The sequence below is a fragment of the Actinomadura meridiana genome (assembly GCF_039537545.1).
Lineage (GTDB): Bacteria > Actinomycetota > Actinomycetes > Streptosporangiales > Streptosporangiaceae > Spirillospora > Spirillospora meridiana.
Genome location: NZ_BAABAS010000005.1, coordinates 339,358 through 396,348, shown reverse-complemented (window position 1 = coordinate 396,348; position 56,991 = coordinate 339,358). Strand labels below are relative to the sequence as shown.

General features: G+C 70.3%; 54 protein-coding genes and 1 pseudogene (2 of these 55 cut by a window edge). 25 read left to right on the top strand and 30 right to left on the bottom strand.

Going from position 1 to position 56,991, the window contains the following annotated elements; translation table 11 throughout:
* A protein-coding gene (gene ppdK / locus ABD808_RS11095) for a pyruvate, phosphate dikinase (RefSeq protein ID WP_344893992.1) crosses the window boundary here: on the bottom strand, positions 1–769 show its beginning. It extends 1,898 nt beyond the left edge of the window; the window shows 769 of its 2,667 coding nt (coding positions 1–769); its start codon is at positions 767–769; its stop codon lies beyond the left edge, outside the window.
* A gap of 345 nt (positions 770–1,114) precedes the next feature.
* On the opposite strand from ppdK, the gene ABD808_RS11090 reads away from it, so the two are divergent.
* Positions 1,115–2,116, top strand: a complete 1,002-nt coding sequence (locus tag ABD808_RS11090; protein ID WP_344893989.1) for a septum formation family protein — start codon at positions 1,115–1,117, stop codon at positions 2,114–2,116.
* Positions 2,117–2,121: 5 nt separating this feature from the next.
* Positions 2,122–3,447: a DUF4190 domain-containing protein gene (locus ABD808_RS11085; protein WP_344893986.1), complete on the top strand. Its 1,326-nt coding sequence runs from the start codon at positions 2,122–2,124 to the stop codon at positions 3,445–3,447.
* A gap of 85 nt (positions 3,448–3,532) precedes the next feature.
* Here ABD808_RS11085 and secD read toward each other — a convergent pair whose 3' ends face one another.
* The 5 genes from secD to ABD808_RS11060 form a co-directional block, all read right to left on the bottom strand.
* Positions 3,533–5,803 (bottom strand): protein translocase subunit SecD, encoded by a 2,271-nt coding sequence (gene secD, locus ABD808_RS11080; protein WP_344893983.1) that lies wholly within the window; start codon positions 5,801–5,803, stop codon positions 3,533–3,535.
* A gap of 62 nt (positions 5,804–5,865) precedes the next feature.
* Entirely contained in the window at positions 5,866–6,330 is a 465-nt protein-coding gene (locus tag ABD808_RS11075; protein WP_344893980.1) for a hypothetical protein, read from the bottom strand.
* 152 nt (positions 6,331–6,482) lie between these two features.
* Positions 6,483–7,871: a glycine--tRNA ligase gene (locus ABD808_RS11070; protein WP_344893977.1), complete on the bottom strand. Its 1,389-nt coding sequence runs from the start codon at positions 7,869–7,871 to the stop codon at positions 6,483–6,485.
* A gap of 158 nt (positions 7,872–8,029) precedes the next feature.
* A complete protein-coding gene (locus tag ABD808_RS11065) occupies positions 8,030–9,421 on the bottom strand; it encodes a DUF1906 domain-containing protein (protein WP_344893974.1) in 1,392 nt (463 codons plus the stop codon).
* A 56-nt stretch (positions 9,422–9,477) separates the two neighbouring features.
* Positions 9,478–9,762 (bottom strand): antibiotic biosynthesis monooxygenase family protein, encoded by a 285-nt coding sequence (locus ABD808_RS11060; RefSeq protein WP_344893971.1) that lies wholly within the window; start codon positions 9,760–9,762, stop codon positions 9,478–9,480.
* Between the two features lie 45 nt (positions 9,763–9,807).
* Here ABD808_RS11060 and ABD808_RS11055 point away from each other — a divergent pair, with 45 nt between their 5' ends.
* The 7 genes from ABD808_RS11055 (at position 9,808) to ABD808_RS11025 (ending at position 14,805) form a co-directional block, all read left to right on the top strand.
* Positions 9,808–10,113: a DUF6703 family protein gene (locus tag ABD808_RS11055; RefSeq protein WP_344893968.1), complete on the top strand. Its 306-nt coding sequence runs from the start codon at positions 9,808–9,810 to the stop codon at positions 10,111–10,113.
* Positions 10,114–10,145: 32 nt separating this feature from the next.
* Entirely contained in the window at positions 10,146–11,099 is a 954-nt protein-coding gene (locus tag ABD808_RS11050) for a metal ABC transporter substrate-binding protein (RefSeq protein ID WP_344893965.1), read from the top strand.
* Entirely contained in the window at positions 11,096–11,809 is a 714-nt protein-coding gene (locus tag ABD808_RS11045; RefSeq protein ID WP_344893962.1) for a metal ABC transporter ATP-binding protein, read from the top strand. Before ABD808_RS11050 ends, ABD808_RS11045 begins: the two co-directional genes overlap by 4 nt.
* The gene (locus ABD808_RS11040) at positions 11,809–12,693 is read left to right on the top strand and encodes a metal ABC transporter permease (RefSeq protein ID WP_344893959.1); all 885 of its coding nucleotides are present in this window, start codon (positions 11,809–11,811) and stop codon (positions 12,691–12,693) included. Before ABD808_RS11045 ends, ABD808_RS11040 begins: the two co-directional genes overlap by 1 nt.
* Positions 12,690–13,076, top strand: a complete 387-nt coding sequence (locus ABD808_RS11035) for a Fur family transcriptional regulator (RefSeq protein ID WP_344893956.1) — start codon at positions 12,690–12,692, stop codon at positions 13,074–13,076. The genes ABD808_RS11040 and ABD808_RS11035 overlap by 4 nt, the downstream gene beginning before the upstream one ends.
* 168 nt (positions 13,077–13,244) lie before the next feature.
* Positions 13,245–14,333 carry a M4 family metallopeptidase gene (locus ABD808_RS11030; protein ID WP_344893953.1) on the top strand — a complete coding sequence of 363 codons (1,089 nt, stop codon included), beginning with the start codon at positions 13,245–13,247 and terminating at the stop codon, positions 14,331–14,333.
* 46 nt (positions 14,334–14,379) lie between these two features.
* Positions 14,380–14,805, top strand: a complete 426-nt coding sequence (locus ABD808_RS11025) for an OsmC family protein (RefSeq protein WP_344893950.1) — start codon at positions 14,380–14,382, stop codon at positions 14,803–14,805.
* Between the two features lie 171 nt (positions 14,806–14,976).
* Here ABD808_RS11025 and ABD808_RS11020 read toward each other — a convergent pair whose 3' ends face one another.
* Positions 14,977–15,783 (bottom strand): isoprenyl transferase, encoded by an 807-nt coding sequence (locus ABD808_RS11020; protein WP_344893947.1) that lies wholly within the window; start codon positions 15,781–15,783, stop codon positions 14,977–14,979.
* Positions 15,780–16,544, bottom strand: a complete 765-nt coding sequence (gene recO, locus ABD808_RS11015) for a DNA repair protein RecO (RefSeq protein WP_344893944.1) — start codon at positions 16,542–16,544, stop codon at positions 15,780–15,782. The genes ABD808_RS11020 and recO overlap by 4 nt, the downstream gene beginning before the upstream one ends.
* 175 nt (positions 16,545–16,719) lie before the next feature.
* Here recO and ABD808_RS11010 point away from each other — a divergent pair, with 175 nt between their 5' ends.
* Both ABD808_RS11010 and ABD808_RS11005 read left to right on the top strand, forming a co-directional pair.
* Entirely contained in the window at positions 16,720–17,760 is a 1,041-nt protein-coding gene (locus ABD808_RS11010; RefSeq protein ID WP_344893941.1) for a M4 family metallopeptidase, read from the top strand.
* 4 nt (positions 17,761–17,764) lie between these two features.
* Positions 17,765–18,013: a protealysin inhibitor emfourin gene (locus ABD808_RS11005; protein WP_344893938.1), complete on the top strand. Its 249-nt coding sequence runs from the start codon at positions 17,765–17,767 to the stop codon at positions 18,011–18,013.
* Positions 18,014–18,084: 71 nt separating this feature from the next.
* On the opposite strand, the gene leuA is transcribed toward ABD808_RS11005, so the two are convergent.
* The 3 genes from leuA to ABD808_RS10990 all read right to left on the bottom strand — a co-directional run bounded on the left by leuA (position 18,085) and on the right by ABD808_RS10990 (position 21,396).
* Positions 18,085–19,803, bottom strand: a complete 1,719-nt coding sequence (leuA, locus tag ABD808_RS11000; RefSeq protein ID WP_344893935.1) for a 2-isopropylmalate synthase — start codon at positions 19,801–19,803, stop codon at positions 18,085–18,087.
* 200 nt (positions 19,804–20,003) lie between these two features.
* Entirely contained in the window at positions 20,004–20,783 is a 780-nt protein-coding gene (gene ddaH, locus ABD808_RS10995; protein ID WP_344893932.1) for a dimethylargininase, read from the bottom strand.
* 1 nt (position 20,784) lies between these two features.
* On the bottom strand, positions 20,785–21,396 hold the full coding sequence (locus tag ABD808_RS10990; RefSeq protein ID WP_344893929.1) for a hypothetical protein: 612 nt from the start codon (positions 21,394–21,396) through the stop codon (positions 20,785–20,787).
* Positions 21,397–21,507: 111 nt separating this feature from the next.
* On the opposite strand from ABD808_RS10990, the gene ABD808_RS10985 reads away from it, so the two are divergent.
* On the top strand, positions 21,508–22,152 hold the full coding sequence (locus ABD808_RS10985; RefSeq protein WP_344893926.1) for a hypothetical protein: 645 nt from the start codon (positions 21,508–21,510) through the stop codon (positions 22,150–22,152).
* On the opposite strand, the gene era is transcribed toward ABD808_RS10985, so the two are convergent.
* The 3 genes from era to ABD808_RS10970 all read right to left on the bottom strand — a co-directional run bounded on the left by era (position 22,143) and on the right by ABD808_RS10970 (position 28,742).
* Positions 22,143–23,036 (bottom strand): GTPase Era, encoded by an 894-nt coding sequence (gene era, locus ABD808_RS10980; protein WP_344893924.1) that lies wholly within the window; start codon positions 23,034–23,036, stop codon positions 22,143–22,145. The two genes, ABD808_RS10985 and era, sit on opposite strands and share 10 nt — an antisense overlap.
* A gap of 207 nt (positions 23,037–23,243) precedes the next feature.
* The gene (locus ABD808_RS10975; RefSeq protein WP_344893921.1) at positions 23,244–26,564 is read right to left on the bottom strand and encodes an ATP-binding protein; all 3,321 of its coding nucleotides are present in this window, start codon (positions 26,562–26,564) and stop codon (positions 23,244–23,246) included.
* 51 nt (positions 26,565–26,615) lie between these two features.
* Complete coding sequence (locus ABD808_RS10970) at positions 26,616–28,742, bottom strand: MMPL family transporter (RefSeq protein ID WP_344893918.1); 2,127 nt, start codon at positions 28,740–28,742, stop codon at positions 26,616–26,618.
* A 104-nt stretch (positions 28,743–28,846) separates the two neighbouring features.
* On the opposite strand from ABD808_RS10970, the gene ABD808_RS10965 reads away from it, so the two are divergent.
* On the top strand, positions 28,847–29,185 hold the full coding sequence (locus ABD808_RS10965; protein WP_344893916.1) for a cytidine deaminase: 339 nt from the start codon (positions 28,847–28,849) through the stop codon (positions 29,183–29,185).
* A gap of 182 nt (positions 29,186–29,367) precedes the next feature.
* Here the strand turns inward: ABD808_RS10965 and ABD808_RS10960 are convergent, their stop codons facing one another.
* From ABD808_RS10960 to ABD808_RS10935, 5 genes and pseudogenes are all read right to left on the bottom strand, one after another.
* On the bottom strand, positions 29,368–30,696 hold the full coding sequence (locus ABD808_RS10960) for a hemolysin family protein (RefSeq protein ID WP_344893913.1): 1,329 nt from the start codon (positions 30,694–30,696) through the stop codon (positions 29,368–29,370).
* On the bottom strand, positions 30,696–31,172 hold the full coding sequence (gene ybeY, locus ABD808_RS10955; RefSeq protein ID WP_344893910.1) for an rRNA maturation RNase YbeY: 477 nt from the start codon (positions 31,170–31,172) through the stop codon (positions 30,696–30,698). Before ybeY ends, ABD808_RS10960 begins: the two co-directional genes overlap by 1 nt.
* Positions 31,172–32,023, bottom strand: coding sequence for a PhoH family protein (locus tag ABD808_RS38500; protein ID WP_425548919.1), 852 nt, complete (start codon positions 32,021–32,023; stop codon positions 31,172–31,174). The genes ybeY and ABD808_RS38500 overlap by 1 nt, the downstream gene beginning before the upstream one ends.
* 564 nt (positions 32,024–32,587) lie before the next feature.
* A pseudogene (locus tag ABD808_RS10940) lies at positions 32,588–33,334 on the bottom strand (PhoH family protein); the annotation flags it as partial.
* A gap of 133 nt (positions 33,335–33,467) precedes the next feature.
* A complete protein-coding gene (locus ABD808_RS10935) occupies positions 33,468–33,812 on the bottom strand; it encodes a histidine triad nucleotide-binding protein (protein ID WP_344893907.1) in 345 nt (114 codons plus the stop codon).
* Between the two features lie 314 nt (positions 33,813–34,126).
* Between ABD808_RS10935 and ABD808_RS10930 the strand changes: the two genes are divergently transcribed.
* The gene (locus ABD808_RS10930; RefSeq protein WP_425548910.1) at positions 34,127–34,714 is read left to right on the top strand and encodes a SigE family RNA polymerase sigma factor; all 588 of its coding nucleotides are present in this window, start codon (positions 34,127–34,129) and stop codon (positions 34,712–34,714) included.
* Positions 34,711–35,418, top strand: coding sequence for a hypothetical protein (locus ABD808_RS10925; RefSeq protein ID WP_344893904.1), 708 nt, complete (start codon positions 34,711–34,713; stop codon positions 35,416–35,418). The genes ABD808_RS10930 and ABD808_RS10925 overlap by 4 nt, the downstream gene beginning before the upstream one ends.
* Before the next feature lie 43 nt (positions 35,419–35,461).
* Here the strand turns inward: ABD808_RS10925 and ABD808_RS10920 are convergent, their stop codons facing one another.
* From ABD808_RS10920 to hrcA, 3 genes are all read right to left on the bottom strand, one after another.
* On the bottom strand, positions 35,462–36,193 hold the full coding sequence (locus tag ABD808_RS10920; protein WP_344893901.1) for a 16S rRNA (uracil(1498)-N(3))-methyltransferase: 732 nt from the start codon (positions 36,191–36,193) through the stop codon (positions 35,462–35,464).
* Between the two features lie 69 nt (positions 36,194–36,262).
* On the bottom strand, positions 36,263–37,396 hold the full coding sequence (gene dnaJ, locus ABD808_RS10915) for a molecular chaperone DnaJ (protein WP_344893898.1): 1,134 nt from the start codon (positions 37,394–37,396) through the stop codon (positions 36,263–36,265).
* On the bottom strand, positions 37,397–38,458 hold the full coding sequence (gene hrcA, locus ABD808_RS10910; RefSeq protein WP_344893895.1) for a heat-inducible transcriptional repressor HrcA: 1,062 nt from the start codon (positions 38,456–38,458) through the stop codon (positions 37,397–37,399). It abuts the gene before it with no gap.
* A 344-nt stretch (positions 38,459–38,802) separates the two neighbouring features.
* On the opposite strand from hrcA, the gene ABD808_RS10905 reads away from it, so the two are divergent.
* A complete protein-coding gene (locus ABD808_RS10905) occupies positions 38,803–39,627 on the top strand; it encodes a DUF3097 domain-containing protein (protein ID WP_344893892.1) in 825 nt (274 codons plus the stop codon).
* Between the two features lie 26 nt (positions 39,628–39,653).
* On the opposite strand, the gene hemW is transcribed toward ABD808_RS10905, so the two are convergent.
* Positions 39,654–40,862 carry a radical SAM family heme chaperone HemW gene (gene hemW / locus ABD808_RS10900; RefSeq protein ID WP_344893889.1) on the bottom strand — a complete coding sequence of 403 codons (1,209 nt, stop codon included), beginning with the start codon at positions 40,860–40,862 and terminating at the stop codon, positions 39,654–39,656.
* A gap of 133 nt (positions 40,863–40,995) precedes the next feature.
* On the opposite strand from hemW, the gene ABD808_RS10895 reads away from it, so the two are divergent.
* Both ABD808_RS10895 and ABD808_RS10890 read left to right on the top strand, forming a co-directional pair.
* Positions 40,996–42,402: a hypothetical protein gene (locus ABD808_RS10895; protein WP_344893886.1), complete on the top strand. Its 1,407-nt coding sequence runs from the start codon at positions 40,996–40,998 to the stop codon at positions 42,400–42,402.
* 153 nt (positions 42,403–42,555) lie between these two features.
* Positions 42,556–43,113 carry a magnetosome magnetite crystal formation protein family gene (locus tag ABD808_RS10890; protein WP_344893884.1) on the top strand — a complete coding sequence of 186 codons (558 nt, stop codon included), beginning with the start codon at positions 42,556–42,558 and terminating at the stop codon, positions 43,111–43,113.
* 33 nt (positions 43,114–43,146) lie between these two features.
* Here the strand turns inward: ABD808_RS10890 and lepA are convergent, their stop codons facing one another.
* Positions 43,147–44,988 (bottom strand): translation elongation factor 4, encoded by a 1,842-nt coding sequence (lepA, locus tag ABD808_RS10885; protein WP_344893881.1) that lies wholly within the window; start codon positions 44,986–44,988, stop codon positions 43,147–43,149.
* A 235-nt stretch (positions 44,989–45,223) separates the two neighbouring features.
* Here lepA and rpsT point away from each other — a divergent pair, with 235 nt between their 5' ends.
* The gene (gene rpsT, locus ABD808_RS10880; protein ID WP_344893878.1) at positions 45,224–45,493 is read left to right on the top strand and encodes a 30S ribosomal protein S20; all 270 of its coding nucleotides are present in this window, start codon (positions 45,224–45,226) and stop codon (positions 45,491–45,493) included.
* A gap of 66 nt (positions 45,494–45,559) precedes the next feature.
* Entirely contained in the window at positions 45,560–46,099 is a 540-nt protein-coding gene (locus ABD808_RS10875; RefSeq protein ID WP_344893875.1) for an RNA 2'-phosphotransferase, read from the top strand.
* Here ABD808_RS10875 and ABD808_RS10870 read toward each other — a convergent pair.
* The gene (locus tag ABD808_RS10870) at positions 46,047–46,568 is read right to left on the bottom strand and encodes a hypothetical protein (protein WP_344893872.1); all 522 of its coding nucleotides are present in this window, start codon (positions 46,566–46,568) and stop codon (positions 46,047–46,049) included. The two genes, ABD808_RS10875 and ABD808_RS10870, sit on opposite strands and share 53 nt — an antisense overlap.
* 69 nt (positions 46,569–46,637) lie before the next feature.
* Here ABD808_RS10870 and ABD808_RS10865 point away from each other — a divergent pair, with 69 nt between their 5' ends.
* Positions 46,638–47,558 (top strand): LysR family transcriptional regulator, encoded by a 921-nt coding sequence (locus tag ABD808_RS10865; protein WP_344893869.1) that lies wholly within the window; start codon positions 46,638–46,640, stop codon positions 47,556–47,558.
* Positions 47,498–47,917, top strand: coding sequence for an SRPBCC family protein (locus ABD808_RS10860; RefSeq protein ID WP_344893866.1), 420 nt, complete (start codon positions 47,498–47,500; stop codon positions 47,915–47,917). The genes ABD808_RS10865 and ABD808_RS10860 overlap by 61 nt, the downstream gene beginning before the upstream one ends.
* 21 nt (positions 47,918–47,938) lie before the next feature.
* Here the strand turns inward: ABD808_RS10860 and ABD808_RS10855 are convergent, their stop codons facing one another.
* Positions 47,939–49,282 (bottom strand): FAD-binding oxidoreductase, encoded by a 1,344-nt coding sequence (locus ABD808_RS10855; RefSeq protein WP_344893863.1) that lies wholly within the window; start codon positions 49,280–49,282, stop codon positions 47,939–47,941.
* A 165-nt stretch (positions 49,283–49,447) separates the two neighbouring features.
* On the opposite strand from ABD808_RS10855, the gene ABD808_RS10850 reads away from it, so the two are divergent.
* Positions 49,448–50,218 (top strand): sensor histidine kinase, encoded by a 771-nt coding sequence (locus tag ABD808_RS10850; protein ID WP_344893860.1) that lies wholly within the window; start codon positions 49,448–49,450, stop codon positions 50,216–50,218.
* Positions 50,215–50,892, top strand: a complete 678-nt coding sequence (locus tag ABD808_RS10845) for a response regulator (protein WP_344893857.1) — start codon at positions 50,215–50,217, stop codon at positions 50,890–50,892. The genes ABD808_RS10850 and ABD808_RS10845 overlap by 4 nt, the downstream gene beginning before the upstream one ends.
* A 74-nt stretch (positions 50,893–50,966) precedes the next feature.
* Here ABD808_RS10845 and holA read toward each other — a convergent pair whose 3' ends face one another.
* The 3 genes from holA to ABD808_RS10830 form a co-directional block, all read right to left on the bottom strand.
* Positions 50,967–51,935, bottom strand: coding sequence for a DNA polymerase III subunit delta (gene holA / locus ABD808_RS10840; protein ID WP_344893854.1), 969 nt, complete (start codon positions 51,933–51,935; stop codon positions 50,967–50,969).
* 296 nt (positions 51,936–52,231) lie between these two features.
* Positions 52,232–52,414 (bottom strand): DUF397 domain-containing protein, encoded by a 183-nt coding sequence (locus tag ABD808_RS10835; protein ID WP_344893851.1) that lies wholly within the window; start codon positions 52,412–52,414, stop codon positions 52,232–52,234.
* Positions 52,411–53,238: a helix-turn-helix domain-containing protein gene (locus ABD808_RS10830; protein WP_344893848.1), complete on the bottom strand. Its 828-nt coding sequence runs from the start codon at positions 53,236–53,238 to the stop codon at positions 52,411–52,413. The genes ABD808_RS10835 and ABD808_RS10830 overlap by 4 nt, the downstream gene beginning before the upstream one ends.
* Before the next feature lie 464 nt (positions 53,239–53,702).
* Between ABD808_RS10830 and ABD808_RS10825 the strand changes: the two genes are divergently transcribed.
* A complete protein-coding gene (locus ABD808_RS10825) occupies positions 53,703–54,113 on the top strand; it encodes an ATP-binding protein (RefSeq protein ID WP_344893845.1) in 411 nt (136 codons plus the stop codon).
* A 1,241-nt stretch (positions 54,114–55,354) separates the two neighbouring features.
* Here ABD808_RS10825 and ABD808_RS10820 read toward each other — a convergent pair.
* Positions 55,355–56,991, bottom strand: partial view of a ComEC/Rec2 family competence protein gene (locus ABD808_RS10820; protein ID WP_344893842.1) — the 3' portion only. Its footprint extends 385 nt past the window's final position; 1,637 of the gene's 2,022 nt are visible here — the last part of the coding sequence; its start codon lies beyond the right edge, outside the window — the gene reads right to left on this strand; it ends in the stop codon at positions 55,355–55,357.

Genomic DNA, 56,991 nt, shown 5'->3' with positions numbered 1-56,991 from the left:
GGGTGAAGGCGACGCCCGTCCCGGAGTCCATGCCCAGGTTGCCGAAGACCATGGCGCAGATGTTGACGGCGGTGCCGAGGTCGACGGGGATGCGCTCCTGCCGCCGGTACAGGACGGCGCGGGGGGCGTTCCAGGAGTCGAACACGGCCTCGACGGCGAGGTCCATCTGCTCGCGCGGGTCGGTCGGGAAGTCGCGGCCCGCACGGTCGCGGACGATGGCCTTGAACCGGTCGACGAGCGCCTTGAAGTCGTCGGCGGTGAGGTCAACGTCGTCGTCGCTGCCCTGGGCGCGCTTGACGTCCTCGACGGCGTCCTCGAACAGGTCGCCGTCGATGTCCAGGACGGTCTTGCCGAACATCTGGATCAGCCTGCGGTAGGAGTCCCACGCGAACCGCTCGTCGCCCGCCTGCGCGGCCAAGCCGAGCACGGACTCGTCGTTCAACCCGACATTGAGGACGGTCTCCATCATCCCCGGCATGCTGAACTTGGCGCCCGAACGCACGCTGACCAGGAGCGGGTCGTCGCTCTGGCCGAGCTTCTTGCCCATCGCCGACTCCAGCGCGGCCAGGTGCCGGTCGACCTCGTCGGCGAGCCCCTCGGGCCGGTCCCCGTGCTCCAGGTAGTACCGGCAGGCCTCCGTGGTGATCGTGAACCCGGGAGGCACGGGCAGTCCGAGGTTGGTCATCTCGGCCAGGTTGGCGCCCTTGCCGCCCAGCAGATCTTTGAGGTCCTTGTTTCCCTCAGTGAAGTCGTACACGAACTTCGCCACGGGGAGCTCCTTCTCGCTCCGGTCCCACCCAGCGGCAGTGCCGGTCCCGCCTCGTGAGGACGCCGCGTCGCGTCCCGGGCGGCGGGTCCGCTGCCCTGATTGGGGGGAATGTACCCGCGCGCGAAAACCGCCTTCGGCGCCCGGTCCCCAGGACGGCGTTTGCGCAGGTCAGACGGCAGATAGTGGTCTATTCCAATCCGGACCAACAGGGATCTTCCGGGCGGGCGCGACGGGCGGACGGAAGGCGCGCTCGGCACCCGGCGCGACCCGGGGCGCTTGATCACAAGTTGACGACAAGCGCCGGAATTGCTCCTTTTGTCGGCAATCCCGGCTATTTTCTCGGCCGTGACCATCCCACCGCCCACTGGCGACGACCCGGGCTCCCCCGCCTGGGCCCCGCCGGACGCCGCTCCCGCGCAGGACGCGCCAGCCGGGTTACCGATCGTCTCTCCAGGGCCGCCTCCTCTCCCGGGGCCCGCGCCCATACCCGGTCCGGCGAACACGAAACGGAACCTGGTCGTCGTCCTCGCGGCGGGCCTGTGCGTCCTGGTCCTGCTCGGAACGGGCGCCGCCGTCGCCGTGACCGCGTCCGGCCACTCGCCGTTCTCCTCCCGGGACGGGACGGAGCCCCGGGCCCCGAAGGGCATGGTCGCGACGTCGACGCTGGCCGCGGGCGACTGCTTCAGCGGGTACACCGAGCAGTACGGCGAGCCTGTGGCCGTGCGCAAGCCGTGCGACGGCGGCCACGACGGCGAGGTCGGCGCCAAGGTGACCCTGCACGACGGGCCGTTCCCGGACAGCCAGTCGCTTCTCGCCCAGTCGACGTACCTGTGCAAGGAGCGCACCGAGTTCCTGACGAGCCGTCCCGCCGCTCCCATGCTCGACCTGCGGATCGACCTGCCCGACAAGGACGACTGGGCGGCCGGGAACCGCGAGGTGACGTGCCTGCTCGTCTACACCGGCTCCGGCGGGCTCACCAAGCCCCTCGCCGACTCCACGGCCACGACGAGCCTGTCGCAGATGGCTCTGGGCGCCTGCATCGAGCAGTGGAACATGAACTACTACGACTATGTCGTCGTCGAGTGCGCCACGAAGCACGAAGCACAGCTGTTCGCCCGGAGCACCCTGAAGGGGACCAAGTATCCGGGTGACAAGAAGCTGGACGACAAGGCCAACACGGCATGCCTCGCCCGCACGGAGACGGTTCTGGAGAAGCGGCTGCCGGAGCGGGTCCAGATGTTCTACGTGCGGCCGTCCAAGGAGACGTGGGCCTTGGGGGACCGACTTCTCTTCTGCCTGATCAAGAGTTCGGGGGAACCGCTGACGCGATCTCACATGAGGAAGTGACGAACGTGACCCCACCGCCCCCCGCCGACAACGACCACGGCGACAGACCCCCCGCCGCCCCGAGACCCATGCGGCCCGAGCAGTTGCCGCCCGAGCCCGTCCGGCCCGCTCCCCGGCAGCCCGCCTGGGCGCCGCCGACCGGGCCGATCGTCCCGCCCCCTCCCCTGGACCTGCCCGAGGGCTTCACCCCGCGCCCGGTACGGGACGCCCCACCGCCAGGCGGCCACGTCCCGCCCGGGGGCCACGTCCAGTCCGGCGGTCACTTCCCGAACGGTGGCCACATCACGCCAGGTGGCCAGATCCCGCCAGGTGGACAGGTTCCGCACGGCGGGGGCGTGCCGGGCGGCGCCTACGGGCCGCCGACGGACACGGTCCTGCCTCGGACGAACCGGCTCGCGGTCGTCGCCCTCGTCAGCGGGCTTTTCGGCCTGGTCCTGTTCGCGATCGGGTTCGGCGTGGCGGCTCTTGTCCAGGCCGGACGGCGCGGCGAGCGGGGCCGGGGCCTCGCCGTCGGCGGCATGGCCGCGTCCGCCGTCTGGAGCCTGGTGGGGATCGTCGCGGTGGCCGGGTTCCTCGGTTCGGTGGTCACCGCCGACCGCGACGCGTCGGGCCGCGTCACCGGCAAGGACAAGGTGCTGCCCGCGGCGCTGCGCGTCGGCGACTGCTTCACCGGGTTCGAGGGGAAGTCCCTGATGAACCTGGTGACGACCATGCCCTGCGCGCAGCCGCACGACGGAGAGGCCGTCGACAAGGTGCGGTTGCGCGGCACGGAGTACCCGGGCGACCAGAAGCTCCTCGAAGAGGCGACGGTCGAATGCGATCTGAAGGCGGTTCGCTTCCGGAAGAGCAGGTACGTCAAGAACCTGGTGCCCTACCTCGTCCATCCGACGCGCGCGAGCTGGAACTCCGGAGACCGCGGGGTGCTCTGCCTGATCCGCTACACCGGTTCGGAAACCCTCACCGTGCCGCTCGCCCAGACCCTCGACCCGAACCAGAAGATCTGGCACGAGCTGAAACGCGGCGACTGCTTCTCGAAGTGGAACGGCCCGTCCCCGTCGCAGCGCGTCCTGCCCTGCACGACGCCGCACTGGTCGCAGGTCTACGCGGTCTACAGGATGAAGCCGGGCTCCTACGAGGGCGCGGACGCCATGGAGCAAGACGCGGAAAAGGGCTGCGGCAAGCGGCTCGACGACGTCTTCCCCAGCCGCCGGGACTCGATCCTCTACGGCTGGGTGTTCGCGGAGAAGTACGAATGGGAGTCCGGAATCCGCACGGTCGTGTGCTTCGTCGAGAACCAGGACGGCCCGCTGAAGAAGTCGATCGTGCCGTGACCCGGCGGCGGGGCTCGTCCAGCGGCACCGGCCACTGACGGGCTGACCGGTGGCCCCGGCGGTCGCCGGGGCCACCTGACACGGGTCAGACGACCGCGCCGGAGTCCCGCCGGGGGCCGCGGGACGGGCGGGACTTCGTCCTGCGCTGCGGAGGCGGCGCCTTCGCGAACCGCTCCAGGACGACCGCCGTCGGCGTCGCCGTGAACACGCTGGAGTACGTGCCGACGACGATGCCGATCAGCAGGGCGATGGCGAAGTCGGTCAGCGAGTCGCCGCCGAGGAACGCCAGCGCCGTCAGGATGAACAGCGCGCCCATCCCGGTGTTGATCGTGCGCGGGACGGTCTGGAGGACGCCCCGGTTCGCGATCGCCGCGAACCGTCCCTTCGGGTTGTCGCCCCACATCTCGCGGACGCGGTCGAACACGACGACGGAGTCGTTGACCGAGTAGCCGATGACGGTGAGCAACGCGGCGAGGAACACCCCGTCGATCGGTTTGCCGAGCCAGGCGAACACGCCGGTGACGATGATGATGTCGTGGAACATGGCGATCACCGACCCGGCCGCGAACGTCCAGCGGAACCTGATCGTCAGGTACGCGAGTTGTGCCAGCAGCGCGACGCCGAGGGCGATGAGGGCCTTGGTGCGCAGCTCCTCGCCGAGGCTCGGGCCGATCAGCTCGTCACGCTGCTTGACGGCCCCGCCGCCCTCCTTCGCCAGCGCGTCGTGGATCCGTCTCTCCTGGTCGTTGGTGAGGTCGACCGTCCGGACGGAGATGTCGTCCTTCCCGGACGTCTGGACGACGGCGCGCGGGAACCCGGCGTCGGCGACGGCGGAGCGGGCCGTGTCGATGTCCACGTGCTTGCTCGTGGAGTACTCGACGAGCCGTCCCCCGGTGAACTCGACACCGTAGTTGAGGCCGCGGGCGAAGATCCCGGTGGCGGCGACGACCACGGCGAGCGCGGAGATCCCGAGCCAGAGCCGGGCGCGTCTCATCAGGTCGGGGCCGCTTTCCTCCAGCCACCGGCGGATCCGTCCCGCGCCGGAGATGCCGCCCGCCGGGCCCTTGGCGAGCTTCGGGAACCGCGCCGCCACAGCGTCGGTGAGGACGCGGCTCAGCAGCATCGCCGACACCAGCGACGCGATGACGCCGATGGTGAGCGTGACCCCGAACCCCTTCACCGGCCCGGACGCGAGGAAGAACAGCAGCCCGGCGGCGAGCACCGTGGTGACGGCGCTGTCGGCGATCGCCGACCACGCCTTGTCGAACCCGACGGCCAGCGCCGTCCGGGCACTGCGTCCCGGCGCGGCGACCCGTTCCTCCCGTGCGCGTTCGAAGGCCAGCACGTTCGCGTCGATGGCCATGCCGATGGCGAGGACGAACCCGGCGAGCCCCGGCAGGGTCAGCGTCGCGCCGACGGCGACGAGCGCGGCGTAGGAGATCAGCGCGTATCCGGCGAGCGCGACGGTGGCGAGCAGGCCGACGAGACGGTAGACGGCCACGATGAACAGGCCGGTCAGGATGATGCCGATGACGGCGGCGCGGGCGCTGGCGTCGATCGCCTCGTCGCCGAGCGTCGGTCCGACCACCCGCTGCTCGATGACCTTCACGGGGACGGGCAGCGACCCGCCCTCGATGAGGGCCGCGAGGTCCTTGGCCTCCCCGGCGCTGAAGTCCCCGGTGATCTGCGTCGAGCCGCCGGTGATGCCGACGCCGCAGCGGACGCTCTCGGTGACGCCCGGGGAGGAGATCACCTTGCCGTCCAGGACGATCGCGATCCGCCGTTCGTCGCCGGACGCGCAGGCGGCCTTGGCGGTCAGCCGCTCCCAGGTCTTGCTGCCGTCGCCCTTGAAGTCGACGTTCACGGCCCAGCCGCCGAGGTTCTGCGGGTCGTAGGACGCGCTGGCCGAGCCGATGCCCCCGCCGGTCAACGCGGCGGGGCCGATCAGGATCGGCCGCCCGCTCTCGTCCGCGATCAGCTGCTGACCGTTGCCGGGCTTGCCGGTGTTGGGCAGCACCGGATGGGCGGTGAGCTGCGCGGTCTTGCCGATCGTGGCGGTCGCGCGGGACGGGTCCTGCACGTCGGGCAACTCGACGATCAGCCGCCGGTCGCCGGACCGGGTGATCGACGACTCCGCGACGCCGAGGGCGTCGACACGGCGGTGCAGCACCTCCCGGGCGCGGTCGGTGGACTCCCGGTCCGCTTTCACGGTCGGCGAGTTCTGGGTCTCAAGCACGATCTGGGTGCCGCCGCGCAGGTCGAGGCCGAGGCGGGCGGGTTTGGACCAGGCGAAGTAGAACGAGGTGGCGAGCACGGCGAACGCCAGTACCGCCCGCACCACGGTGGCGCGAGTCAAGAGGAACCTCCACACGGACTTCGGCACCGCGCGTCAGTGGGCGGCACCGCCGGACGAAAAGCTCAGATCCGGGGGGAGGAGGGTGGGGCGCGCCCGCGCGGAACCCCGGTCGGGGGGACGTCAGGCGCGGGAAGGACTGCGGCGGCGCGGACGACGCGCGCGGACGGCGGCCGCAGCCCGGCACCGGACGCGGCCAACACCGCCGACGGCGCGTGCGCGGCGTTCGACGGGTGGGCGGGCTGCGCCTTCGCGACGGCCACCAACACCTGCGCTTGGGCGGCCTGCGCGTGCGCGGCCTGCGCGCGTGTCGCGTGTGTTGATCGTGTGCGTGCGGGCCGTTTGCGGTCCTGGGCGGGGTCGCGGGTGCGGGCGGGGGCTTGCTGGGTCGTCCCGCTGGTGATCGCGCCGGTGAGGGACGTCCCGCCGGGCGTTCCGACCCCGCCGGGCCCGACCACGAAGCCCAGCAGGCCCAGCGCGACGAGCAGCAGCCGCGCAACGGGACGGGCGGGACGGCACAGCTCGCGCATCCTGCCCTCCCTCACGCTGGTCGGTCGCCGGGTTCCACGGCGGGCGGTCAAGCCAACCTAGCCCAGGATTCCCGGCCCGAAGACGCCGAACGCCCGCCGTTGACGAAACACAGAAGGTCAGCGGCGGGCGACGGCGTACCCGAACGGGGAGGTCAGCAGCCGAGGAGCTGCGCCGCCAGGAACGACTCGACCTGGCTGATCGCGATGCGCTCCTGGCTCCTGGAGTCGCGTTCCCGGACGGTGACCGCGTCGTCGTCGAGCGTGTCGAAGTCGACGGTGACGCAGAACGGGGTGCCGATCTCGTCCTGCCGCCGGTAGCGGCGGCCGATGGCCCCGGCGTCGTCGAAGTCGACGGTCCAGTTCCGGCGGAGCCGGGCGGCGAGGTCGCGGGCCTTCGGGGACAGGTCGGTGTTGCGCGACAGCGGCAGCACCGCGGCCTTCACCGGGGCGAGCCGCCGGTCGAGCCGCATGACGGTGCGCTTCTCCATCTTGCCCTTGGCGTTGGGCGCCTCGTCCTCGTCGTAGGCGTCCATCAGGAACGTGAGCGTGCACCGGTCGACGCCCGCCGCGGGCTCGATCACGTACGGGACGTACCGGTCGCCGGAGTCCTGGTCGAAGAACGACAGGTCGGTGCCGGACGCCTTGGCGTGCGTCGTCAGGTCGTAGTCGGTGCGGTTGGCGATGCCCTCCAGCTCACCCCACTCGGTGCCGACGAAGTCGAACCGGTACTCGACGTCGACGGTCCGCTTGGAGTAGTGCGACAGCTTGTCGGCGGGGTGCTCGAACAGCCGCAGGTTCTCCTTGTTGATGCCGAGGTCGACGTACCACTGCATGCGCTCGTCGATCCAGTACTGGTGCCATTCCTCGTCGGTGCCGGGCTTGACGAAGAACTCCATCTCCATCTGCTCGAACTCGCGCGTCCGGAAGATGAAGTTGCCGGGCGTGACCTCGTTGCGGAACGACTTGCCGATCTGGCCGATGCCGAACGGCACCTTGCGGCGCGAGGACTGCTGGACGTTCAGGTAGTTGATGAAGATGCCCTGCGCCGTCTCGGGACGCAGGTAGGCCAGGCCCGACTCGTCCTCGACGACGCCGAGGTAGGTCTTGAGCAGGCCGTTGAACATCCTCGGCTCGGTGAAGGAGCCCTTGACGCCGCAGTTCGGGCAGGAGATGTCGGCGAGCCCGGCCGCGGGCGGGCGGCCGTGCTTGGCCTCGTAGGCCTCTTCGAGGTGGTCGACGCGGAAGCGCTTGTGACAGGACTGGCACTCGGTGAGCGGGTCGACGAACGCCTGGACGTGACCGCTGGCCTCCCAGACCTCGCGCGCGAGGATGACGCACGAGTCGAGGCCGACGATGTCGTCGCGGCCCTGCACCATGGACTTCCACCACTGGCGCTTGACGTTGTTCTTCAGCTCGACGCCGAGGGGGCCGTAGTCCCAGGACGCGCGGAGCCCGCCGTAGATCTCGCTCGACGGGTAGACCAGGCCCCGCCGCTTGGCGAGGTTGACGATCGTTTCCAGCACATCGGAACGGCGTGCCATGAGTTTCTCCATCCGGCTGGCGGTCGGCGGGACAGTGCGTGCGCCCCCGCCCCCGCGAACGCGGACGGCGGCGAGTGTTCCCCGATGAACCCGCGGCGCGATCTTCGTCGGCGCGCGGGGAGTCCCAGCTTAGGGCACCGAGAAGCCGAGTAGACCGCCTAGTAGACGCGGCCGTCCACCATATTTCGGTCGATGTTGAGCGTCACGCCGCCGTGTTTCTCCTTGTGGCCGCCACGGTACTGCTTGATACGGCGGTGCGGACGCCACCAGTCGTCCGGGACGAGCGAGTCACCGTAAACATCGGCTTTACCGTTCCAATGGGCGAACCAGATGGCGGTGGGCTTGCTGATCCCGTCGGCGCGGCCGACGTCCCGGATCCCGGAACTGGCGCTGCTGTAGAGGCACGGTTCGTACCCGAGTTCCTCCAGCTTCTGGACCCAGTTGTCCACGAAACGGAGGACCGCGGCCTTGCAACCGCGCTTCTTGCTCTTGTACGCCTCCATGTCGTAGTAGATGGGCGCCCCTTCCGGGATGCCGAGGACCTCCGCCTTGCGCGCGGCGTCCACGGCGGACTTGGCGCCCTGCGACGCGGCGTTCTTCGCGGTGAACCGCTGCGGGCGGCTGCCGCACGGCGCCTGCAACCCGACGTAGGTGGGCGTGATGCGGTACCCCATCTCGCGGACCTCGTCGACCCACTCCCCGGTGAGGTTGGGTTGGGCGCAGCCGCGCGCCGCTCCCCCGATGTAGATGTTGGTGACCTTGAACGAGGGCCGCCACGCCCGCATGGCCGCCAGGGACGGCGCCGTACAGGTGTCGAATCCCTTGCCACGTGCCCAGGGCTCGTCCAGGAGCGGTGAGAGCACGGTGTCCACCGGGCCCGGCCCGCCGCGCCGGGCGTTGGGCTCGGGCGGCGCCTGCGTGTCCGGGCCGGGTTTCCAGTCCGGGTTCGGTTCGGCGTCGCGGAGGACGCGCTGGAGCAGCGCCGGGTCCGTCCCGTACACCCCGGTGACGGCGACCCCGGCGTCGGGCAGGGTGAGCCGCGCCTCGTGGTCGGTGCTCGCCGGGATCTTCAGCGTGGCGAGCCTGCTGGCGGGCACGGTGGTCCGGGCCGCGCGGCCGTCCTCGGCGGCGGGCTGGAGATGGACGGCCTCGGTTCGGCCGACGAGACGCGCCGGGCAGTCCGGCTGCGGCCCCGGACGCCCGAGGTACACCGCGTGCCGGTCATACCGGATACACCGGGACGGGTCCCGGTCAAGGTCGTGGACCTCCCACCCGGCGGGCACGCGCACGCGCAGCCCCCGGTACTCGACGACCCGCGCGTCGGCGGGATCGTCGGACGCGGCGGGCACCGGCGGCGGCTCCGCCCCGAAGGACGGCCCGGCGACCAGGGCGGCCCCACCGATCAGGGCGACACCGCACAGCACGGCGCTGGACGGCAGGACGGCACGGCGCATCACATCTCCCCCGACGGGCCCGGCATGATCGTGTGCGGCAAAGATGACCTTGGCCACGCCGCCGAAACCGCCCCCGGACGCTCCTTGCGAGGCCATTGCCCTAACGAGACGCCGCCCTGAACAGCGAGTCCGTCAAGAGCCGGACCCGGCGGTCAGAAGGAGGCGACGATCTCGTAGGCGCCGGGTTCGTCCACGGCCAGGGCGGCGAGCGGGATGAACTGGAGCCGGACCGCGTAGTCGCCGAGCGCGCGGCGGTAGTGGCCCGCGCCGTCCCACTCGGTGACGATCGCCCAGAGGTCGGGGTCGTCGACGGTCCGGGCGAGCCGTCCGGAGCGGAAGCCGGGGCTCGCGGACAGCGCCGTCAGCACCGCGGTCATGCGTTCGGCGAAGCCGTCGGCGTCCTCGCCGGGCACGCGGTACCGGGTAATCGCGATCATCCGTCCATCCTCTCGCGGCGAAAGGGAGTCGGTTACCTTGGGCGGGTGGAGACGCGAGGTGAGCGCGGCGGGCTGCGCGCGGCGGTCGAACGGCGGAGCGCGGCGCCGGTGGTGTTCCTGCACCGGCTGCCCCGGTGGACGCTGCTCGTCGCCGTGTTCGTGCTGCTGGTGATCGGGATGGCCGGAACCGGCTGGGTGGCGGCGGCCGGGGTGCTGGTCCTGGCGGTGGCGCTGGCCTGGTTCGCCTACCTGAACTGGCCTCGCCTGGACGTCCAGGGCAGGGCCCTGCGGCTCGTCGCGCTCACCCTTCTCGTCGTCTTCGCCCTGGGACGCGGCATCGGCCGGTTTTGACAATCATTTTCACTTTCGTCCATAATCGGCGAGTGCTTCGCTTCATCGACCCCTCACGCGCGTTCCCGGCGGGCGCCCTCGCTCTGGCCGGGCTCGCCCTGGCCGGACTGACGGCCTGCGCCGCCGCGGACGCCGGCGGCCCACCCGGCACCACCAGGGTGATCGCGTCGTTCTATCCGATGGCCTGGCTGACCGAGCGCGTCGGCGGCGCGGACGTCTCCGTGCGGACGCTCACCGAGCCCGGCGCCGAACCCCACGACCTCGAACTGACGGCCCGGCAGGTCGCGAGCGTCGAGGACGCCGGCCTCACCGTCTACGTCAAGGGCCTCCAGCCCGCCGTGGACGACGCCGTCCACGGCCACGCCAAGGGCAGGTCGTTGGACGCGGCGGCCGTGGTGCGCACACTGCCGCCCCCCGGCGAGACCGACGACGAGGAGACGCACGACGGGCTGCGCCACGCCGAGTCGTCCCACGACCCGCACGTCTGGCTCGACCCGAACCGCATGGCGACCATCGCGACCGCGCTCGGCGACCGGCTGGCCACCGCCGACCCGGCCCACGCGTCCGACTACCGTCAGCGCGCCGCGTCCACCGCGGCGGAACTGACCACGCTCGACCACCAGTTCCGGGACGGCCTGAAGACCTGCGCGCGCCGGGAGATCATCACGGCGCACGCCGCGTTCGGCTACCTCGCCGACCGCTACTCGCTCCGCCAGATCCCCGTCGCCGGAGTCGACCCGTCGAGCGAGCCGTCCCCCAAACGGATGGCCGAACTGACGCGCCGGGTCGCGTCCACCGGCGCGACCACGGTCCTCACCGAGACGCTCGTCAGCCCGAAGGTCGCCCGGTCGCTGGCCCGGGAGGCGGGCGTGCGGACCGCCGTGCTCGACCCGGTCGAGGGCATCGAGGACGGCTCGACCGCCGACTACATGACGATCATGCGGGACGACCTGCGCACCCTCCGTTCGGCCCTGGAGTGCTCATGAACGACGACCTGGCGCCCTTCGCGATGACGGGCGGACTCATCAGGCGGGACGGCCGCGAGATCCTCGCCGGAGTCGACCTCCACGTACGAACCGGCGAGGTGCTCGCGATCCTCGGACCGAACGGCGCGGGCAAGTCCACGCTGGTCAAGGCGCTGCTCGGCCTCGTCCCGCTGGCGGCCGGACGGACGGAGATCTACGGCGAGACACCGGCTCGGTTCCGCGACTGGAAGCGGATCGGGTACGTCCCGCAGCGGCTTCCGATAGGCGGCGGGGTGCCCGTCACCGTCCGGGAGGTCGTCGCGTCGGGCCGGATCACCCGCACGTCCCGCTGGCTGCCCGCGCTGTTCCACGACCGCACCGCCGACCGCGCCGCCGTCGACAACGCCCTCGCCACGGTCGGCCTCACCGACCGCGCCCGCGAATCAGCGCACCTGCTGTCGGGCGGCCAGCAACAACGCGTCCTTATCGCCCGTGCCCTCGCCGGAGAACCCGACGTGTTCGTCATGGACGAGCCGACCGCCGGAGTGGACGCCCGCAGCCAGGCCGCCCTCGCCTCCGCCCTGCACGACCTGGCCGGAGACGGGAAGACGGTGGTCCTGGTGACGCACGAACTCGGCCCGATGGAACCACTGATCACGCGCACCGTCCAACTGGAGGGCGGCCGCGTCGTCGGCGACGCCGCGGCGCGGGAACTGGGAAGGTCCGCCTGATGCTGAACTACGACTTCATGCGCATCGCCCTGGTGATGGCGGTGCTGATCGGGCTGACCGCCCCGGCCGTGGGCACGTTCATCGTCCAGCGCAAACTCTCCCTGCTCGGCGACGGCATCGGCCACATCGCCCTGACCGGCATCGGGCTCGGACTCCTGACCAGCACCTCACCCGTCCTCGGCGCGCTGCTGGTGTCGGTCCTCGGCGCGGTGGCGATCGAGATCCTGCGCGCCCGCAGCCGCAGCGGCGCGGACGTCGCCCTCGCCCTGCTGTTCTACGGCGGCCTCGCGGGCGGCGTGATCCTCACCAACGCCAACGGCGGAAGCGGCGCGAACCTCCAGTCGTACCTGTTCGGCTCGATCACCAGCGTGACGACCACCGACCTCTACGTCGTCGCGGGCCTGGCCGCCGCGGTCCTCGGCATCATCGCGCTCTTCGGCCGCGAACTGTTCCTCCTCTGCCAGGACGAGGAGGTGGCACGCGCGGCGGGCCTTCCCGTCCGTTTCCTCAGCGTCCTCATCGCCGCCACCGCCGCCGTGACCGTCGTGATCTCGATGCGTGCGATCGGCCTGCTCCTGGTCAGCGCCCTGATGATCGTCCCGGTGGCCGCGGCGCAGCAGCTCGCCCGGGGCTTCCGCGCGACGATGCTGGCGGCGATGGCGACCGGTGTACTGTCGGCCGTAGCGGGCCTGGCGGGTTCCTTCCAGTACGATCTTCCTCCGGGCCCGTCGATCGTGCTGCTGGCGCTCGCCGTGTTCGTCGCGGCGGTGGCCGGGGGCACACTGGTGCGTCGTAGGCGCGCGCGGCCCGGAACGTCCGGGGAGAACGTCCCGACCGGCGCCCGGACGCGCGTCAACGCCGAGGCGGAGGTACCTGGAGGATGACGACGGCCCGTCGCGACGCGGTACGGCAGGTGCTGGCCGACTGCGAGAGTTTCCGCAGCGCGCAGGACATCTACGCCGACCTGCGCGCCGACGGATCCAAGATCGGCCTGACCACCGTCTACCGCGCGTTGCAGGCGCTCAGCGACGCGGGCGAGGTCGACGTGCTGCGCACCGACGAGGGCGAGGCCGTCTACCGGGCCTGCCGCACCGAGCAGCACCACCACCATCTCGTCTGCCGTGACTGCGGCCGGACGATCGAGGTCGAGGGCCCCGCCGTCGAACGCTGGGCGGACGCGATCGCCGCCGAGCACGGCTTCACCGCCATCACGCACACCGTCGAGGTCTTCGGCACCTGCCCCGACTGCGAGGCGAAGGCCCGCTGAACCCCTGAGCAGCGGCAGGACGCGCAGTCCACACCGGCCGCCGGGTGTTCTTGGCGGATTGTCATCTCAACAGCGGTCCCGCGCTGTGTCATCAATGTGCGCATCGCCACGAGAAGCCCGAGGTGGGTTCCGGGGGGTGTGTGGCGCCCACACCATGAGGGTGCACCCATGACCATCCGAAGAAGCATCATCCTGGCCGCCGCGCTGCTCGTCGGCGCCGCTCCGCTCGCGTCCGCGCGATCCTCCGCCGAGCACGGCGACGGCCGGTCCCTGTATGTCGGGAAGGTGCCGTTGGAGACCACCAAGTCCGGCGACGTCTTCCAGCTCAAGGACCCGACGCGCGGGAACATCTCCACCTGGGACGCCTGGAACCAGGACTGCCGCACCACCGGGTGCTCCGGCCAGGCTCCCACCCTGTTCACCGACACCGACAACCACTGGGCGGACGACGCGACCGCCGAACGCGCGGCCGCCGCCGTCGACGCCCAGTACGACAGCGCCATGGTCTGGGACTTCTACAAGAACGTCTTCGGACGCCTCGGACCGGACGGGCGGGGCAAGGGATGGGCCAACCGCGTCCACGTCGGCCGGCAACTCCTCCTCGCCACCTGGGATCCCGAGTGCTACTGCATTGACTTCGGCGACGGTGACGGCAGGCGTGGCCCGTTCACGACGCTGGACGTGACCGCGCGGATGGTCACGTTCGTGGTCACGTCGAACACGGCGGGCCTCGGCTACGAGGGCGAACCGGGCGCGCTGAACGAGGCGACGTCCGACATCATGGCCGCCGCCGTCGAGTTCTACGCGAACAACCCCTTCGACCCGGCCGACTACCTCATCGGCGAGCGGAACTTCCCGGAGTCCCCGGACCCGTCCGTGGTCCGGTTCATGGACCGGCCCAGCAGGGACGGCCAGTCACCCGACGCCTGGTCGCCCGACGTCGGGAAGATGGACCCGCGCTTCTCGTCGGGTGTCGCCGACCATTTCTTCTTCCTTCTGGCCGAGGGCAGCGGGAAGAAGTTCATCAACGGCGTCTCCTACGACAGCCCGACGTCCAATGGCTCCACGATCAAGGGCATCGGGATAGATGCGGCCACGAAGATCTGGTACACGGCCCTCACGGAGGAGATGCAGTTCAGGACCGACTACGCCGACGCGCGCCGCGCCACCCTGGCCGCCGCCGGTGCCCTCTTCGGTAGGGACAGCGTCCAGTACGCGACCGTGGCCGCCGCCTGGTCCGCCGTGAACGTCAAGTGAGAGGTTCGGTGATCCGGCGGATCGACCATGGTGAAGAATCGGGGGCATGGCTACGACACGTACCGCAAACGCGCACTGGGAAGGGCCGCTCCTCAGCGGTCAGGGGACCGTCTCGCTGGACTCCTCGAAGCTCGGCACCTACGACGTGACCTGGGCATCGCGGTCCGAGGAGCCGGGCGGCCGGACGAGCCCGGAGGAGCTCATCGCCGCCGCGCACTCCACCTGCTACTCGATGGCGCTGTCGCACGGCCTCGCCGGGGCCGGCACGCCGCCGGAGAAGGTGGACACCAAGGCCGAGGTGACGTTCCAGCCGGGGGAGGGCATCACCGGCATCCACCTCACCGTCCGCGCGAGCGTCCCTGGCCTGTCGGCCGCCGACTTCGAGAAGGCCGCGCAGGCCGCCAAGGAAGGCTGCCCCGTGAGCAAGGCTCTCGCAGGCACCACGATCACCCTCGACGCGGCTCTCGTCTAAACCCGCCCTCTGGATGAGGAAGTGGGCGTGCCCAGCCACTTCCCCAGCCACGGGCAGACCTGGACCGTCGCGATCGCGTCCGAAGGCAGGTTCGAGCTCGCGAGAACCTGATCGCGCAGCGAGCCGCCAGGCGAGACGGAGCGATGCAGCGATCGCACCAGTTGTCGCTGGTCAGGCGCCCCCGGGCGCCTGACCAGCGACAACTGCATTAGGTACAGCGCCGCCGTAGCGGCGGTCCCTGGACGCGTAGAGTTCGCAGGCGTGCCAGAGGTGGCGGCGGTCGAAGTCCGGCCAGAGCGTGTCGAGGAACACCATCTCCGCGTACGCGGACTGCCACAGCAGGAAGTTGGACGTGCGCTGCTCCCCCGACGAGCGCACGAACAGGTCGACGTCCGGGATGCCGGGCTCGTCCAGGTAGCGGGCGAACACCTTCTCGTTGATCTTGTCGGGGTTGAGGCGGCCGTCCCGGACGTCGCGGGCGAGGGCGGCGGCGGCGTCCGCGATCTCGGCGCGGCCCCCGTAGTTCACGCAGAACTGCAAGGTGAGGACGTCGTTGTCGCGCGTCATCTCCTCGGCCGTCTCCAGCTCCCTGATGACGCTGCGCCACAGCTTCGGCCGCCGTCCCGCCCACCGGACCCGGACGCCCATCGAGTGGAGCTGGTCGCGGCGGCGGCGGATCACGTTCCGGTTGAAGCCCATGAGGAAGCGCACCTCGTCCGGCGACCGCTTCCAGTTCTCGGTGGAGAAGGCGTACGCCGACAGGTACGGGACGCCGAGCTGGATCGCCCCCATGATCACGTCGAAGAGCGAGTCCTCGCCGCGTTTGTGGCCCTCGGTGCGGGGCAGCCCGCGCTCCTTGGCCCAGCGGCCGTTGCCGTCCATGACGATGGCGACGTGCCGTGGCACCAGGTCGGCCGGGATCGGGGGCGGGACGGCGCCGTCCCGATGCGGCTCCGGAGGCGAAACGGCCCTTCTCAAACTCTCTCCCTGGTGGTGTCGTCGGTGGCATCGGCGCGCTCCACGTGCCGCAGGGAGCGTATCCCGTGCTCCAGATGCCACTGGAGATAGGCGGCGACGAGGCCGCTGGTCTCCGTCCGGTGGCGCTGCTCGCTGGCGTCGGCGTACTCCCAGTCGCCGCGCAGCAGCGCCAGCATCAGCGCGAACGTCGGCGGCGCCGGGGTCGCGGCGCCGGGCTGGCGGCAGTTGGCGCAGACCGCGCCGCCCGCCGCGATGGCGAACCCGCGCAGCCCGCCGCGCGTGCCGCACCGGCAGCACTCGTCGAGCGCGGGCGCCCATCCGGCGACCGACAGCGAGCGCAGCAGGTAGGCGTCCAGGACGAGCCGCGGGTCGTGGCCGCGTTCGGCGAGCGTCCGCAGCCCGCCGACGAGCAGCAGGAACTGCCGCAGCGCGGGCTCGCCCTCCTCCCCGGCGAGCTTGTCCGCGGTCTCCAGCATCGCCGTCCCCGCCGTGTAGCGGGGGTAGTCGGAGACGAGCGCCTCCCCGTACGGGCGCAGCGTCTCCGCCTGGGTGATCAGGTCGAGGGAGCGCCGCTCGTACAGCTGGAGGTCGACGTGCGTGAACGGCTCCAGCCGCGCCCCGAACCTGGACCGGGTCTTGCGGACCCCCTTGGCCGCGGCGCGGATCCGGCCGCCGCGCCGGGTCAGCACCGTCACGATGCGGTCGGCCTCGCCCAGCTTCTGGGTGCGGAGGACGATGCCTTCGTCGCGGTAGAGGGTCACCCGTTCATTCTGACGTACGACGCCACCTGCCCCGCCGCTGAGCCGGGGCATCTCCCCAGGATCTTCACAAGTCACCCGATCCACGGCACGACGATCACTGACGGTGACCGGATTCGGCCGTAGCGTCATCCACGAAGTTGTGGCCCAGAACACAGTGAGCTGGCAGCGTTGGAGCATGAGATGCCACATCGTGCCGCCGCACATGCTTGAGCGCATCGCCCGCGACGCCGACGACCCGGCTCTGCGCGACCGCGCCCGCCGAACCCTGGCCCTCAGCTCGGCGCAGGCCGCCGACCGCCTGTCGCTCCGAGCCACGACACCCTCCCCCACCGAGGACTTCGTCCCCAACCGGACGATCCACGACGCGCTGCACCGCGAACAACTCCCCGGCAGGACCGTCCGCGCGGAGGGGGCGCCCGCCACCGGCGACAAGGTCGTCGACCAGGCCTACGACTGGCTCGGCGCGACCTTCGACTTCTACGAGGCCGCGTACCGGCGCAACTCGATCGACGGCGCCGGCCTCCGGATGATCTCGACCGTCCACTACGGCGACAAGTACGACAACGCCTTCTGGAACGGCGAGCAGATGGTGTACGGCGACGGCGACGGCGTCGTCTTCACCGAGTTCACGGGGCCGCTCGACGTCACCGGCCACGAGCTCACCCACGGCGTCACCCAGTACACCGCGAACCTGGAGTACTACGGGCAGCCAGGCGCCCTCAACGAGTCCGTCTCGGACGTGTTCGGCTCGCTCATCAAGCAGTGGCATCTCGGGCAGACCGCCGACCGGGCCGACTGGCTCATCGGGCAGGGCCTGCTCGCCGAGGGCATCCACGGCATCGCGCTCCGCTCCATGAAGGAGCCGGGCACGGCCTACGACGACCCGCAGCTCGGCAAGGACCCGCAGCCGGGCCACATGGACCATTACGTCGACACCTACCGCGACAACGGGGGTGTCCATATCAATTCGGGCATCCCCAACCACGCCTTCTACCTCGCCGCAACCGCGATCGGCGGGAACGCCTGGGAGAAAGCGGGTCGGATCTGGTACGACACTCTCACCGGCGGTTCCCTGGCCGCCGACACCGACTTCGCCGGGTTCGCCGCCGCGACCGTCCAGACCGCGACCCGCCTCCACGGGGCGGACGCGACCGAGACAGAGGCGGTGAAGCAGGCCTGGACGGGGGTAGGTGTCCCCCTGGAGGCGAACGGATAGCACAGTGAAGGTGACAGTCGTCCGCAGCGGGGGATTCGCGGGAATCGAGCGGCGGGCCGAGTCCGACAGCGCAAGCGACCCCATGCTGACGAGACTCGTCGGCCGTGTCGATCTGAAGGCGATCCCGCCGCCTGGCCGAATCCCCGACCAGTTCCTGTACGAGATCGACATCGACGGAGACCGCACGACCGTCGGTGAGGCCCAACTCCACGGCCCCCTGAGAGAGCTCGTCCACCACGTGCTCGGTGGTTAGCGGGGGGGCGACGAACGTGTTCAGGCGGGGCCGCGGGCTTGGACGCCCGTGGCCCCGCCGTCTTTCCACACCTACTGGCGGGACACGCGGTTCACCGCCGAAAGGATCGCCTTCAGAGAGGCGGTGACGATGTTGCCGTCAATCCCCACGCCCCAGACGGTGGTGGCGGGCGCGTCGCCGAAGCGGACCTCGCATTCGACGTAGGCGGCGGCGCGGGCGTCACCACCGGCGCTCATCGCGTGCTCGGCGTAGTCCAGGACGCGGACGCCGATCCCGACCGTGGCGAGGGCGTCCTCGAAGGCGGAGACGGGGCCGTTGCCGACGCCCTGGATCTCGCGGATCTCGCCGTCCAGCCGGATGTCGCAGCTGAGGGCGTCCTTCTCGTCCACCCGGGACGTCGTCCGGTGCGCCAGCAGGCCCGCCCGGGGCCCACCGGTCAGGAACTCGCGCTGGAAGATGTCCCACATCAGCTCGGCGGTGACCTCGCCGCCCTCGTCGTCGGTGTGACGCTGGACGACCCGGGAGAACTCGATCTGGAGGCGGCGCGGCAGCTCCAGCGAGTGCTCGGTCTTCATGATGTAGGCGACGCCGCCCTTGCCGGACTGGCTGTTGACGCGGATCACGGCCTCGTACGTCCGGCCGACGTCGTGCGGGTCGATCGGCAGGTAGGGGACGTCCCAGCGGTAGTCGTCCAGGGGCGTCCCGGCGGCCTCGGCGTCGCGGCGCAGGTGGTCCAGGCCCTTGTTGATGGCGTCCTGGTGGGATCCGGAGAAGGCGGTGTAGACCAGGTCGCCGCCGTAGGGGTGCCGTTCGTGGACGGGCAGCTGGTTGCAGTACTCGACGGTCCGGCGGATCTCGTCGATGTCGGAGAAGTCGATCTTCGGGTCGACGCCCTGGGTGAACAGGTTCAGGCCCAGGGTGACCAGGCACACGTTCCCGGTGCGCTCGCCGTTGCCGAACAGGCAGCCCTCGATGCGGTCGGCGCCCGCCATGTAGCCCAGCTCGGCGGCGGCTACGGCGGTGCCCCGGTCGTTGTGCGGGTGCAGGGACAGGATCACCGAGTCGCGGTAGGTCAGGTGGCGGCTCATCCACTCGATCTGGTCGGCGTACACGTTCGGCGTCGCCATCTCGACGGTGGCGGGCAGGTTGACGATGGTCTTGCGGTCCGGGGTGGGCTTCCACACGTCGTTGACGGCGTTGCAGATCTCGACGGCGTACTCCAGCTCGGTGCCGGTGAACGACTCGGGCGAGTACTGGAAGAAGATCCGCGTGTCGCCCATGTCCTCGGCGAGCTTGGCGCACAGCCGGGCGCCCTCGACGGCGATGGCGGTGATGCCGTCCCGGTCCTGGCCGAACACGACGCGGCGTTGCAGGGTGCTGGTGGAGTTGTACAGGTGGACGATCGCCTGCTTCGCGCCCCGCAGCGACTCGAAGGTCCGCTCGATCAGCTCGGGACGGGCCTGCGTCAGCACCTGGACCGCCACGTCGTCCGGGACGCGGTCCTCCTCGATGATCTGCCGGACGAAGTCGAAGTCGGTCTGGCTGGCCGCCGGGAACCCGACCTCGATCTCCTTGTAGCCCATCCGTACCAGCAGCTCGAACATGCGCAGCTTGCGGTCGGCGTCCATCGGGTCGATCAGGGCCTGGTTGCCGTCCCGCAGGTCGACGGCGCACCATTGCGGCGCCCTGGTGATGACGGCGTCCGGCCAGGTGCGGTCGGTCAGCTTGATCGGGGCGAACGGCCGGTAGCGATGGGCGGGCATACCGGACGGTTGCTGCTCGGGATACATGCGGTGAGTTCTCTCTGCTCGAACCTCGCGGCCGACGTGCACGTCGCAGTCCCGCAGCGAGGGAGCCGACCTGTTACAGGCCCCCGCTGCGGCCGCTAAGGAGGAGCAGCTCACGCAACACGTTCGCCAAGTTAACAGATGAGGTCCATGATTCCGAACCGGCCGTCCGGATGCTGAGACGGCCGGGGCGGCGTGAGAGGTCAGGGGACGAGCACGGACAGGCAGGTCACGCAGCCGTCGAGGGCCTCGAACTCGCTGATGTCGACGCTCGTGACGCGCAGCCCGTCCGCCCTGAGCCGCGCGGCGGTGCGGGGCGCGGACGCCGCCATCAGCACATGATCGGGCCCGAGGACCACCATGTGGGCGCCCGCCGGTTCGCGCACGACCTGGAGCCCCGGGAGCACGGAGGTGTCCACCTGGTCGGGCAGGCCGATCAGGCCGCCGTCCGGCAGCGCGGTCATCGCCGACTTCAGGTGCAGACAGCCGCGCACCGCGACCGGGATGACCTTCCGCCCGCCGACGAGCCGGGCGAGCTGGCAGACGCCCTCCTCGTTCGTCCGGGCGCCGCGTCCCACATAGACGGTGTCGCCGACCTGGAGCACGTCGCCGCCCTCCAGGGTGCCGGGCTCCTCGATGCGCTCGACCCGGAGGCCGAGGTCCCGCGCGGCCCGTTCGGCGCCGTCGATCTCGCCCCTGCGGCGCGGGTCGCCCGGACGTCCGAGGACGGCGACGTCGCCGCACACGACCAGGGCGTCCTCGACGAACACGGCGTCGGGCTGGTCGTCGGCGGCGGTCGCGGCGCGGATCCGCCAGCCCGCCGACCGCAGCGCCGCGACGTACGCCTCGTGCTGGCGCACGGCCAGCGCGACGTCCACCGGGCGGCGGACGGCATGGGTGACGATCCCCTCCGCCAGTCGCGGGCCCGGCGCCCGGACCAGCGCCCGGCCAACAGCGGTCAGCGTGTCCACCGCGCGCCCCATCTCAGCGCGACGCTCCCTCGGTGGTCACGATCACGCCGAGCGCGTAGGCGCGGGACATGCCGAGCAGGTCGGCGATGCCATGCAACTCCCGGCGCTCCCCCTCGCCGAGCGGGCCGTCGGCGAGGCCGATCCGGACGGCCTGCGCGAGGAACCACTCCTTGGCCTCCACGGCGAGATGGGGCTCGGCCTCGGCGACCTCCCGCTCCAGGAACGGGCGCGGCAGCGTGAGGTCGGCGTCGATGGCGTCGCCGTCGTACTCGGGCTCACCGTAGCCGGTCACCGTCACGGCCGCGCGGGCGCGGGCCGCCGCGTCGGCGGGATCGCCGGACCGCAGCACCAGCGCCGCCGCCGCGCGCATCGCGGCGGCGAGGGCCTCGACCATCTCCAGGGCGGTCGGCGTCCGCAGCGCCGAGGGCGGGAACCTGACCCGGCACGTCCGGCACACCACGGCCTCGCCGAGCCGCCACAGCGGCACCACCGGGACGAAGAACACCGAGATCCAGCGGCGCCCGGCACGCCTGCGGTAGGCGCGGTCACCCCCGCACCGCGGGCAGTGGAACGTGCCCTCGCTGACCGTACGGAACACCGCCGTCAGGCCGAAAACGAGCAACACCGGGGCTCTCCTCCCAAAACGGACTTCGTTCCAAACTACCGACCCACGGCCCCCGAGGTGACCGTCCCGCCATACCCTCCTCTCGCTCACGCCTGGCTTTACGCTGGGTTCATGACCGGTGACCTGGGGCCCGACGCGGGCCGCGCGCGGGCGCGGCCGTCCTTCCTGCCGCCCGTCGACGGCTATCCGACGCCCGGCGAGGAGGCGGCCCACGACGCGGTCGCGGCCCCGCCGCCGCGGCGCGGCGTGGCCTGGATCGTCGCGATGGGCGTCGCGGCGGCGGTGATGCTGGTGTCGGCGTTCCTGCCGTGGGCGCGCGCGCAGGTCGTCGTCGACCTGTTCGGGCAGCCGATCGGCCGCGACATCGGCAGCCTGGCGGGCATCGACGCCGACGACCTCGTCCTCGCCGTCCCGGTCCTGGCGGTGGTCGCGATCGCGCTGGCCTTCGGCGACCTGGTCGGACGGGACGCGCGGATCGGCGGCCTCGCCGCGATCCCGGGCACGCTCGCGCTGCTGGTGTACGGCCTGTTCGTGCTGCGGCTCGGCGACGTCCGCGACAACATCCCGCGGACGGGGCTCGACGTCGGCTACCAGATCACCGTCCGTTACGGCTGGTATGTCGGAGTTATCGCATCGCTGCTGGTGATCGGCTTCAGCCTGGCCCGGCCGATCAGTGAGCGGGCGTCCAAACCCCGACCTCAACCGGACCGATATCACTCTCCGTACACGGAGCCGCCGGAGGACGATCAGTCGTAGAACCCGAGGCGGCGGAGCTGCTTGGGGTCGCGCTGCCAGTCCTTGAGGACGCTGACGCGCAGGTCGAGGAACACCTTGGTGCCGAGCAGCGCCTCGATCTGCCCCCGGGCCGCCGCGCCGACCTCCCGGAGCCGCGAGCCGCGGTGCCCGATGATGATCCCCTTCTGGCTGGCGCGTTCGACGTACAGGTGGGCGTAGACGTCGACGAGGTCGTCGCGTCCCTCCCGGGGGGCCGTCTCGTCCACGACCACGGCGATGGAGTGGGGCAGCTCGTCGCGGACGCCCTCCAGCGCCGCCTCCCGGATCAGCTCGGCGATCAGGAGCCGCTCGGGCTCGTCGGTGAGGTCGCCCTCCGGGTACAGCGGCGGGCCCTCCGGCAGGTGCGAGATCAGCAGGTCGGCGACCAGGCCGACCTGGAAGCCGCTCTGGGCGGAGCACGGCACGATGTCGGCGAACTCGCCGAGGCGGCCGACCGCGAGGAGCTGCTGCGCCACCTGTTCGGGCGAGGCCAGGTCGGTCTTGGTCACGATCGCGACGACCGGCGTCTTCTTCACCCCGGCCAGCTCCCGGGCGATGTAGGTGTCGCCGGGCCCGACGGGCTGGTCGGCGGGGACGCAGAAGCCGATCGCGTCCACCTCGGTCAGCGTGGACCGGACGAGGCTGTCGAGCCGTTCGCCGAGCAGCGTCTTCGGCTTGTGCAGGCCGGGGGTGTCGACGACGACGAGCTGGGCGTCCGGCCGGTGCACGATGCCCCGGATCGCCCGCCGCGTCGTCTGCGGACGGCTGCTGGTGATCGCCACCTTGGTCCCGACCAGGGCGTTCATCAGCGTCGACTTGCCGACGTTCGGCCGTCCGATGAAACACGCGAAACCCGATGCGCCCATGTGCAGTGTCCTCCTCCTTCGGGCGTCGAACGCCCTCCATCGTCGGAAACTGCGTGCGATCGCTGCATCGCTCCGACTCGCCTGACGGCCCGCTGCGCGATCAGGTTTCTCGCGAGCTCGAAACCTGCCTTCGGACGCGATCGCATCGGTGTGGGTCCGCGACGGCCGAGGTAACGGTAATTGTAGTGCCGCGAGAACCGGGTCCGGTCAGGCCGCGGAGGTGCCGAGGCGTTGGAGGGAGGCCCTCGCCGTCTCGGCCCAGTAGGAGGAGCCGAGGCGTTCGGCCACTGCGGCGGCCTCGCGGTAGTGATCCGCCGCCTCGATCGGACGTTCCAGGAGCAGGGCGAGGTCGCCGAGGATCTGGGCGATGGGGCCCAGCGTCGCGGCGCCGGTGCCGCCGCCGCTGAACCGCTCGGAGTACGGCAGCAGCGTCGCGTGGACGTTCTCGGCAAGGCCCCGGTCGCCGAAGGCGAGGGCGCGCATCCCGCGCAACGACATCGTCAGGTCGAAGAAGTAGTCGGGCCGGACGGGCCCGGCGGCCGCGGCGACGCGCTCGGCCTCCCCGTCCCGTCCGGCGGCGCGCAGGGCGAGGGCGTACACGTCGGCGGTGGCCTCGACCTGCGTCCAGGTCCGGTACAGCCAGGCGGCCTCGTCGAGCATCTCCCCGGCCCGGCCCTGGGCGAGCCGCAGGCAGAACGGGCCGAGGACCGCCACGCCGAGTTCGCTGGACCAGATCCGGGTCTGGCCGATGTCACCGTTGGCCTGCGCGTAGGCGCGTTCCGCCTCGTCGTGGGGCGCTCCGAACGCGCGTTCGCTCTCGGCCTTCCAGGTGGCGATCCGGGCCAGCAGCGGCAGCCCGTACTGGTCGGCGAGCCGCCGTCCCTCCGCGCCGTGCCGGTGGGCGGCGGGCAGGTCGAGCGCGGCGAACGAGGACTGCTGGAGTTGCAGGTGGGCGAGGACGCGGTGGGCGCCGAGGTCGTGGCGGGTGGCGACGTCGAGGAGTTCGGCGGCGATCCGGCGTCCCTCCGCCAGCCCGGCCGCGCTCCGGAAGGAGTTGACGAAGGCGCCGTTCAGGGCGTGGGCGATCAGCTCGGGGTCGCCGAGGGCACGGGCGAGGCGCACGGCCTCCCGGGACGCGACGAGGCCCCGGTCGTCCTGCTCCCCCTCCAACTCGATCGCCATGGTGGTCAGCAGCCGGACGCGCGGCTCCCCCGCGTCGGCCGGGAGCAGGGCGAGCGCCTCCTCCGCGGCGTCGACGACGGCGTGGTCGAGGATGCCGTACTCGCGGCTCGTCCACAGCGTCGGAACGTCGAAGCTCACGATGATGTCGGCGAGCAGCCGGACGTCGCCATGGGCGCGGGCGTCGGCGATGGCGGCGAGCCGCCGTTCCCGCGCGGCGACGACGTTCCCGGCGAGCGCGCCGGTGCGGATCGCGGCGGCCTCCGCCGCCAGCCAGTCGCCGGTCGCGTCGGGGCCCGCGGCGCGCAGCGTCCGGGCGGCGCGGATCCACAGGTCGGCGGCGACTCCGTGGGCGAAGCGGGCCTCGGCGGCCTCGGCGGCGCGCCGCGCGTACCGGACGGCCTTCGCCGCGTCGGTACCCGACTCCAGGTAGTGGTGCGCGATCGCGGCGACCTCGCCGGGGGCGTGCCGTTCCAGCGCGGCGCCGACCCGGCCGTGCAACCGGGTGCGGCGGGCCTGCGAGATCCCCTCGTAGAGGGTGTCGCGGACGAGGGCGTGCGCGAACCGCATCCGCCCGGGGCCCGGCTCGCTGACCAGCCCGCCCGCGAGTCCCTCCTCGACGGCGTCGATCACGGCGTCCTCGTCCCCGGCGAGGTCGACCAGGACGCGCAGGTCGGCGTCCCGGCCGATGACGGCGGCGTCGCGCAGCACGTCCCGCACGGGGCCGGGCAGCCGCGCGATCCGGCGGCGCAGCACGTCCCCGACGCCCGCGGGCACCCGGCGGACGGCGGCGGGCAGCCCCTCCGCGTCGAGCAGCCGGGCCGTCTCACGGGTGAAGAACGGGTTGCCGCCGGTCCGCTCGGCGATCACAGACATCTCCGCGTCGCCCACGCCGGTGGCGCACGTGCCGCGGACCAGGGCGGCGATCTCGGGCACCGACAGCCCGCGCAGGTCGATGCGCACCGGCTCACACCGGGCGAGCGCGGCGAGCGCCGCGGCGAGCCGGTCGGGGACCTCGGTCTGCCGGAACGTCGTCACCAGCAGGATGGAGCGTTCTCTGAGCCGCCCGGCGAGCCGGACGAGGAGCGCGAGGGTCTCCTCGTCCGCCCAGTGCAGATCGTCCAGGACGAGCAGGAGCGGCGCGGCGCCCGCGAGATTGGCGAGGTAGTCGCCCACCGCGAGATGCAGCCGGAACCGCGCCGTGCTGACGTCGGCGCCGCCGCGTTCGGTGATCGCGTCGTCCAGCAGAGGGGCGAGCGACGCGGCCAGCCCTGGCGCGGGCGGCGTGGCGATGGTCAGCTCGCACAGCAACTCCGCCCACGGCCAGGCGGCGGGGGCACCACCGGTCTCCGGGGCGCGGCCCCACGCGCACGTCCAGCCCCGTCCGGCGAGGTCGCGGGCGAACCGTTCGACGAGCGCGGTCTTGCCCATGCCCGCGTCACCGCCGACGAGGACGACGCCGCCCCGTCCGGCGGCGGCGTCGCGGGCCGCGTCCTCCAACAGCGCCAGCTCCGGGACCCGCCCGACGAAAACGGTCTCGGGCACGTCCTCGGAAACCATCCGCAACACGGGACGCGCGGGCCCCGCGAGCGACGCCGCCTGCGCCAGAATGTCGGATTCAAGCCCCCGCAGCGCGGGCCCGGGGTCAATGCCAAGCTCTTCACTCAACTGCGCACGAGCCCGCCGGAGCGCCGCGAGCGCATCGCCCTGCCGCCCGGCTCGGTAGAGAGCCAGCGCCAGGAGCCGCCACGCCTCCTCCCGCAGCGGGTTGTCCGCCGCGTGGGCCTCCAGGTCGGGGACGGCCTCCGCCGCGGCGCCGAGCCTCAGCATCGCCTCGGCGCGCCGTTCGACGGCGAGCCGGTGACGCTCGTCCAACCGGGCGGCCTCGGCGGCGGCCCACGGCAGGTCGGCGAACTCGGCGTAGGCGGGGCCGCGCCATTCGGCGAGCGCCCGCTCCGCCCGGCGGCGGGCCCCGGGCGGGTCCGTCTCCAGCAGGTCGGCGGCCTCGTCGATCAGCGCGTCGAACCGCCAGGCGTCGACGTCACCGTCCGGCAACCGCAACGCGTAGCCCGGCGGCTCGGTGACGAGAATCCGGGCGGCGGTCCGGGGCGGACGGTTCGGTTCAAGCGCGCGCCGCAGATGCGACACGAACGACTGGAGCCCTGCGGCGGCGCGCGGCGGCGGCGTCCCCGCCCACAGGTCCTCGACGAGCCGGTCGGCGGGCACCATCAGCCCCCGCGCGACGGTCAGCCGGGCCAGCACCGAACGCTGCCGGGGACCGCCGAGGTCGGCGGGCGCCCCCGCGACCTCGGCGCCGAAGGCCCCGAGAACTCGTACCACGGTCGACATGTCCCGGCCAGCCTAGCCAGGACATGTCGAACCGCCGTCACTCCCCCGGATTCAGACGTGCTGCGGCTCCCGCTCGACCCCCGTCCCGGTGTCGCTCCCGCCGTGCAGGTCGATGTTGGGCAGGACGCGGGCCAGCGGCTTCGGCAGCCACCAGTTCGCCCTGCCGAGCAGCGTCATCGTGGCCGGGACGAGCACCAGCCGGACGACCGTCGCGTCCAGCGCCACCGCGACCGCCAGCCCCACCCCCATCTGCTTGATGATCAGACTGGGATCCGCCGCGAACCCGAGGAACACCGCCACCATGATCAGCGCCGCGCTGGTGATGACCCGTCCGGTCGCGGCGAGCCCCACCGACACCGACCCCCGGGCGTCGCCGTGCAGCTGCCACTCCTCCCTGATCCGCGAGAGCAGGAAGACCTCGTAGTCCATCGACACCCCGAACAGGACCGCGAACATCAGCAGCACGATGAAGCTCGACACCGGGACGCTGTGCGGAAGCCCGAGCAGGCTCGCGCCCCACCCCCACTGGAACACGGCGGTGAGCACCCCGTACGCGGCGCCGATCGACAGCAGGTTCATCACGGCCGCCTTCAGCGGCGCCACCAGCGACCGGAACACGATCATCAACATGATGAACGACGTGCCCACGACCGCACCGATCACAGGCCAGAGCCGATCGGACAGAACCCGCGACAGGTCGACATAGACAGCGGTCAGCCCGGTGACCTCCGCGCCCGGAGGCAGCACGTCCGCGCGGACCCGATCGACGAGCCCGGTCACCCGCTTGTCCTGCGGCCCGTACTCCGGCGTCACCATGATCACCGCTGCGTCCCCCCGAGGCGACACCTGCGGCGGCGCGACGGAAGCGATCCCCTCCGTCTTGGCGAGCCCCTGCTCCAACCCGGGCAGCGAACTCCGATCGACCTTGTTCAAATCGACGGCAACAAGCAGAGGCCCATTGGCTCCAGCCCCATAACCGTCCTCAACGAGGTCATACGCCTGCCGGACGGTGTTGGACGTCGGTTCGCTACTCGCGTCGCTGGGCCAGGTCCGCATCCCCAACGCGGGCGCGGCCAGAGCGAGCATCAGCACGAACGCGCCGAGCATCCACGGCAACGGATGCCGCCCCACATGCCCCGCCCACCGCCGGACCCACCGCGACTCCACGGAGATCTTCGTGCCCGCCGCCCGGTCGCGCCGCCGCAGCACCCGCCGTCCGGCGAGCCCCAGCACCGCCGGAAGGAGCGTCACCGCGCTCAGCACCGTCGTCGCGACGACCAGCCCGGTCGCGAAGCCCATCGTCATGAAGACCGGAATCCCCGACAGCACCAGCCCGGACAGCGCCAGCAACACCGTGAACCCCGCGAAGATCACCGACAGCCCCGCCGTGGCGGTGGCCCGCCCCACCGACTCGGGAACGTCCAGCCCATCAGCGAGCCCTTCCCGTTGCCGAGTCAGAATGAACAGGGCATAGTCGATGCCCACCCCGAGCCCGGTCATGGTGGCGAGCGTCGGCGCCGTGGTGGCGACATTGGTGAACGCCGCCAACAAGGTCACCCCCATCACACCCGCGCCAAGCCCCGTCAGTGCCACCGCCAACGGCAACCCCGCCGCCACCACAGACCCGAACGCCAACAGCAGGATCAGCAGCGCGGCCGTGATCCCAACGATCTCGGCGACGCCACCCGGCTTGCTCACGTTCTCCGGCACCTGACCGCCGAACTCGACCTGGTAACCGGCCGACTTCAGATTGGACGTCGCCGACCGCAGCAGATCCAGCGTCCCCTTCGGCTCAAGATCCGTAACGGGCACCGAGTACCGCACGGTCATCAACGCGGTGGCGCCGTCCCGGCTGGGCACCGCCGGAGAGACCTCACTCACATGCGGCAGCTTCCGCAGCTCCCCAGAAGCCGTCCCCAAAGCCGCCTGATCGACCTTGCCCTTCTCGGCGTGCACCACCACCCTGGCGTCCGCCCCCGACAACGCCGGGAACCGCTGCTCCAGCAGATCGGTCGCCCGCTGCGACCCCGACCCGGACAACGTGTAGTTGTCGTGCAGCGCCCCGCCCGCGACGCCCGCCAGCCCGGCCACCACGCCGATGAGCACCACCCAGGCGCCGATGAACCGCCACGGGCGAAGGGCCGCGGCCCTGCCCAGCCGGTAAAGCAGATGGGACATCGATCTCTCCTCCAGACGGTCGTCCAACCGTCACGAGGATCGCGGCCCCACCATGCGGTTCACTTGCGGCTCACTTGCGACGGGCACCCCGTACGCTTGGGACGGTGAGCGAGCTGAACCCCGAAGACGCGAAAATCATCACCCTGGCCCGGTCCGCAAGGGCCCGCACGAACGCCCCAGAGGGCGCCGCCGTCCGCGACGAAACAGGCCGAACCTACGCGGCCACCACCGTGGACCTCCCCTCCCTGAAACTCTCGGCCCTGAAACTGGCCGTAGCGATGGCAGTAGCCAGCGGCGCAGACTCCCTGGAAGCCGCCGCCGTAGTAACCCAAGCCGAAACCACACCCCCCACCGATGTGGAAACGGTCCGCGACCTGGGCCCCAAGGCCCCCATCCTCATAGCAACCCCAAACGGCACCCTCCAAAAAACCCTAAAAACCTGACCCCACCCGCAACCCGCAGGGTTCAAACCCCAGCCCGAGTGTTCAAACCACGGCCCCAGGGTTCAACCCCCGGCCCCAGGGTTCTAAACCCAGCCACAGGAACACGGGTAGTCACGCGGAGCGAGCGCCAGCGAGCGGAGCGGGAATACCCGGCGCGCCGCGTCCCCGCAGCGTAGGGAGCGCTAGCGACTGGAGCGAGGAGACCCGTGCCGCGCAGCCGGGGGTCTGGGGGTCGCCCCCCAGATAAGTACAGTTCCTATGCGGTTTCGGCGGCCTGCTATTGTCTCCGCTTTCAGAGAAAGAGTAGGGCCGTGGTCGCCGGTTTTTATTTCGGCGGTGGAGCCTTCGATGGGGACTCGGCCCAGGGCGTGGGCTAGGAGGCCGCCTACGGTTTCTACTTCCTCGACGTTGAGTTCTACGCCGAAGAGGTCGGCGAGGTCTTCGACGGGGAGACGGGCGGTGACTCGGGCGGCGCCGTCGGGGAGCCAGGTGACCGGTGGGGTTTCGCGGTCGTACTCGTCGGTGATCTCGCCGACGATCTCTTCGAGGATGTCCTCGATGGTGACGAGGCCGGCGGTGCCGCCGTACTCGTCGATGACGATGGCGAGGTGGATGCGGCGGGCCTGCATTTCGCGGAGGAGTTCGTCGATGGGTTTGCTGTCGGGGACGTAGGTGGCGGGGCGCATGACGGAGTCGACGGTCTCGACCGATTCGCCTTCGCGGTGTTCCTGGCTGCGGCGGACGATGTCCTTGAGGTAGGCGATGCCGACGACGTCGTCCTCGTTCTCGCCGACGACGGGGATGCGGGAGAAGCCGCTGCGCAGGGCGAGTGACATGGCCTGGCGGAGGGTCTTGCCGCGTTCGACGAAGACGATGTCGGTGCGCGGCACCATCACCTCGCGGACGAGGGTGTCGCCCAGTTCGAACACCGAGTGGATCATTTCGCGTTCGTCGGGTTCGATCAGGCTGCGCTGTTCGGCGAGGTCGACCAAGTCGCGGAGTTCGGCCTCGGACGCGAAGGGGCCCTCGCGGAAGCCCTTGCCGGGGGTGAGGGCGTTGCCGAGGAGGATCAGCAGGCGGGGCAGGGGACCGAACACGCGGGTGACCGGGTGGATCACGGCGGCGCCCGCGAGGGCGACCCGGTCGGCGTGCTGGATGCCGAGGGTGCGGGGGCCGACGCCGATCACGACGTAGCTGACCACGATCATGACGGCGGCGGCGGTGACGTAGGCGCGCCAGGTCTCGTCCAGCCAGGAGATGCACAGGTCCGCGACGATCACGGTGGCGACGAGCTCGCAGCCGATGCGGAGCAGCAGCACCATGTTGACGTAGCGGGCCGGGTCGGCGACGACCTCGGCGAGCTTGCGGGCGCCGCGCCGTCCCTCGCGGACGACCTCGTCGACGGTGACGCGGGACACGCGGGCGAGGGCCGCCTCGGTGCCGGCCAGCAGGCCCGCCGCGAGGACCAGGCCCACCGCGAGGGCCGACAGCCACGCCTGCGCGGTGCTCATCAGGTGCCGCGTTTCTCCCGCCAGGAGGTCAGGAGCTCGGCCTGCAGGCCGAACATCTCCCGGTGCTCCTCCGGCTCGGCGTGGTCGTAGCCGAGGAGGTGCAGGATGCCGTGCGCGCACAGCAGTTCCAGCTCGTCCTCGGTGCTGTGCCCGGCCTCGCGCGCCTGGCGCTCGGCGACCGCCGGGCACAGGACGACGTCGCCGAGCAGCCCGGGGTCGGTCTCGCCGTCCTCGTCGGCGCCGCCGGACAGATGGCCGGGACGCAGTTCGTCCATCGGGAAGGAGAGCACGTCGGTGGGGCCGGGCTCGTCCATCCACTTGACGTGCAGTTCGGTCATCGCGGCCTCGTCGACCAGGAGCACCGACAGCTCGGCGAGCGGATGGACGCGCATGCCGTCCAGGACGTGCCGGGACAGCCCGGCGATGGCCGTCTCGTCGACGGGCACGCCGGACTCGTTCAGCACCTCGATGCTCACTACCGCCTCCGCTTGCGGGACCCGCCCCGGCCCGCCGCGCCCTGGTCGATCTGCGGGACGCGCGACTCGTCGTACCGGTTGTAGGCGTCGACGATGTCGGTGACGAGACGGTGCCGGACGACGTCGCGGCTGTCGAGGTGGCAGAAGTGGATGTCGTCGACGCCGTCCAGGATGTCCTGGACGACGCGCAGCCCGCTCTGGTGCCCGTTCGGCAGGTCGACCTGGGTGACGTCGCCGGTGACCACGACCTTCGACCCGAACCCGAGCCGGGTGAGGAACATCTTCATCTGCTCGGGCGAGGTGTTCTGCGCCTCGTCCAGGATGATGAACGAGTCGTTGAGCGTGTTGTGGGTGAGAAGGAAGTCCTCCGTGACGTACAGGGAGTCCGCCGCGGCCACCTGAATGCAAACGGCCTCCGCGGTTCCCTCGGGTTCGATGGAGTCGATGAACCGCATCGGCCGCCCGCCGCCGGTGGCCCGGTACTTCTCCAGCTTCCGCTTGAGCCGGAAGGGCTCGATGCCCTCTGGAAGACGAATGTCAAGGCTGTATACATCGCGGCGATGGTGAATGGGGCGGCCATCCGTGCGAGGGCGCCGCCCTTCAACGGGACGGACACGGTGATAGGCCACGCCACCGAGTGAACGCACGAGGAAGAGTACGTCATCGCGGAGGCGAGGAGACGTTGTGACGTACTCAATGCGGCATGTCCTCCCCGTCTGGGTCACGGGACCGCCATCAGAGTCCAGAAGCCCTTGGAGTACGGCGAGCCGGACCGCGTCGGTGTTGTGGAGGTAGAGCTCCGGGACGAACCTTGTCGGCGCCTTGCATCCCCACAGGCCAAGTCCACGCATAATCGTCTCGACCGGATTCCCGTGAGTGAGGACTTGCCCAGAGGGGACTACCGGCCTTAGCCAGTAGTCATACGTGCTCCTCTTGTGGATCTCCATGCCAGGCAAATGCCGCACAAGAGCTGCTGCGACCTCGTCGTCGGCAGTCGTATAGCTTGGCCAGGTCGAACCCGAGACACATCCGTCCCCCAGGAGCAGGCCGAGCGCGTACGGCTGCATGGGCATGTCCCGGGGCGGGAAAGCAACCGGCCGGCTCAGCAGAGGCAATTCATATCGGTGGTAGTGGGCTGCACGCAGGTTGCCGATCATCTCCTTGGTGCTGAGGATCCGACAGGGCTTCCCGCGACGACGATCGTCCCTGGTCCTGACCGCCCAAAGGTGATCGGCCGAGGCGAGGACCGATGCCCCGTCCTGGGTCGAGACCCGGAAGATCTCTTGCTCGCCTTGCGGGTATACCCCGATGACCGGCGTCGGCTCCCCGTTCGAGCCGATGACGAGGTCCCCGACCCCCAACTCGCCAATCGGGCAAAATCCCTCAGGCGTGAGTACATTGGTGAAAATAGGGTGACTTCGGCCCCGCATGTACGCCAGGGGGGCGACCTCGATGGTGCCCGCGGCCATCAGGCGTGGGATCGAGTCGGGGTCGACCATGTCGTGCAGCGCGTCGTACAGCGGACGCAGGTACGGGTCGATCTTCTCGTAGAGCGTTCCGGGCAGGAACCCGAGCCGCTCCCCGGCCTCGACGGCCGGGCGCGTCAGGATGATCCGGTTGACCTTCTTGTCCTGGAGGGCACGGACGGCCTTGGCCATCGCCAGGTACGTCTTGCCGGTGCCGGCCGGGCCGATTCCGAACACGATCGTGTGCTTGTCGATCGCGTCGACGTAGCGGCGCTGGTTCAGCGTCTTCGGGCGGATCGTCCGGCCGCGGCTGGACAGCACGTCCAGCGTGAGGACCTCGGCGGGACGCGCGTCGGTCTCGGCGCGCAGCATCGCCAGGCTCCGCTCGACGGCGTCGGGGGTGAGCTGCGTGCCGCCCTTCAGCAGTTCGAGCATCTCGGTGAACAGCCGGGAGACCAGGTCGGTCTCGGCCTCGGGGCCGGTGACGGTGATCTCGTTGCCGCGGACGTGGATGTCGATGCCGTCGCCGAACGCGCGCTCGATCGCGTGGAGCGACTCATCCCGGGAGCCGAGCAGGCTCACCATCGAATGGTCGTCCGGCACCACGATCTTGATCTGGGAGGGCGGGCCCCCCTGGTCGTCGCGCCCCGTCTGGGTGGAGGTGGGGGTTGACCTCGTGTGAGTTGATTCGACCATCAGCCCGGCCTTGCGGCCTCTCTGACCTGCCTTCTGTCTGCTCCGGGTGCCAAGGTGTGTCGGTTCCATCGTACTGGCCACCCCCGACAGGGCGCCGATCTATTTCCGTGGACGGAGCGGCGCGGGGCCACCGTCAGCCGGGCGGCCAGTTGAGGCCACGTCCGCCGAGGACGTGTGCGTGCACGTGGAACACGGTCTGACCGGCCTGGGCGCCGGTGTTGAACACCAACCGGTAGCCGGACTCGGCGACGCCCTCGGCGGCCGCGACCTCGTGGGCCACCCGCACCAGTTCGGCGAGCAGTTCGGCGTCGGACGCGACCAACTCGGCGACGTTCGGATGGTGATCCCTCGGCACGACCAGCACGTGCGTCGGCGCCTGGGGGTTGATGTCGCGGAACGCGACCGTCCCCGGCGACTCGCGGACGATCTCGGCGGGCACGTCCCCAGAAACGATCTTGCAGAACAGGCAGTCGGTCATCTGTCTCCCTCCGCCTCCGCGCCCCCAGCAGGGCCGCCGAACGTCCGGAAACCCTATCGAGACCGGCGCGAGCGTGGCTCGCGACGCCCCGCACTGGATAGTGTCGTCCGGCGATCAACCTTCGCTTCCGGGCGGCATTCCGACCGCCCAGTGGTTAAGGTTGTCAGCTCAAGGCGTACCCCCCGGTTCGCAAGGCATTGACGGCGTGCTCGGCCGGGCCGGGCGCGCCGATCCACGCCGCTCCGACGGTCCGTCCGTAAGGATGGCCGGGGGACGGCAAAGGCGGCGGATAGGTGACCGAGGCAAACCACGACATGCCCTTTCGTAAACCCAACGACGAGGGCGCGCGTCCCACTGACGTGACCGAGACCCTCGTGGCCAGGGGCACGGCGGGCGCGGTGGCCGTAGCCTGGGACGCCGACCAGGCGGTGACCGCGCTCTACAGCGCCAACTACCGTTCACTGGTCCGGCTCGCGGCGATGCTGGTCCGTGACTCCGGGACGGCCGAGGAGGTCGTCCAGGACGCGTTCGTCGCGATGCACGGCGGTTGGCGCCGCCTGCGCGACCCCGACAAGGCGCTGTCGTACCTACGACAGTCCGTGGTGAACCGCTCACGATCGGTGCTCAGGCATCGCGCCGTCGTCGAGAAGTACGCCCCGAAGGGCCTGCCGGACGCGCCGAGCGCGGAGGCCGGGGCCATCGGCGAGCTGGAGCGGTCGGCGGTCATCGACGCCCTGTCCCGGCTGCCCGCACGCCAGCGGGAGGCGCTCGTCCTGCGCTACTACGCCGATCTGTCCGAAGCGGAGATCGCCAACGCGATGGGCATCTCCCGCGGTGCCGTGAAGAGCCATACGGCGCGCGGCATGACCGCGCTACGCAACGTCCTGGAGCAGTTCTCATGACCACCGACCCCGACGACGAGCATGGCGAGATCCTCCGCCGTGCCCTGCACGCGGAGGCGGAGACGGTCAACCCCGAGGGGGACGGCCTGGAGCGCATCCGGGCCCGCATTTCGGGCGGTCACGGCCGCCGGTTCGGGCTCGGACGGTTCGGCCCCTCCCGCTACGGGCTGGGGATCGACCGCTTCACCGTCAACTGGGCACGTCCCGTCCTCGCCGTGGCGGCCGCCACGGTGATCGCCGGGCTGGGCGTGACCGCCCCCCAGACCATCGACCTCATCCAGCAGTCGGTCGGCAACAACGGCCCGGCCGGCGACGGGCAGAATCCGCCCGGCGGGGAGCGCACGGACGCCGGAGGCGACCCGCAGTTCCCCGACCCGGCGTCGCCCGGCAACAGCGCGTCCGGTTCGCCGAGCGGCTCGATGTCGCCCAGCGTCACCGTCTCGCCGGGGATCTCCGCCTGCCGTATCCCGCCGTCGGGGACGCCGACGGCCGCCGCCTCGTCCGCCGCGGACGCCACGCCCGCGCCGTCGACCACGCCCTGCCCGAGCGAGTCGCCCTCGCAGACGCCGACCGTCACGCCGCCCGCCACCACGCCCGCGACGCCCGACCCGGGCGACCCGACCGACCAGCCGACGCCGTCCACGACGAGCGAGCCCGCGCGGACCACCGGCGGGCAGGGCACCGGAACCGGCGACGGTTCCTGACCCGCCTTCCCCAGCTCACTCCCCCGGCCCCCAGGGGCCGCCGTCACCAGCGGCCGGTGGCCGTCATCAGGACAGCGGCGGCCGCGACTCCGGCCGTCGACGTGCGCAGCACGGTCGGGCCGAGCCTGGCGGGACGCCCACCGGCGGCGGTGAACCGCGCCAGTTCCTCGTCGGTGATCCCGCCCTCGGGGCCGACGACGACCACGATGTCGCCGTCGGCGGGCGGCGCCATCGCGCTGAGCGGCGCGTCCGACTCCTCGTGCAGGACGACCGCCAGCGACGCCGCCGCGACCCGCTTGGCGACCTCGTCGGTGGACGCGAGGTCGGCGACCTCGGGGAGGCGGCCGCGGCGCGCCTGCTTGCCCGCCTCACGTGCGGTGCCGCGCCAGCGGGCCAGGGCCTTCGCGCGGCGTTCCGCGCGCCACTGGGTGACGCAGCGCGCCGCCGACCACGGGACGATCTCGTCCACCCCGACCTCGGTCATGGTCTCGACCGCCAGCTCGCCCCGGTCGCCCTTCGGGAGCGCCTGGACGACCACGACGCGCGGCACGGGCGGCGGCTCCCGGTGCCGGGCCAGCACGTCCAGCGTGAGGGACGCCCGGTCGGCGGCGGTCACGACGCATTCGGCGAGGAGGCCCGCGCCGTCGGTCAGGTCGACGCGCTCCCCGGGCCGTAGCCGCCGCACGGTCGCGGCGTGCCGGCCCTCGGGGCCGTCGAGGACGACGCTGCCGCGTTCCAGCGCGTCCGTCCCGGCGAGGAACACCGGCGGGCTCATGCGGAATCCCTAATCACCGTGTTTGGAGGGGCCGCGGAGTCCTTCCTGGTAGGCCTCCGCCGCCGCTCTTCAGTGCTGGTTGAAGACGTCCTTGATGCGGGAGAACATGCCGCGCTGGCCCGGCGCGAACTTGCCGGGCGGACGTTCCTCGCCGCGCAGCGTGGCGAGCCGCCGCAGCAGCTCCTCCTGCTCCTCGTCGAGCCGGTTCGGCGTCTCCACGTTCACATGGATCATCAGGTCACCGCGGCCGCTCTCGTTGAGATGCCGGACGCCCCGGTTGTACAGCGTGATGACCTGCCCGGACTGGGTGCCGGGCTTGATGTCGACGCTCTCGGTGGCGTCCAGGGTCTCGATGCTGACGCTGGTGCCGAGCGCCGCCGCCGTCATCGGGATCTCGACCGTGCAGTGCAGGTCGTCGCCCTCCCGCTCGTAGATCGCGTGGGCCTTCTCCACGATCTCCAGGAACAGGTCGCCGGGCGGGCCGCCGCCGGGGCCGACCTCGCCCTCCCCGGCGAGCTGGATGTGGATGCCGTTCTCCACCCCGGCCGGGATCTTGACCTTGACGGTCCGGCGGGTGCGGACGCGGCCCTCGCCGGAGCACTCGGTGCACGGGTTGCGGATCACCGAGCCGAACCCGCCGCACGCGGGGCACGGCCGGGCCGTCATGACCTGGCCGAGGAACGACCGCTGGACCTGCTGGACCTCGCCCCGGCCGTGGCAGGTGTCGCACGTGTCGGGGTGGGTGCCGGGCGCGCAGCCCGAGCCCTCACAGCTGGTGCAGGCGACCGCGGTGTCGATGGACAGCTCGCGGGTCGTGCCGAACGCGGTCTCGCTCAGGTCGAGTTCGACCCGCAGCGTCGCGTTGCGGCCGCGCCGCGCCCTGGACCGGGGGCCCCGGGACGCCGCGGTGCCGAAGAAGGCGTCCATGATGTCGCTGAACGGGAACCCGGCGCCGCCGAACCCGCCGGCGCCCGCGCCGCCGCTCGGCGCGAACGGGTCGGCGCCGAGGTCGTACATCTCGCGCTTCTTCGGGTCGGAGAGCACCTCGTACGCCTGGGTGATCTCCTTGAACCTGTCCTGGGTCTCCGGATCCGGGTTGACGTCCGGGTGGAGCTCCCGCGCGAGCCGCCGATAGGCCTTCTTGACCTCGTCGGGGCTGGCGTCCCGCCGGACGCCCAGGGTCGCGTAGTAGTCGTTGGCCACTTACGACCCCGCCAGGATCTGTCCCACGTAGCGTGCCACTGCCCGTACCGCTCCCATCGTGCTGGGGTAATCCATGCGTGTAGGCCCGAGCACTCCCAGCCGGGCCAGGGTGAGGTCGCCCACGCCGTAGTCGGCGGCGACGACCGAGGTGGACCGGAGCCCCAGGTCGGGGTTCTCGGTGCCGATCCGCACCGTAACCTTAGAGGAGTCGCCGGTCTCGCCGAGCAGCCGCATCAGGATCACCTGCTCCTCCAGCGCCACCAGGACGTCCCGCAGGCTCTGCGAGAAGTCCACTGCGGCGAGGTTCGCCGCACCCGCGAAAACGATCTTCTCCTCGTGCTTGTCGACCAGTGTCTCAAGCAGCACCGACAGGACCGCCGCCGCGAGCGGCCGTTCGTCGGGGGTCACCTTGTTCGGCAGGTCGACGAGCGCCGTCGGGACGTCGCCGAGACCGAGCCCGTCGAGACACGTGTTCAGCAACGCCCGCAGGTGCCCGATCGATTCCTCCGAGAGCGCGTCCGGCTTGCTCTGCGCGGACGGCCCGCCGGACCCGCCGGAGCCGTGCGGCGGGACGTCGATCACCCGCTGCTCCACCCGCCCGGTGTTGGTGATCAGGACGAGCAGCAACCGGCCCTCGGCGACCGGGACGAGTTCGACGTGCCGCACCGACGAGCGGGTCAGCGACGGGTACTGCACGACGGCGACCTGCCGGGTGAGCTGCGCGAGGAGCCGCACCGTGCGGCCGACGACGTCGTCGAGGTCGTAGGCGCCGGACAGGAACGTCTCGATCGCGCGGCGCTCGGCGACCGACAGCGGCTTGATCGTGGACAGCCGGTCGACGAACAGCCGGTAGCCCTTGTCGGTGGGGACGCGCCCGGCGCTGGTGTGGGGCTGGGTGATGTACCCCTGCTCCTCCAGGACCGCCATGTCGTTGCGGATGGTGGCCGGGGACACCCCGAGGTTGTGCCGGTCGGTCAGGGCCTTGGAGCCCACCGGTTCGTTGGTGGAGACGAAGTCCTCCACGATGGCGCGCAGGACCGCGAGCTTCCGGTCGTCCAGCACCCGATCACCTCCTTCGTCCCGCCGGGCCCGAGCGGTCGGCTCGGACCGCCCCGCCGTGCCGGGCGGCCGGTCCGGTGAGCGTCACCGCACCGACTGGCACTCCTTGCTCCCGAGTGCCAAGTGTACGGCCCGGAGGCCGCACTCTGGAGGGTCCGCCCGGACCCGTACGGCTGCGCGATCTTATCTCCTTGGACTCCGCCACCGATTCGCGCCGACCGTCCGTCCGGTGGCCGCCCCGTGGGCGACCCGTGGGCGACCCGTGGGCGACCCGTGGCCGTTCGCGCCACGCCGGGAGACGAGGGACGACGCCACCTGGGCGTCCGTCCGGGTTAATGTGCGGATCCGTGCGGAGTAAGAACTATGGAAACGACGTGCTGGCCGGTGACTGGCGTCGGCCGCGCAAGGGCCAGATCCCCGAGGTCCCGGCCGAACCGGGGCTCGTCGCCGAGGACCCCGACAGCGGGTTCTGCGGCGCGGTCGTCGGCTGCGACAAAACCGGCGTCACGCTGGAGGACCGGTTCGGCAAGCGGCGGGTGTTCCCGCTGACCAAGTCGGGTTTCCTGATCGACGGAAAACCGGTCACGCTCGTCCGGCCCGCGCCGCCGGACGCGGCGTCGCGCGGGCGGGCGCGGTCGGCGTCCGGGTCGATCGCCGTCCAGGGGCTGCGGGCCCGGGTGGCGAAGGAGAGCCGCATCTACGTGGAGGGCGTCCACGACGCGGAGCTGGTCGAGAAGATCTGGGGCCACGACCTGCGGGTCGAGGGCGTCGTCGTGGAGTACCTCGAAGGCGTGGACGACCTGCCCCCCATCGTCGAGGAGTTCGGCCCTGACACCGACCGCCGCCTCGGCGTCCTCGTCGACCATCTGGTGGACGGCTCCAAGGAGTCCCGGATCGCGGCGCGGGTGTCGTCGCCGCACGTCCTGATCACGGGGCATCCGTTCATCGACATCTGGGAGGCGGTCAAGCCCGCGTCGGTGGGGATCCGCGCCTGGCCGCGCGTCCCACGCGGCATCCCGTGGAAGGAGGGCGTCATCGCCGAACTGGGTTGGGGCGACAACACGGGTGCGGCTTGGAAACGCATTCTGGCTTCGGTCAACAGTTACGCGGATCTGGAGCCCGCCCTGTTGGGACGGGTCGAAGAACTCATCGACTTTGTGACAGTCCCCTAGAGCCCCCTAGGCGAGCGGGTTTCGCGTTAGACCAGGTCTCGGACGACGGCGTCGGCGAGGAGCCGTCCGTGTCGGGTGAGGATCGCGCGGCCCCGCTCGTAGGGGACGGGCTCGATCAGCCCGTCGTCGATCGCCCGCCGCGCGGCGGTGTCGTCCAGGAGGGTGGACGGGCAGCCGTCGGCGAGCCGCAGTTCCAGCATGATCCGCTCGACGCGGCGGTCGTCGTCGTCCAGGATCTCCCTGGCGTGCGCGGGGGAAACGTCCTCGGCGAGGCGGGTGGCGTAGGCGGCGGGGTGCTTGACGTTCCACCAGCGGGTGCCGCCGACATGGCTGTGCGCGCCCGGCCCGACGCCCCACCAGTCGGCGCCCGTCCAATAGAGCAGGTTGTGGCGGCAGACGGCGGACGGTCCGGTGGCCCAGTTGGATATCTCGTACCAGTGCAGGCCGTGCGCGGACAGCATTTCGTCAGCGATCAGGTAGCGGTCGGCCATGGCGTCGTCATCGGGGGCGGCCAACTCGCCGCGCCGTACTTGTGCCGCCAGGCGGGTGCCGTCCTCGACGATGAGCGCGTACGCCGAGACGTGGTCGGGCTCCGCCATCAGGGCCGCCTCCAGGGAGCCCTTCCAGTCGGCGTGGGTCTCCCCTGGCGTGCCGTAGATGAGGTCGAGGTTGATGTGCTCGAATCCGGCCTTGCGCGTCCACTCCACCACCTGCGGGACGCGGCCCGGCGTATGGCTGCGCTCCAGGACGGCCAGAACATGCTCGCGCGCGCTCTGCATGCCATACGAGACGCGCGTGAAACCGGCTTCGCGCAGCCTTCCCACATAGGACTCGTCCACCGATTCGGGATTGGCCTCCGTGGTGACCTCCGCGCCCGGCGCGAGCCCGAATTCCTTGTCGATCGCGTCCAGGACGCGTCCTAGATCCTCGGGCGGTAGCAGTGTGGGAGTGCCGCCACCGACGAAGACCGTCTCGACGGGCAGGTCCACGTCGCCCAGGACGCGACGGGCTATCCGCACCTCCGCGATGGCGGTGTCGGCGTAGGTGTCGCGGCTCGCTCCCGGTCCGAGTTCCGTCGCGGTGTAGGTGTTGAAGTCGCAGTAGCCACACCGCGTCACGCAGAACGGGACATGCACGTAGAACGCGAAAGGGCGCGTCCCAAGGCCGTCGAGGGAGCGGCTGGGCAACGTGCCGTCCGCGGGGACGGGATCGCCATCAGGAAGGGTCGAGGGCACGCCTCAAGTCTGCCCTGCCCAAGCCCCTGCCCCGTCCTGCCCGGTCAGAGCGGGTCGGGCCTCATGAATCCGACACCTGCGCGGGGCCTGGACTTCACCGGCGCGCAAGACACGCTGCCTAACTTCGCTGATCATGGGAAAACGTGCTCGTCAGGCCGTACTCGCATTGACAGGCGTCGCCGTCGTCGGCGCTCCCCTCCTCCTCACCGTCTCCCCCGCGTCCGCCGCCCCCGGCGTGATCAACGTCCAACGGAACGGGTCCACGAAGTCGCTGTCGTTCACCGCCCGGCGGGACGGGGAGGCAGTGATCTCCTTCGCCGCGTCCGCGCCGGGCGTCTCCTGGGCTCGGAAGGGCGCCGAATCCGCCGTCGTGGCGATCTCGGTGGACGGACGGCACGTGACCGACCTCGTCGTCCCGTCGTCCGAGCCGGTGGCCCGGAGCCTCGGCCTCGGGCATGTCCGTCCGGGCAGGCACAAGGTCGCGCTGCGGTTCGCGAAGGGCAGCGCGGCCACCGCCCGCCGCGTGACCCTGCGGCGGCCCCGCGTCGAGGTGCCGTCCGGGGGCGCGGACGCGGTCGCCCTGCGGCACGCGCCGATCGTCGTCGGAAGGACGCTCGGCTCGCTCGGCAACCCGTACCAGAACTCCACCACCGACACCCCACTCGTCGCCTGGCACGAGACGAAGGCCGCCGCGGCGCCCGGCCACCGGATCCTCGAGTACTCGGTCGTGTGGAGCAACGAGGACGGCGGCACCGACACGCCCGCGCTGATGGCCCGCTGGGGCCGGACCACCGACATCGAATGGATCTACCGGGTCGAGGTGGACCGTTCCGGGAACCGCGTCGACGACACCGGCGTGTACCAGGCGCCCGAGCACCAGACGCTCAAGTTCCACGGGCGGTACGAGGGCGACCATCCGTTGCTGCAAACGTGCACGTCCAACAACAACATGTGCGACGTGATCACGCCGAAGTCGCCGCTGCGGTTCCTGCTCGACGCGTCCCCGACGCGCCCGGACGGCCGCGCCCGCGAGGTCGTCATGGACCGCGAGCCCTGGACGTACCGCATCGCGGCACAGGAGATGGTCCGCGAAGGGAAGATCGAGTCGCCCTCCGACCCCGCGACACGCGAGGTCGGCGACCAGCGCACCTACCTCTTCGTCGAGTTCGACAAGAAGACCGGCTCGCCGACGGGGTCGGGCTCCGTGCCGGGCGTGGCGCTCGGCGTCCGCCTCAAGGACGACCCGTCCACGCTCTACAGGTCCGACCACGACCAGCCGACCTGGTCGATCGACCGTGACGGCGCCGTCGCGACCACCGTCGAGTTGCCGGTTGGGACGACGGTCGCCGACATCGCGTCGATCGAGGCGCTCCGCCGTCCGATCGGGGTCGGGGACAACGGCGCACCGGCCACGGTCACGTCCCTCAACCGGGGGTTCTTCCTGGACGACTCGTACCTGCCGCAGTCTTCGTCCATCGGCTGGAAGGGCTCGGTGGCGGTCACGCGGGAGAAGCCGTCCGCCGTGGTGTGGCGTCCCTGATTCCGTCCTGTCCTGGATCGCGTGAACCGGGCCCGTGGCGCGAAACGGCCACGGGCCCGGGGATCGCGGGAAACCTTACGAACTCCGGGCGCGTCGAAGGAGTCATACAATTCGTCCATAGCTCGCACGGCGCACCAGGAGAGGACGTCCGCCATGGCCCACGGGCCTCCCCCGTCGCCCGGCCAGGGGCAGCAGCCCGGATGGCAACAGCAGGCCCCGTGGCAGCAGCCCGGAAACAACATGTGGCAGCAGCAGCCCGGCCAGCAACAGGGTCAACAGCAGGGCCAGCAGCCTCCGCCACAGCAGCCCGGCGGCTCGGGCTGGCAGCAGCAGCCACAGCAGGGCGGTAACGCCCCCCAGATGCCCGACCACACCGGTCCCGTCACCGACGAGGAAAAGACGTGGTCGTTGATGGCGTACGTGGGCCAGTTCGTCGTCAGCGCCGTCGCGCCCGCCGTCGTCTACGTCGGCAAGGCGCGTTCGCCGTTCGCGCGCAGGCACGCGGTGCAGGGCCTCAACATGAGCATCGCGGCGATCGCGGTCTGGTTCGTCTTCGGCCTGCTGTCGCTGGCCATCGGGCTGCTCATCTGGGTGCCGCTGATCTTCACGGCCGTCGTGATGTTCTTCCTCGTCTACGCCGGACGGGCCGCCAACCGCGGTGAGTTCCGGCGCGTGCCGTCCGTCGTGGCCTGGCCACTGCTGAAGAAGTAGTTGCGCCCCAGGGCGCGGCCGAGGGTCGGGCGGCTACTTCTTGCTCTTGTCGCCCGGCTCGCCGCCCGTGGACAGGGCCGCGACGAAGGCCTCCTGCGGGACGTCCACCCGCCCGATGGTCTTCATCCGCTTCTTGCCCTCCTTCTGCTTCTCCAGCAGTTTCCGCTTGCGGGAGATGTCGCCGCCGTAGCACTTGGCGAGGACGTCCTTGCGGATGGCGCGGATGTTCTCCCGGGCGATGATGCGCGCGCCGATCGCCGCCTGGATCGGCACCTCGTACTGCTGGCGCGGAATGAGTTCCTTGAGCTTGGCCGTCATCATCAGCCCGTACTCGCGGGACTTGTCGCGGTGGACGATCTGGCTGAACGCGTCCACCGACTCGCCCTGCAACAGGATGTCGACCTTGACCAGGTCGGCCTCCTGCTCCCCGCTCGGCTCGTAGTCCAGCGAGGCGTACCCGCGGGTCCGCGACTTCAACTGGTCGAAGAAGTCGAAGATGATCTCGGCGAGGGGCAGCATGTAGCGGATCTCGACGCGGTCCTCCGACAGGTAGTCCATGCCGAGCAGCGCGCCGCGTCGCCCCTGGCACAGCTCCATGATCGCGCCGATGTGCTCGGACGGCGACAGCAGCGTCGCCTTCACCACCGGCTCGTACACGCTGCCGATCTTGCCCTCGGGGAACTCGCTGGGGTTGGTGACGGTGTGCTCCGACCCGTCCTCCATGACCACCCGGTACACCACGTTCGGCGCCGTCGAGATCAGCGACAGGTCGAACTCGCGCTCCAGCCGCTCCCGGACGATCTCCATATGCAGCAGCCCGAGGAACCCGCAGCGGAACCCGAACCCGAGCGCCGCCGACGTCTCCGGCTCGTAGACCAGCGCGGCGTCGTTCAGGCGCAACTTGTCGAGGGCGTCGCGCAACTCGGGATACTGGTCGCCGTCCACCGGATACAGGCCGGAGAACACCATCGGCCTCGGGTCGCGGTAGCCGCTGAGCGCCTCGGCCGCCTGCCGCGACGCGCCGGTCACGGTGTCGCCGACCCGCGCCTGCCGGACGTCCTTCACCCCGGTGATCAGATAGCCGACCTCGCCGACGCCGAGGCCCCGCACCGGCTTCGGCTCCGGGGAGATCACGCCGACCTCCAGGGTCTCGTGCGCGGCCCCGGTCGACATCATCAGGCTCTTCTCGCGGCGCGACAGGTGCCCGTCCATGATCCGGACGTAGGTCACCACCCCGCGGTAGGTGTCGTACACCGAGTCGAAGATCAGCGCGCGGGCCGGGCCGTCCGGGTCGCCGACCGGCGCCGGGACCTCCGCCACGACCTTGTCGAGCAGCTCGCGGACGCCCTCGCCCGTCTTGCCGGACACCCGCAGCACGTCACCGGGGTCGCAGCCGATGATCCCGGCCAGCTCCTCGGCGTACTTGTCGGGCTGCGCCGCCGGAAGGTCGATCTTGTTGAGGACGGGGATCAGGTGCAGATCGGCCTCAAGCGCCAGATACAGGTTGGCGAGCGTCTGCGCCTCGATGCCCTGCGCGGCGTCCACCAGCAGGACGGCGCCCTCGCACGCCGCGAGCGACCGCGACACCTCGTAGGAGAAGTCGACGTGCCCCGGCGTGTCGATCAGGTTCAGGACGTGGTCGACGCCGCCGGACGTCCACGGCAGCCGGACGGCCTGGCTCTTGATCGTGATCCCGCGCTCACGCTCGATGTCCATGCGGTCGAGGTACTGCGCGCGCATCTGGCGCTCCTCTACCACGCCCGTCAACTGGAGCATCCGGTCCGCGAGGGTCGACTTGCCATGGTCGATGTGCGCGATGATGCAGAAGTTGCGGATGATCGCGGGATCGGTCTTGTCAGGCTGAGGCGCTGGCACCGGGGTCCGTTTCGCAATACTCACTGGTGGACATGATTCTCTACCCCATGGTCCCATGCCGTCCTCGATGCTCCGTGCACGGTTCGGTTTGGGGCGGGCTCCAGTGATTGGTAAGCTGTGCGACTGCGTGTGGCGTAGCGTCGTGCCCCGGGGCACCGTCCCGCCCCCGTCCGGACATTCGTCAGGGCCTGCGCACGAGCAGGCGTCCATCGCGAGCAAGCTGAGGCACTACGACGTGGCTAACATCAAGTCCCAGATCAAGCGCAACAAGCAGAACGAGAAGGCGCGCGTTCGCAACAAGGCCGTCAAGTCCGAACTGAAGACGGCGATCCGCAAGTTCCGTGAGGCCGCCGAGGCCGGTGACGTCGAGGTCGCCGTCGCCGCGCAGCGCCACGCCTCGCGCAAGCTGGACAAGGCCGTCAGCAAGGGCGTCATCCACAAGAACCAGGCCTCCAACCGCAAGTCGGCGATCGCCAAGCGCGCCGCCGCGCTCCAGGCCAAGTAGGAGCGGCAGCCGTTCGCGGGGGTCGGCCGTGAGGCCGGCCCCGACGCGTATCCGGAGTCGGAGCCGATGGACGAACGCCGCGTCGTGCGGGTCTCCAAGTTCCTCGCCAAGCATCTCCGTCACCGGCCCGAACGGATCGGCCTCACGTTGGACGCGGAAGGTTGGGCGGACGTCCCCGAACTCCTCGCGGCCGCCGCCCGCAACTCATTCCCGCTCACGCGAGACGAACTCGACCATGTCGTGGCCGTCAACGACAAACAGCGCTTCCAAGTGGACGGGGGCCGGATCCGGGCCGTCCAGGGCCATTCACTCCCGGTCGAGCTGAACCTTTCTCCGACGCTCCCGCCGTCATTCCTGTATCACGGCACGACGAACCGCGCGCTGGAGTCGATCCGGCGTGACGGGTTGCTGCCCATGGGGCGGCAGTCCGTCCACCTGTCCGCCGACCCCGAGACGGCGCGGCGGGTCGGTGCCCGCAGGCGGGGCGAGCCCGTCGTCCTGATCGTCCTCGCCCGGCGGATGGCCGCCGAGGGGCACGAGTTCCGCGTCAGCTTCAACGGTGTGTGGCTGGTCGAGTCCGTCCCGCCGGGATATCTCTGCGAATGACCTCGGCGGACGCCCAGTCCGGAACGTGCCGCACCCATTCGGGGCCCTTCTCCGGCCCGAACAGATACCGGTACGGCACGATCTCCCGAATGGCGCGGTGAACGTCCAGCCGGTCGTCGATCATGTGGGTGATGCCGATTTCCGCGCAGTGCAGCGCCTTCTCCGGCCGTTTCCGGCAAAACCGAACGTTCTCTCTGCGGAGGCCCGTCCGCGTGTAGAAGTCGTGGTGGTCGAGCCAGGCCAGCGTCCGTTTCCGCACCCGGTCGCCGCATTTGGAGATGATCCAGGCTCGTCCCGCGAACGCCTCGACGAGGCCGGGCAGCACCTCGTACACTCCGTCGGTCGCCGGTGAGGCGAGCGCCTCCTCGAAGCTTCCGCTGAGGAACGCGGTGTCGTCGTCGCCGGGCGCGAGCAGTCCGCCGTGAATGACCCTGCCGAAGTCGACGCCGAGCCGAGCTGTCGTATCCATGCCTCAACTCTCGGCGCCCGGCTTCTAGAACAGAACTATAAGGACATGCAGGATCTATAGTCTCTTCTTATGGAGTTGGGTCGGCTGTCCACGGACGCGCCCGCCTCGTTCGCGGTCTTCGCCGACCACCTCAATTTCACCCGCGCCGCCGAGGAACTCCACATCTCGCAGCCTGCCCTGCACGTCAAGGTGCGGAAACTCGCCGACACCCTGGGGCGCCCCCTCTACGTCCGACGCGGACGCCGACTCGCCCTGACCCCGGCGGGCGAACAGGTCGCCCGCTTCGCCCGCGACCTCGACGCCCGGATGACGGCGTTCCTGTCGGACGTCCACGGCACCGCGCCCACCCGCGTCCCGACGCTGGCCGCGGGTGAGGGCGCGTATCTGTATCTGCTGGGCGACGTCGTCCACCCCGGCATCCGCCTCATCAACGGCGACCGCGCGCGGACGCTCACCGCCGTGCGCACCGGCCGCGCCGACCTCGGCGTCGCCGTCCTGGACGTCCTGCCCGCCGACCTGGACGCGCCCTTGCTGGCGACATATCCGCAGGTCCTGGTCATGCCGGACGATCACCCTCTGGCCGAGCGGACCAGCCTCACGCTCGCCGACCTCGCCGGAACGTCCCTGGTCGTCCCCCCGCCGACCGGCCCGCACCGGGTCGGCCTCGAACGCGCCCTCCGCGCCGCCGACGTCCCCTGGACCCTCGCGGTCGAGGCCGAGGGCTGGCCGCTGCTCCTGCACTTCGTGTCGCTCCGGGTGGGACTCGCGGTCGTCAACGGCTGCGTCGTCCCGCCTCCCGGACTGGTCGGACGCGAGATCATCGACCTTCCGGCGGTCCCCTACCATGCAGTCCATCTGCCGGACCGCGCTGAGGACCCGCTCGTCACCGGGTTGCTCTCGGCCATCCGCACCGCGCTGAGGAGAACACCGTGCACTTCGAGATCTCCGTCGACATCGACGCCACCCCGGAGACCGTCTGGAACATCCTGAAGGACGTCGAACACTGGCCGGACATGACGGCCTCGATCACCAGCGTCGAGATCCTGGACAAGCCGCTCGCCCTGTCCAGCCGCTCCCGCGTCCTCCAGCCGAAACTGCGTCCCGCCATCTGGACGGTCACGGCCTTCGACGAGAACAGGACGTTCACCTGGGAGACCCGCGCGCCCGGCGTGACGACCACCGCTGCGCACGACATCGTGACCAAACCCGACGGCACGGTCTCCGTCCTCCTGACCCTCGACCAGAAGGGCCCCTTGGCACCTCTCGTGTCCCTCTTCATGGGCAATATGAGCCGCCGTTACGTCACGATGGAGGCCAACGGCCTGAAAACCAAGGCCGAGGCCTCCTGACCCGCGACACGCCCCTCTGCCCTAGTGGGGGAGGACGTTGTGGGTGCGCCGGAACACGTTGCCGGGGTCGTAGCGCTGTTTGACCGCGGCCAGGCGCCGGTAGGTGTCCGTCGGGTAGGCCGCCGCGACGTCCGAGGGTTCTGCCGACCCGAGGAAGCCGACGTAGGCTCCGCAGCCCAGGGCGCTGACCCGCGACCACCGATGCGACGCCTGAGCCAGGACGTCCTGTGGCGCGTCCTCCGGGAGCAGGAAGGCGGCTGCCAGCATGACTTCGGCGTCACGGTGGGCGAAGGCCGTCGCGTCCTGGCCGACGCGCGCCACCGCGCCACCCATGCCGCGTAGCGAGATGGCGGCTCCACCTCCGTTGAACAGTTCGTCCACGGCCGCGATGCGCGCGTCGTCGAACGTGCTGAAGAAGGTGTTGTGCACGTCCATGCGTAGTCCCGGAGGGAGTTCTGAGCCGTCCTCAAGCACGTCGGCATAGGGCATGGGCTTGATGTCGTCGGAAACGATCGGCGCGAGTGCTCGGAACGGGCGCAGCGCCTTGTCCGCCTCGGCACCGTCCGCGCTGGCGTAGCAGCAGGTCAGCATGACGACCCCGGGACGCCCCGGCGCCGCGGGCATGAGGCTGAGCGACGTGGTCAGGTTCTCGTCACCGTCCCGGCCGAGGTCCCGCCAGCCCGCGATGAGCCCCCGCGGGTCATCGGCCTGGTAGGTGATCGTCCCGTAGTGGACGGTGGTGACCGGCTGGGCGATGAAGTCGAAGCCGACCGCGACGCCGAAGTTGCCACCGCCACCCCGCAACGCCCAGAACAGGTCGGCGTGTTCGGCGGCGTCCGCGCCGATCAGCCGTCCGTCCGCGGTGACGAGCTGCACCGCCGCCAGGTTGTCGATGGCCAGCCCATGCCGACGCACCATCCAGCCGATGCCGCCGCCCAGCGTCAACCCGCCCACACCGACCTGTGCGGTGTCGCCCGCCGTCAGGCCCAGCCCGTACGGCCTCAGGGCGGCCGCCACGTCACCCCAGGTCGCCCCCGCACCGATGCGAACTCGACCGGACGACGGGTCCAGCAAGTGCACGCCGTTGATCCGCCGCGTGTCGATGACCATTCCCTCGTCGTTCGTGCTCAGCCCCGCCATGCTGTGCCCGCCGGACCGCACCGTCACGGCCAGCCCGGCGTCGGCCGCGTACCGGAGCGCCGCCGCCACTCCGGCCCCGTCGCGAGGCCGGACCACCACGTCGGGGGTGCCCTCCGCGAACAAGATCGTCGCGGACTCGGCGTAGCCGCCGTCCCCCGGCACCAGCACCTCCGCGACGGTGGCCAGGTCCGAGGAGAACCGTTCCCTGCTCGAAGTGTGTGTCATGGGGACGATGGTGCCGATCCTCAAGCGTTCGGTCGTCCGGCACAGGATGCGTCTTTCTCCTGCTCAACGGGGAGTCGACCGGCCACCCGCCTACTGCGGTGGGAGTAGGCGGCAATGGGTACGCCGGGAGGATGCGCCCGCCTGGTACGCCCGTATTCTCGGAGGATGCGTACCGATCGCGGCTTGCGGAGGCTCTACGGGGCCGGATGGCTCATCTCCGCGGGAGTCATGCTCGTCGCCGCCCGCATGTGGCGGCTCCACCTGCTCGAGGTGGAGCAGCGCGCCGAGGAGGCGGAGCGGACCAAGGACGAGGCCGCCAAACGCCGGGCCGTGGAGGAACGGCTGCGCATCGCCCGGGAACTGCACGACTCGCTCACCCACAGCATCTCGGTGATCCAGGTCCAGGTCGGCGTCGCGGTGCACCTGGCGGGCAAGCGCGGCGAGGACGTGCCGCCCGCGCTGCTGGCCATCCAGGAGGCCAGCACGGACGCCGGACGGGAACTGCGGGCCACCCTCAGCGTGCTGCGCGCCAACGAGGACGGCGACACCAGCGGCCTCGGCCAACTGGAAAGCCTGGTGGCCCGCGCACGCACGACCGGCCTGCCGGTCACCGTCACGGTGACCGGCAGGCGACGCGAGCTCACAGGCGGCGTCGACCAGGCCGCCTACCGCATCGTGCAGGAGTCGCTGAACAACGTCTCACGGCACGCCGCAGGCGCACGCACCACGGTCCAACTGCATTACCAACCGGACGAGCTGGTCGTCCAGGTAGAAAACGACGGCAACGCGCCCAGCGCTCCGTCGCAGGGCCAGGGACTCGGCCTGATCGGCATGCGCGAACGGGTCACCGCACTGGGCGGCCACCTCCACACCGGCCCCCTCCCAGACGGCGGCTTCCGAGTACGCGCCGAACTCCCCGCCCAACCCGCGACATGATCCGTGTCCTCCTGGCCGACGACCAGGTGCTGATCCGCAGCGGCATCCGTTCGCTTCTCGACGCCGAGGACGACATCGAGGTGGTGGGTGAGGCCGCCGACGGCCAACAGGCGATCGCGCTGGCCGCCGAGCACCGCCCCGACATCGCACTGGTCGACATCCAGATGCCCGTCCTCGACGGCATCGAGGCCACCCGGCAGATCGTCGCCGACCCCCGGCTGACCGACGTCCGAGTCGTCATCCTCACCAACTACGGCCTGGACGAGTACATCTTCCGCGCACTACGCGCAGGCGCCAGCGGCTTCCTGCTCAAGGACACCCACCCCGCCGAACTGCTCCAAGCGCTACGGGTGGCGGTACGAGGAAACGCGCTCCTCTCCCCCGCCATCACCCGCCGCCTGATCAGCGAGTTCGTCGCCCGTCCCCCAGACGTCCTGTCCGCGGTGGGAATGGAGTCGCTGACCAACAGGGAACGCGAGGTCGTAGCCCTCGTCGCCCACGGACTGAACAACGACGAGATCGCCGAGACCATTTTCCTCAGCCCCACCACCGCCAAGACCCACGTCAGCCGAGCGATGACCAAACTCGGCGCCCGCGACCGCGCCCAACTGGTCGTCTTCGCCTACCAGACCGGCCTGGTAAGCCCCCGCGACCCCAAGCCCCCCACCCCCTGACCGACCACCCCAAGCCCCAACAACAAAATACGAAGGCCCCAGCTCACGAGGAACACCAACACGAGAAAACGGAACTAGGAGGCGCGTCGCTGGGCGCGGGCGGTGACGATCTGGGCGACGGCCTTTTCCAGCGCGTAGGCGGGGTCGGCGGCGCCGCCCTTGACCTGCCCGTCCGCCTCCGCGACCACCGTGAGAGCCCGCGCGACGCCGTCGCCCGTCCAGCCCCGCAGTTGCCGCTGTACCCGGTCGATCTTCCACGGCGGCATGCCCAGTTCCTTCGCCAGCGCCGCCCCCCGGGCGCCCCGGGGTGCACCGCCGACCTTCGCCAAGCCGCGCACGCCTTGGGCGAGTGCGCTGACGATCAGCACCGGCGCGACCCCCGTCGCCAACGCCCACCGGAGCTGCTCCAGGGCCTCGCCGAGTTGTCCCTCGATGGCCTTGTCCGCCACCGTGAACCCGCTGACCTCGGCCCGGCCCCGGTAGTACCGCGCCACCGCGGCATCGTCGATCTTGCCTCCCGTGTCGGCGACCAGCTGACTGCACGCCCCCGCCAGCTCCCGCAGGTCGCTGCCGACCGCGTCGACCAGCCCCCGCGCCGCGTCCGCCGAGATCTTCCCGCCCAGCCGACGCATCTCGGCCCGGACGAAGTCGACCCGCTCCCCCACCTTGGTGACCTTCGGACACGAGACCCTGCGCGCCTTGAGCTTGGTCAGGCCGTCCACCAGCGCCTTCCCCTTGGCGCCACCATGGTGGACGGCGACGAGCACGACGTCCTCAACGGGCGCCTTCGCGTACTTCAGCACTTCGGCGGTCAGGTCCTTCCCCAGGTCCTGCGCCGACCGCAACACGAGAACCTTCGCGCCACCGAACAACGACGGCGACGTCAGCTCCCTGATCCGCCCGGGCTCCAGGGCACCCGGCCCAAGGTCGATCACCTCGGTCTCCGAGTCCTCCGCGCGCTTGGACGCGACGACCTCCCCGACCGCCCGGTCCACGAGCAGCTCTTCGTCACCGACAACCAGAATGATGGGCTCAACCGACACCCTTGCAGCATGCCACGCCCACGCCGCCCCCACTCCACCAACCACACCACCCAAGGCGCCAGCCCACCACCGTCCGGGCCGGACACAAGAGATTTCCCCACGAGTTTGACGGAGTCAGCCGCATAGGCTCTGACCTGCGAATGTCCGGGTGTTGTGTCTGATGAAATAGGGAGCCGTCCGGCAGGATCTTGGGGGTTGGCTCCCCTGCGTAGCTCCCTGGCTCCCCCAGAACGGACGTGTGGACGCAGAGAGCCTCCCACTCGGGGAGGCTCTTCCGCGGGTAGGGGGTTACCGGGTCACAGGTCGTGTGACCCCTGCTTGACGTCCATAAGCAACGCTGCCCACGTACGTCGCGCCATAGTCAACTTCGGGCCGCTCGGGTCCTTTGAATCCCGCACAGCGATCGACCAGTGAAGGTCTGCGAGTTCGACACAATCCCCACCATTGGCGGAACTGTGCGAAGACTTACGCCACTTCATTCTGTCCATAGTTCGTCTGCCAGCCTTAGTATAAATTCGATTGATTCTTGTGCGCGTAGCGCGTCCGCTCGGAAGATGTTGAACATGCGGCGAAGCCGTGCGACAGCTGCGGCATCTTCGATCACGTCGCCGCTAATCGCGTTATCGACATAGGCGACGTCGTCGCCACCGTCGAAGTTCGCAACCACGAACGGTCCGGTAAATCCAGCGCAAACCTCGGACTCCGCTGGGATGACCTGGATGATGACGTTCTCGCGACTCGCCATCTCCACGAGGTGAAGAAGCTGTTCACGCATCACCTTCTTCCCGCCCATGTTGTTGCGGAGTGTAGCTTCCGCGATTAAGGCGACAAGAGTCGGAGGGTCCTCCTGGTCTAGGATCTTCTGTCGCTCTAGTCGAGTGGCTATTTCTTCCTCTGCGTCAGCATTGTGGTGCGATGCATGGAGTACCGCCGTTGCGTACCCTTCAGTCTGCAACAGGCCGGGAAGAACGAACGCTTGGAAGGCCCATAGTTCCGTGGCTTGCCCCTCGACCTCTTGCCACCTCCCGAACCATTCCTGTGGTACCGCGTCGTTGATGAGGTCTTCTCTAATCCGGCACAGGATTCCCGCATCTTCACCGTTGCCGAAGCCCAGGACTTTTTCCACTGCCTTGAGGTGATCCGGCTTCGGTAGCCGGAGGCCGCGCTCCCATGATCGGACGAGAGATTCAGACACATAGACCGCTTTGGCCAAAGCGTCCCGAGTTATCCCTTTTGCCTCACGGGCGCGCTGTATCTCTTTACCAAGGAACGTCCGGGGCGACTTACTGTTCCGCGTGGCCATGGGGGTACAGCTCCACACAACTAGGGGGTTGGGTCTTGTCTGGTCTGCGTGCCTGTGCTTGGTCTACCCAATCCTAGGACGAACACGTCACGGTGAATACCCCAACGTCAAGTAATCCCGCAGGTGGGCCGCTCAACATGGGAGCGGCCCCGCCCGGTGCGCCAACACCGAACGGGGCCTTGATCGGAAAGGTGGTTCCGACCCGTGCGCAACCTACCCGAATCGGCACCTACTAGTACTAGCAGAGATCTCCTCCGCAGCGTGCCCCCGGACACAACGGCTCAGCGCCTTCAGTCGCTGATGCGCGATCGGCGGCCCTGCTGGTGCGGGCAAGCAACAGGCCGCTGCTGGGGGACGCCGCGACCGCCATGCCCCTGGAACGGCGTGGTCGAGAGTGACACGCCCGACACTCTCACCAAGCGCATGGCGGAAATCGAGGCACACCATGGGTGGGGGCGGCGACCGTGAGCACCAAGCGCCCAACCGCCACCCAGACACCAGACGGGGCAATGCTCACCCTCGATCCGACCATCAACGCGCCGAGGCTCGCCCGAGACTTTCTCGTCAAGTGCTTCTGCGATCTGGGAATCGCCGACGACTACGTCGGCCAGACCGTAGTTAGCGAATTGGTTACCAACGTATACAAACACGTCAGAACCGGACAGATCGTCGTACGAATCTTCACAGACGACCATGACGGTTCCGTGGTGGTGGAGGTCTCGGATCAAGGCGAAAACATGCCGGTCATTCGGGAGGCCGAGAATAGCGACCTATCCGGACGCGGGCTCTACATAATGTCGATGCTCGTCCGTGCTTGGGGAGTGCGACCGACCAACAATGGAGGAAAAACCGTATGGGTAAAACTCGACCGCTGACCGTACGCACGGAACGGCGCATACTGCAATTGCGCACGCACCTCGGACGCTCGACGGCCGTTCGGTACCTGGATACGCTCAGCGCTGCGCTCAAGCCGTTGGGGTACCGGCCCATCCGCCTTTACCGGCCCGAAGAATTTCCAATGCCGGTCATTCTTCCCGCGCTATGGGAACCTTCTCTTTGGGTCTACGTGTCTGGCCCGCACAGCCACGTGGGAGCCGTCCTGAACGCCCGAGTCGTGCAGCACCACATGTGGGCATACCACGAGGCACAACGCGGCAGATTTGGTTACCTGTCGCCGTGCGGGGATGTGAAAGCGGCGGCCGAAAGGATTGACAGCGTTCTCAAACGCCGGATGTATCCGGGCAACGCCTGGTAACAACTACGGGGGGTGTGTTTCCACTTTCCCTTGCACGCCCCCCGTTTCCGAGATGGCACACCGTGGGCCTCTCCGACCTGACTGGGGAGCGGAGGGGAGGCCGATGTCATCTCGGGGCTTCTGTCCCTCTCTCAAGTCTGGTCCCGTGCTGAGGAGAGGGACAGAAGCCACATGTACCAACATCCAAAGGTTGACGCAGTTAGCTAGGTATAGGAGGGGACTGCGTCAACTCGACCCCCGTCCCTCTCCCCAAAGCCCCCGAGGGAGAGGGACGGGGCTTGGACGTCTCAGTGCAAGAAAGGACTGACGCAGATGCAGAGTCCCGAGGTTAAGCCTTTGCGTTGGGGCTGGATTTCCGCCCTCTATTTCGAAAGCGGCATGGGATGGATGGACCCCACGGAGGCAGCAAAGTTATCAGGAGTCCGCACGACCAATCTCCGAAGCTGGTCAGAAAAGGGAATGCTATCGGTGATCCACTTCCCGAGACAACCTCGCCGATATTACATCCCCGAACTTCGGTACCTTGCACGACTCGGGGAGATGTCGGGAGAGCCACTGACTCTCACCCTACTGAATAACCAAATCGACATCACGCTTGAGCTTGGACATTGCCCCAAGTTCATAAACTCTCATGGGCAATTACTCTAATGCTCCATGTTGGCGCCTCATAAGCTGTGCCATGAGGCGCCAACACGCATTTGCGGGGTAGCATGGTTTTGTACCCTTGCCCTCAGTTCAGGTCTTCTGTGCGCGGTAGATTTCCATGGCCACCTCTAAAGAGGAGCATTCGTTCGTGTCGCGGTCGCCGGAACGCGTCGGTTTGGATGCCAACTAGGCGGGCGGATGCGGGATGCCGATGGGTTAGTGGCGGGGGACGGCTGCGGGGCCGGAGTTGGTGGGAATGATCGCGATGTCGCCCTCCTGGTCGGTGCGGTGGACCTGGGTGTGAAGGTCGCGGAGGAGTCTGAGGGTGGTTGGAGACGGGTGGCCATAGTCGTTGTCTTCGCCTACGGAGATCAGAGAGATGGATGCGTGGGCGGCGGCTAGGAAACTTCGGGCCTGGCTACTTGACCCGTGGTGCGGGACCTTCAGGATCTGGACGGAAGGGACGGCCCATTCCAGGGCGCGTTGGACGTCGGTCTCGACGTCACCCGTGAGGAGTGCGCTGAAGCCGGGCTTGCGAGCGACGAGGACCACGCTCGCGTTGTTGACCGTGGTGCCGTCATCTTTGGGCGAAAGAGGCGGGCCCGGGGTCAGCGGGGCGAGGACCGAGAGTGTCAGGGGCCCGATGCGCCATTGCTCGCCCGCCTGGACGGGACGGGGGGCGACGGCGCGGGCGAGGCGTGCTTCGCGGCCCGTGGTGCGGGGCGTCGTCAGGATCGTGTGGACGTCGCGGTCGTGCAGAACGCCGGACAGGCCGTTGATGTGGTCGGCGTGCGGGTGGGTGAGCACGACCAGCGGCACGTCGTGGACATGGAGGCGGCGTAGGCACCGGTCTACTGGCGCGGGGTCGGGGCCGGTGTCCACGACGACGGCCTGACCGGGCCCCGTGGACAGGGCGAGCGCATCGCCCTGTCCGACATCACAGGCGACCAGTTGCCAGTTCGGCGGCGGCCAGCCGGGCGCGGTGACGCGCATGGCGATGACGGCGAGCAGGACCCCGGCCATGGCGGCGGCCGCGAGTAGACGCACGCGGCGGCTGCGCAGGATCAGGACGGTGACCCCGGCGGCCAGGAGGAGTGCGGCGGCGCCCAGGCCACCGCTCGTCCAGGGGATCGTGGCGTAGGGCAGGGCGGCGGCGGTGCGGGCGACACGGATGATCCAGGCGACGGCGAGGCCCGCAGGCCACATGATCAGCTGGGCGAGCGGCAGACAGACGGGTGCGGTGGCGGTGCCGAGAGCACCGAACAGAGTGGCAGGGGCGACGGCGGGAGCGGCCAGGAGGTTCGCGAACACTGAGACGACGCCCACCTCCCCGGAGAGCATCACCAGCACCGGGGCCACGGCGAACTGGGCGGCCGCCGCGACGGCGACGGCATCGGAGAGGGGGCCTGGCAGGCGACGCGCCAGCCACTCACGCCATGGGGGCGCGAGGACGAGCAGACCCGCGGTCGCCAGGACCGACAACGCGAATCCGTACGAGCGGGCGAGTTCGGGGTCGATCAGCACGAGGAGGAGGACGGCGGCGGCCAGGGCGGGCACACCTTGACGTCTGCGTCCGGTGAACAGCGCCAACATGCCGATGAGCCCCATGACGGTCGCCCTGAGAACGCTCGGCTCCGGACGCGCCACCACGACGAACGCGAAGATCGCGAGGACGGCGATGGGAGGCGCACGGCGCCGTCCGAGACCGACGAGGCGACACAGTCCGAGGACGGCGCCGATGACGATCGCCAGGTTCGCCCCCGAGACGACCAGGAGGTGGGTGAGACCGGCGGCACGGAAGTCCTCCGCCAAATCCGGGTCGAGACGAGACGTGTCACCGACGACCATGGCGG

Bases quoted from the DNA above. Each gene is read 5' to 3' on its own strand.
- ABD808_RS11075 (WP_344893980.1), bottom strand. From the start codon at position 6,330: ATGCGCGAGCTGTGCCGTCCCGCCCGTCCCGTTGCGCGGCTGCTGCTC.
- ABD808_RS11070 (WP_344893977.1), bottom strand. From the start codon at position 7,871: ATGGCACGCCGTTCCGATGTGCTGGAAACGATCGTCAACCTCGCCAAG.
- ABD808_RS11065 (WP_344893974.1), bottom strand. From the start codon at position 9,421: ATGGCCTCGCAAGGAGCGTCCGGGGGCGGTTTCGGCGGCGTGGCCAAG.
- ABD808_RS11060 (WP_344893971.1), bottom strand. From the start codon at position 9,762: ATGATCGCGATTACCCGGTACCGCGTGCCCGGCGAGGACGCCGACGGC.
- ABD808_RS11045 (WP_344893962.1), top strand. From the start codon at position 11,096: ATGAACGACGACCTGGCGCCCTTCGCGATGACGGGCGGACTCATCAGG.
- ABD808_RS11040 (WP_344893959.1), top strand. From the start codon at position 11,809: ATGCTGAACTACGACTTCATGCGCATCGCCCTGGTGATGGCGGTGCTG.
- ABD808_RS11035 (WP_344893956.1), top strand. From the start codon at position 12,690: ATGACGACGGCCCGTCGCGACGCGGTACGGCAGGTGCTGGCCGACTGC.
- ABD808_RS11030 (WP_344893953.1), top strand. From the start codon at position 13,245: ATGACCATCCGAAGAAGCATCATCCTGGCCGCCGCGCTGCTCGTCGGC.
- ABD808_RS11025 (WP_344893950.1), top strand. From the start codon at position 14,380: ATGGCTACGACACGTACCGCAAACGCGCACTGGGAAGGGCCGCTCCTC.
- ABD808_RS11010 (WP_344893941.1), top strand. From the start codon at position 16,720: ATGAGATGCCACATCGTGCCGCCGCACATGCTTGAGCGCATCGCCCGC.
- leuA (WP_344893935.1), bottom strand. From the start codon at position 19,803: ATGTATCCCGAGCAGCAACCGTCCGGTATGCCCGCCCATCGCTACCGG.
- ddaH (WP_344893932.1), bottom strand. From the start codon at position 20,783: ATGGGGCGCGCGGTGGACACGCTGACCGCTGTTGGCCGGGCGCTGGTC.
- ABD808_RS10985 (WP_344893926.1), top strand. From the start codon at position 21,508: ATGACCGGTGACCTGGGGCCCGACGCGGGCCGCGCGCGGGCGCGGCCG.
- era (WP_344893924.1), bottom strand. From the start codon at position 23,036: ATGGGCGCATCGGGTTTCGCGTGTTTCATCGGACGGCCGAACGTCGGC.
- ABD808_RS10975 (WP_344893921.1), bottom strand. From the start codon at position 26,564: ATGTCGACCGTGGTACGAGTTCTCGGGGCCTTCGGCGCCGAGGTCGCG.
- ABD808_RS10970 (WP_344893918.1), bottom strand. From the start codon at position 28,742: ATGTCCCATCTGCTTTACCGGCTGGGCAGGGCCGCGGCCCTTCGCCCG.
- ABD808_RS10960 (WP_344893913.1), bottom strand. From the start codon at position 30,696: ATGAGCACCGCGCAGGCGTGGCTGTCGGCCCTCGCGGTGGGCCTGGTC.
- ABD808_RS38500 (WP_425548919.1), bottom strand. From the start codon at position 32,023: ATGCGTGGACTTGGCCTGTGGGGATGCAAGGCGCCGACAAGGTTCGTC.
- ABD808_RS10935 (WP_344893907.1), bottom strand. From the start codon at position 33,812: ATGACCGACTGCCTGTTCTGCAAGATCGTTTCTGGGGACGTGCCCGCC.
- ABD808_RS10930 (WP_425548910.1), top strand. From the start codon at position 34,127: ATGCCCTTTCGTAAACCCAACGACGAGGGCGCGCGTCCCACTGACGTG.
- ABD808_RS10925 (WP_344893904.1), top strand. From the start codon at position 34,711: ATGACCACCGACCCCGACGACGAGCATGGCGAGATCCTCCGCCGTGCC.
- ABD808_RS10920 (WP_344893901.1), bottom strand. From the start codon at position 36,193: ATGAGCCCGCCGGTGTTCCTCGCCGGGACGGACGCGCTGGAACGCGGC.
- ABD808_RS10895 (WP_344893886.1), top strand. From the start codon at position 40,996: ATGGGAAAACGTGCTCGTCAGGCCGTACTCGCATTGACAGGCGTCGCC.
- ABD808_RS10890 (WP_344893884.1), top strand. From the start codon at position 42,556: ATGGCCCACGGGCCTCCCCCGTCGCCCGGCCAGGGGCAGCAGCCCGGA.
- ABD808_RS10875 (WP_344893875.1), top strand. From the start codon at position 45,560: ATGGACGAACGCCGCGTCGTGCGGGTCTCCAAGTTCCTCGCCAAGCAT.
- ABD808_RS10870 (WP_344893872.1), bottom strand. From the start codon at position 46,568: ATGGATACGACAGCTCGGCTCGGCGTCGACTTCGGCAGGGTCATTCAC.
- ABD808_RS10865 (WP_344893869.1), top strand. From the start codon at position 46,638: ATGGAGTTGGGTCGGCTGTCCACGGACGCGCCCGCCTCGTTCGCGGTC.
- ABD808_RS10855 (WP_344893863.1), bottom strand. From the start codon at position 49,282: ATGACACACACTTCGAGCAGGGAACGGTTCTCCTCGGACCTGGCCACC.
- ABD808_RS10850 (WP_344893860.1), top strand. From the start codon at position 49,448: ATGCGTACCGATCGCGGCTTGCGGAGGCTCTACGGGGCCGGATGGCTC.
- ABD808_RS10845 (WP_344893857.1), top strand. From the start codon at position 50,215: ATGATCCGTGTCCTCCTGGCCGACGACCAGGTGCTGATCCGCAGCGGC.
- ABD808_RS10835 (WP_344893851.1), bottom strand. From the start codon at position 52,414: ATGAAGTGGCGTAAGTCTTCGCACAGTTCCGCCAATGGTGGGGATTGT.
- ABD808_RS10830 (WP_344893848.1), bottom strand. From the start codon at position 53,238: ATGGCCACGCGGAACAGTAAGTCGCCCCGGACGTTCCTTGGTAAAGAG.